51 protein-coding genes, 5 pseudogenes and 1 CRISPR repeat array (1 of these 57 only partly in view) are annotated in these 57671 nt (G+C 27.0%); of the genes and pseudogenes, 28 read left to right on the forward strand and 28 right to left on the reverse strand.

Annotated features, from left to right (window positions below; genetic code table 11):
* The 9 genes in view from rseP to murJ are tightly spaced (at most 51 nt apart) and all read right to left on the reverse strand, a layout consistent with a single transcriptional unit that may run on beyond the window.
* On the reverse strand, nt 1-948 hold the 5' portion of the coding sequence (gene rseP, locus CAQ16704_RS03305; RefSeq protein ID WP_039666862.1) for an RIP metalloprotease RseP. 162 nt of this gene lie to the left of the window's left edge; 948 of the gene's 1110 nt are visible here — the first part of the coding sequence; the start codon lies at nt 946-948; its stop codon lies beyond the left edge, outside the window.
* A 1-nt stretch (nt 949) separates the two neighbouring features.
* The gene (gene pgsA / locus CAQ16704_RS03310) at nt 950-1480 is read right to left on the reverse strand and encodes a CDP-diacylglycerol--glycerol-3-phosphate 3-phosphatidyltransferase (protein ID WP_039666863.1); all 531 of its coding nucleotides are present in this window, start codon (nt 1478-1480) and stop codon (nt 950-952) included.
* 51 nt (nt 1481-1531) lie between these two features.
* Entirely contained in the window at nt 1532-2311 is a 780-nt protein-coding gene (locus CAQ16704_RS03315) for an enoyl-ACP reductase (protein ID WP_039666864.1), read from the reverse strand.
* Nucleotides 2311-3207, reverse strand: a complete 897-nt coding sequence (dapA, locus tag CAQ16704_RS03320) for a 4-hydroxy-tetrahydrodipicolinate synthase (RefSeq protein ID WP_039666865.1) — start codon at nt 3205-3207, stop codon at nt 2311-2313. Before dapA ends, CAQ16704_RS03315 begins: the two co-directional genes overlap by 1 nt.
* A 2-nt stretch (nt 3208-3209) precedes the next feature.
* A complete protein-coding gene (locus CAQ16704_RS03325) occupies nt 3210-4451 on the reverse strand; it encodes a M16 family metallopeptidase (protein WP_039666866.1) in 1242 nt (413 codons plus the stop codon).
* A complete protein-coding gene (locus tag CAQ16704_RS03330; RefSeq protein WP_039666867.1) occupies nt 4448-5506 on the reverse strand; it encodes a quinone-dependent dihydroorotate dehydrogenase in 1059 nt (352 codons plus the stop codon). The genes CAQ16704_RS03325 and CAQ16704_RS03330 overlap by 4 nt, the downstream gene beginning before the upstream one ends.
* 51 nt (nt 5507-5557) lie before the next feature.
* Nucleotides 5558-7321 (reverse strand): ABC transporter ATP-binding protein, encoded by a 1764-nt coding sequence (locus CAQ16704_RS03335; protein ID WP_039666868.1) that lies wholly within the window; start codon nt 7319-7321, stop codon nt 5558-5560.
* Nucleotides 7314-8696 carry a cysteine--tRNA ligase gene (gene cysS / locus CAQ16704_RS03340; protein ID WP_039666869.1) on the reverse strand — a complete coding sequence of 461 codons (1383 nt, stop codon included), beginning with the start codon at nt 8694-8696 and terminating at the stop codon, nt 7314-7316. The genes CAQ16704_RS03335 and cysS overlap by 8 nt, the downstream gene beginning before the upstream one ends.
* Nucleotides 8683-10149, reverse strand: coding sequence for a murein biosynthesis integral membrane protein MurJ (gene murJ / locus CAQ16704_RS03345; RefSeq protein ID WP_052244983.1), 1467 nt, complete (start codon nt 10147-10149; stop codon nt 8683-8685). Before murJ ends, cysS begins: the two co-directional genes overlap by 14 nt.
* 123 nt (nt 10150-10272) lie before the next feature.
* Between murJ and CAQ16704_RS03350 the strand changes: the two genes are divergently transcribed.
* The 6 genes from CAQ16704_RS03350 to CAQ16704_RS03375 are packed head-to-tail and all read left to right on the forward strand — an operon-like array spanning nt 10273 to nt 16094.
* The gene (locus CAQ16704_RS03350) at nt 10273-12126 is read left to right on the forward strand and encodes a flagellar assembly protein A (RefSeq protein ID WP_039666870.1); all 1854 of its coding nucleotides are present in this window, start codon (nt 10273-10275) and stop codon (nt 12124-12126) included.
* A 3-nt stretch (nt 12127-12129) separates the two neighbouring features.
* On the forward strand, nt 12130-12681 hold the full coding sequence (gene ruvA, locus CAQ16704_RS03355; RefSeq protein WP_039666871.1) for a Holliday junction branch migration protein RuvA: 552 nt from the start codon (nt 12130-12132) through the stop codon (nt 12679-12681).
* A gap of 15 nt (nt 12682-12696) precedes the next feature.
* On the forward strand, nt 12697-13737 hold the full coding sequence (locus CAQ16704_RS03360; protein WP_039666872.1) for a D-alanine--D-alanine ligase: 1041 nt from the start codon (nt 12697-12699) through the stop codon (nt 13735-13737).
* A 2-nt stretch (nt 13738-13739) separates the two neighbouring features.
* Nucleotides 13740-13955, forward strand: coding sequence for a type II toxin-antitoxin system Phd/YefM family antitoxin (locus tag CAQ16704_RS03365; RefSeq protein WP_039666873.1), 216 nt, complete (start codon nt 13740-13742; stop codon nt 13953-13955).
* A gap of 2 nt (nt 13956-13957) precedes the next feature.
* Nucleotides 13958-14701, forward strand: coding sequence for an alpha/beta fold hydrolase (locus CAQ16704_RS03370; RefSeq protein WP_039666874.1), 744 nt, complete (start codon nt 13958-13960; stop codon nt 14699-14701).
* Entirely contained in the window at nt 14694-16094 is a 1401-nt protein-coding gene (locus CAQ16704_RS03375; RefSeq protein ID WP_039666875.1) for a Mur ligase family protein, read from the forward strand. The genes CAQ16704_RS03370 and CAQ16704_RS03375 overlap by 8 nt, the downstream gene beginning before the upstream one ends.
* An 11-nt stretch (nt 16095-16105) precedes the next feature.
* Here the strand turns inward: CAQ16704_RS03375 and flgH are convergent, their stop codons facing one another.
* On the reverse strand, nt 16106-16807 hold the full coding sequence (flgH, locus tag CAQ16704_RS03380) for a flagellar basal body L-ring protein FlgH (RefSeq protein ID WP_039666876.1): 702 nt from the start codon (nt 16805-16807) through the stop codon (nt 16106-16108).
* 84 nt (nt 16808-16891) lie between these two features.
* Here flgH and pta point away from each other — a divergent pair, with 84 nt between their 5' ends.
* Both pta and CAQ16704_RS03390 read left to right on the forward strand, forming a co-directional pair.
* Nucleotides 16892-18370, forward strand: a complete 1479-nt coding sequence (gene pta, locus CAQ16704_RS03385) for a phosphate acetyltransferase (protein WP_039666877.1) — start codon at nt 16892-16894, stop codon at nt 18368-18370.
* Nucleotides 18370-19554, forward strand: a complete 1185-nt coding sequence (locus CAQ16704_RS03390; protein ID WP_039666878.1) for an acetate kinase — start codon at nt 18370-18372, stop codon at nt 19552-19554. The genes pta and CAQ16704_RS03390 overlap by 1 nt, the downstream gene beginning before the upstream one ends.
* A 28-nt stretch (nt 19555-19582) precedes the next feature.
* Here CAQ16704_RS03390 and CAQ16704_RS03395 read toward each other — a convergent pair whose 3' ends face one another.
* The 9 genes and pseudogenes from CAQ16704_RS03395 to aspS form a co-directional block, all read right to left on the reverse strand.
* Entirely contained in the window at nt 19583-20353 is a 771-nt protein-coding gene (locus tag CAQ16704_RS03395; protein WP_039666879.1) for a MetQ/NlpA family ABC transporter substrate-binding protein, read from the reverse strand.
* A gap of 68 nt (nt 20354-20421) precedes the next feature.
* Nucleotides 20422-21627, reverse strand: a complete 1206-nt coding sequence (locus CAQ16704_RS03400) for a glycosyltransferase (protein ID WP_052244984.1) — start codon at nt 21625-21627, stop codon at nt 20422-20424.
* A gap of 9 nt (nt 21628-21636) precedes the next feature.
* Nucleotides 21637-22272: pseudogene (locus CAQ16704_RS03405) on the reverse strand (methionine ABC transporter permease); the annotation flags it as partial.
* A 23-nt stretch (nt 22273-22295) separates the two neighbouring features.
* Complete coding sequence (locus tag CAQ16704_RS03410; RefSeq protein WP_039666880.1) at nt 22296-23252, reverse strand: methionine ABC transporter ATP-binding protein; 957 nt, start codon at nt 23250-23252, stop codon at nt 22296-22298.
* On the reverse strand, nt 23253-25868 hold the full coding sequence (locus CAQ16704_RS03415) for a valine--tRNA ligase (protein WP_039666881.1): 2616 nt from the start codon (nt 25866-25868) through the stop codon (nt 23253-23255).
* 78 nt (nt 25869-25946) lie between these two features.
* Nucleotides 25947-26933, reverse strand: coding sequence for an OmpA family protein (locus tag CAQ16704_RS07965; RefSeq protein ID WP_052244985.1), 987 nt, complete (start codon nt 26931-26933; stop codon nt 25947-25949).
* 36 nt (nt 26934-26969) lie between these two features.
* Nucleotides 26970-27488, reverse strand: coding sequence for an inorganic diphosphatase (gene ppa / locus CAQ16704_RS03425; RefSeq protein WP_039666882.1), 519 nt, complete (start codon nt 27486-27488; stop codon nt 26970-26972).
* Between the two features lie 11 nt (nt 27489-27499).
* Nucleotides 27500-28072, reverse strand: a complete 573-nt coding sequence (locus CAQ16704_RS03430) for an adenylate kinase (RefSeq protein WP_039666883.1) — start codon at nt 28070-28072, stop codon at nt 27500-27502.
* Nucleotides 28069-29820 carry an aspartate--tRNA ligase gene (gene aspS, locus CAQ16704_RS03435; protein WP_039666884.1) on the reverse strand — a complete coding sequence of 584 codons (1752 nt, stop codon included), beginning with the start codon at nt 29818-29820 and terminating at the stop codon, nt 28069-28071. The genes CAQ16704_RS03430 and aspS overlap by 4 nt, the downstream gene beginning before the upstream one ends.
* Before the next feature lie 85 nt (nt 29821-29905).
* Here aspS and CAQ16704_RS03440 point away from each other — a divergent pair, with 85 nt between their 5' ends.
* The 12 genes from CAQ16704_RS03440 (at nt 29906) to mrdA (ending at nt 40618) form a co-directional block, all read left to right on the forward strand.
* The gene (locus CAQ16704_RS03440; protein ID WP_039666885.1) at nt 29906-30736 is read left to right on the forward strand and encodes an NAD(+)/NADH kinase; all 831 of its coding nucleotides are present in this window, start codon (nt 29906-29908) and stop codon (nt 30734-30736) included.
* Nucleotides 30736-32250 (forward strand): DNA repair protein RecN, encoded by a 1515-nt coding sequence (locus CAQ16704_RS03445; protein ID WP_039666886.1) that lies wholly within the window; start codon nt 30736-30738, stop codon nt 32248-32250. The genes CAQ16704_RS03440 and CAQ16704_RS03445 overlap by 1 nt, the downstream gene beginning before the upstream one ends.
* A 60-nt stretch (nt 32251-32310) precedes the next feature.
* On the forward strand, nt 32311-33555 hold the full coding sequence (gene cbrR, locus CAQ16704_RS03450; RefSeq protein WP_039666887.1) for a bile resistance response regulator CbrR: 1245 nt from the start codon (nt 32311-32313) through the stop codon (nt 33553-33555).
* Entirely contained in the window at nt 33546-34343 is a 798-nt protein-coding gene (locus CAQ16704_RS03455; protein ID WP_039666888.1) for a TatD family hydrolase, read from the forward strand. The genes cbrR and CAQ16704_RS03455 overlap by 10 nt, the downstream gene beginning before the upstream one ends.
* A 2-nt stretch (nt 34344-34345) precedes the next feature.
* Nucleotides 34346-35497 (forward strand): membrane-bound lytic murein transglycosylase D, encoded by a 1152-nt coding sequence (locus CAQ16704_RS03460; RefSeq protein ID WP_039666889.1) that lies wholly within the window; start codon nt 34346-34348, stop codon nt 35495-35497.
* On the forward strand, nt 35433-36272 hold the full coding sequence (locus CAQ16704_RS03465; RefSeq protein ID WP_039666890.1) for a septal ring lytic transglycosylase RlpA family protein: 840 nt from the start codon (nt 35433-35435) through the stop codon (nt 36270-36272). The genes CAQ16704_RS03460 and CAQ16704_RS03465 overlap by 65 nt, the downstream gene beginning before the upstream one ends.
* Nucleotides 36273-36276: 4 nt before the next feature.
* Entirely contained in the window at nt 36277-36765 is a 489-nt protein-coding gene (locus CAQ16704_RS03470; RefSeq protein WP_039666891.1) for a 3-deoxy-D-manno-octulosonate 8-phosphate phosphatase, YrbI family, read from the forward strand.
* A complete protein-coding gene (locus tag CAQ16704_RS03475) occupies nt 36756-37262 on the forward strand; it encodes a hypothetical protein (RefSeq protein WP_039666892.1) in 507 nt (168 codons plus the stop codon). The genes CAQ16704_RS03470 and CAQ16704_RS03475 overlap by 10 nt, the downstream gene beginning before the upstream one ends.
* Nucleotides 37244-37702, forward strand: coding sequence for a lipopolysaccharide transport periplasmic protein LptA (gene lptA, locus CAQ16704_RS03480; protein ID WP_039666893.1), 459 nt, complete (start codon nt 37244-37246; stop codon nt 37700-37702). Before CAQ16704_RS03475 ends, lptA begins: the two co-directional genes overlap by 19 nt.
* Nucleotides 37699-38298, forward strand: a complete 600-nt coding sequence (yihA, locus tag CAQ16704_RS03485; RefSeq protein WP_039666894.1) for a ribosome biogenesis GTP-binding protein YihA/YsxC — start codon at nt 37699-37701, stop codon at nt 38296-38298. Before lptA ends, yihA begins: the two co-directional genes overlap by 4 nt.
* A gap of 124 nt (nt 38299-38422) precedes the next feature.
* Entirely contained in the window at nt 38423-38779 is a 357-nt protein-coding gene (locus CAQ16704_RS03490; protein WP_235361630.1) for a hypothetical protein, read from the forward strand.
* Entirely contained in the window at nt 38780-40618 is a 1839-nt protein-coding gene (gene mrdA / locus CAQ16704_RS03495) for a penicillin-binding protein 2 (RefSeq protein ID WP_039666896.1), read from the forward strand.
* On the opposite strand, the gene queA is transcribed toward mrdA, so the two are convergent.
* The 3 genes and pseudogenes from queA to tatB form a co-directional block, all read right to left on the reverse strand.
* On the reverse strand, nt 40611-41642 hold the full coding sequence (gene queA, locus CAQ16704_RS03500) for a tRNA preQ1(34) S-adenosylmethionine ribosyltransferase-isomerase QueA (RefSeq protein ID WP_148308472.1): 1032 nt from the start codon (nt 41640-41642) through the stop codon (nt 40611-40613). The two genes, mrdA and queA, sit on opposite strands and share 8 nt — an antisense overlap.
* Nucleotides 41629-42369 (reverse strand): twin-arginine translocase subunit TatC, encoded by a 741-nt coding sequence (gene tatC, locus CAQ16704_RS03505; RefSeq protein ID WP_039666897.1) that lies wholly within the window; start codon nt 42367-42369, stop codon nt 41629-41631. Before tatC ends, queA begins: the two co-directional genes overlap by 14 nt.
* A 113-nt stretch (nt 42370-42482) precedes the next feature.
* Nucleotides 42483-42767 (reverse strand): annotated as a pseudogene (gene tatB, locus CAQ16704_RS03510) (Sec-independent protein translocase protein TatB); the annotation flags it as partial.
* A gap of 255 nt (nt 42768-43022) precedes the next feature.
* Here tatB and CAQ16704_RS03515 point away from each other — a divergent pair.
* A complete protein-coding gene (locus CAQ16704_RS03515) occupies nt 43023-43352 on the forward strand; it encodes a permease (RefSeq protein WP_052244986.1) in 330 nt (109 codons plus the stop codon).
* A 517-nt stretch (nt 43353-43869) separates the two neighbouring features.
* Here CAQ16704_RS03515 and CAQ16704_RS03520 read toward each other — a convergent pair.
* The gene (locus CAQ16704_RS03520; protein WP_039666899.1) at nt 43870-45771 is read right to left on the reverse strand and encodes a sensor histidine kinase; all 1902 of its coding nucleotides are present in this window, start codon (nt 45769-45771) and stop codon (nt 43870-43872) included.
* 238 nt (nt 45772-46009) lie between these two features.
* On the opposite strand from CAQ16704_RS03520, the pseudogene CAQ16704_RS08290 reads away from it, so the two are divergent.
* From CAQ16704_RS08290 to CAQ16704_RS08515, 6 genes and pseudogenes are all read left to right on the forward strand, one after another.
* Nucleotides 46010-46546, forward strand: a pseudogene (locus tag CAQ16704_RS08290) (S24 family peptidase); the annotation flags it as partial.
* Nucleotides 46547-46660: 114 nt separating this feature from the next.
* Nucleotides 46661-47101, forward strand: a pseudogene (locus CAQ16704_RS08560) (hypothetical protein); the annotation flags it as partial.
* Nucleotides 47102-47189: 88 nt separating this feature from the next.
* Nucleotides 47190-47462: a hypothetical protein gene (locus tag CAQ16704_RS08445; protein ID WP_052244987.1), complete on the forward strand. Its 273-nt coding sequence runs from the start codon at nt 47190-47192 to the stop codon at nt 47460-47462.
* On the forward strand, nt 47459-47734 hold the full coding sequence (locus CAQ16704_RS03540) for a permease (protein ID WP_052244988.1): 276 nt from the start codon (nt 47459-47461) through the stop codon (nt 47732-47734). Before CAQ16704_RS08445 ends, CAQ16704_RS03540 begins: the two co-directional genes overlap by 4 nt.
* A 9-nt stretch (nt 47735-47743) precedes the next feature.
* Entirely contained in the window at nt 47744-48058 is a 315-nt protein-coding gene (locus tag CAQ16704_RS03545) for an ArsR/SmtB family transcription factor (protein ID WP_039666900.1), read from the forward strand.
* A 349-nt stretch (nt 48059-48407) separates the two neighbouring features.
* Nucleotides 48408-48539, forward strand: coding sequence for a hypothetical protein (locus CAQ16704_RS08515; RefSeq protein WP_256375737.1), 132 nt, complete (start codon nt 48408-48410; stop codon nt 48537-48539).
* 101 nt (nt 48540-48640) lie between these two features.
* Here the strand turns inward: CAQ16704_RS08515 and CAQ16704_RS08565 are convergent.
* The 5 genes and pseudogenes from CAQ16704_RS08565 to cas9 form a co-directional block, all read right to left on the reverse strand.
* A pseudogene (locus CAQ16704_RS08565) lies at nt 48641-49088 on the reverse strand (Fic family protein); the annotation flags it as partial.
* On the reverse strand, nt 49088-49327 hold the full coding sequence (locus tag CAQ16704_RS03555) for a hypothetical protein (RefSeq protein WP_039666901.1): 240 nt from the start codon (nt 49325-49327) through the stop codon (nt 49088-49090). The gene CAQ16704_RS03555 and the pseudogene CAQ16704_RS08565, both read right to left, overlap by 1 nt.
* A 45-nt stretch (nt 49328-49372) precedes the next feature.
* A CRISPR array of direct repeats spans nt 49373-51519; the repeat unit is 36 nt; unit sequence GTTTTAGTCTCTTTTTAAATTTCTTTATGATAAAAT.
* Between the two features lie 147 nt (nt 51520-51666).
* Nucleotides 51667-52092: a CRISPR-associated endonuclease Cas2 gene (gene cas2 / locus CAQ16704_RS03560; RefSeq protein WP_039666902.1), complete on the reverse strand. Its 426-nt coding sequence runs from the start codon at nt 52090-52092 to the stop codon at nt 51667-51669.
* The gene (gene cas1, locus CAQ16704_RS03565) at nt 52079-52978 is read right to left on the reverse strand and encodes a type II CRISPR-associated endonuclease Cas1 (RefSeq protein WP_039666903.1); all 900 of its coding nucleotides are present in this window, start codon (nt 52976-52978) and stop codon (nt 52079-52081) included. Before cas1 ends, cas2 begins: the two co-directional genes overlap by 14 nt.
* Nucleotides 52968-55955, reverse strand: coding sequence for a type II CRISPR RNA-guided endonuclease Cas9 (gene cas9, locus CAQ16704_RS03570; RefSeq protein WP_039666904.1), 2988 nt, complete (start codon nt 55953-55955; stop codon nt 52968-52970). Before cas9 ends, cas1 begins: the two co-directional genes overlap by 11 nt.
* Before the next feature lie 226 nt (nt 55956-56181).
* Here cas9 and CAQ16704_RS08255 point away from each other — a divergent pair, with 226 nt between their 5' ends.
* Nucleotides 56182-56328 carry a hypothetical protein gene (locus CAQ16704_RS08255; protein WP_158336266.1) on the forward strand — a complete coding sequence of 49 codons (147 nt, stop codon included), beginning with the start codon at nt 56182-56184 and terminating at the stop codon, nt 56326-56328.
* Nucleotides 56329-57671: the final 1343 nt, after the last annotated feature.

Genomic DNA, 57671 nt, shown 5'->3' on the forward strand with positions numbered 1-57671 from the left:
TAGCGCTGGAATGGGAAGTAAATTTAATACTCCAAGGTTGATAGAAATTAAAGCGGTGATTAAAAATAAAACTACTATGCTAGTATTTGCTGCTTTGGAAGTTATATCCACCATAGTGATGATTCCACCCATATTCTTAGCGTCTAATTCTCCGCTGATGATTTTAGCAAGACCTTTAAAAATAAGTAAAGAGGCTTCTATGCTTTCTTCATAAGCATATTTTAAACTACTAAATCCTGGATGATAAATAGTAACAAACTCACCCTTAGGTGCTATGCCAATTAGTGGTTTTTGAACTTTTTGATAAAATTCATTATAACCTTGGTCAATTTGCGGGGTTAGGGTGATGTTGATGAGTTTACCATCGCGTTCTATATTAAGTAAGGTTGGTTTTATATGTACAAGTTTGCCGATTTCTTCAAAGCTTTGAATTTTAACTCCATCTATAGCTAGGATTTTATCTCCAATTTGTAAATTTGCTTTTTGCGCAGCTGAGTTTGGTGCTATATTGCCAATAATAGGTGCAAGTTTTTGAACTCCTAAAAAACCTATGGCTATATAAAGTAAAAATGCTAAAAAGAAATTAAAAAATGGTCCCGCAAAAAGTATGTAAATTCTAGCTAGAGGACTTAGAGTGTTATAGCTATTTGGTTCGTAATTTTTTTCGCTAGGATTTAAATCATCTTGTCCTTTGAGTTTAACATAGCCTCCAAAAGGTAGAGCAGATAAGCGGTATTCTGTGTTTTTGTAAGTTTTTTTAAAAACAGCTCTTCCAAAGCCTATACTAAAAATTTCTACATCTACTTTCATATGTTTTGCGGCTAAAAAATGTCCTAACTCGTGAAAAAAAATTAAAAAAGATATAACCAAAAGCGTTATTAAAAAGCTAAAAGAATAAAATTTAAAGCCAATGACTAAGATAATAAATAAAAATAAATATGATTTCAAATTATACCTTTTTTAAATGTTTTGTATAAGCTAGTATGTATTCAAAAGCCGAATAAAGTGTAAGTACTAAGGCAATGAACAACAATGTATTAGCAAAAGGCCATTGCATGATTAAAAATATAATAGCTATCATTTGAAAGGTTGTTTTTATTTTTCCTGCAAAAGAAGCACTTACATCAAATTTTTCACTCATCATAACCACTCTAAAACCGGTTATAAAAAATTCTCTTACTAGAATAATATAAATCATCCAAGGATCGGCTTTTTGGGTGAGCAATAATCCTAAAAAGGCAGCCAAAACAAGCATTTTATCTGCTAGTGGATCTATAATAGCTCCAAGTTTTGTGGTTTGGTTCCAAGTTCTTGCAATATAACCATCAAAAAAATCAGTCAAGGCAGCTATACCAAAAACAACACAAGCAAAATAATTTACCCAACTAGGATGAATATTTTCAAAATCATTAATAAGCAAAAAAAACAAAAGTGGAGCTAATAATATCCTTATAAATGCTAAGATATTGGGTAAATTCATTGTTTATTAATCCTTGTGTTTAAAGAAAATACCCCAAAATGGGGTAATGAATCATTTAAAAGTTGTTCCACCATCTACAATTAGTGTATGACCTGTGATCCAATTTGCTTTATCAGAACATAAAAATAAACATGCTCCTGCTAAATCTTGAGGCTGTCCAATACGGTTTAATGGACTAAGATTAATAGTTGCATTTTTAACTTCTTCATAATTTGTGAATGCTTTAAGCGCGTCAGTGTCAATTGGTCCACCACTTACTACATTTACACGGATGTTTTTAGAACCAAGTTCAGTTGCAGCATATCTTGCCATAGCTTCTACCGCTGCTTTAGCTGTACCGTGTCCTGCATAGTTTTCAATATGTACTAAATTTCCTGTTGAAGAAATAGATAATATACTACCCCCGCCAACTTTTTCCATTCTTTTTGCTGCTTCTTGTGCTCCAACAACAAAAGCATTTACAGTTGCTGTGAAGATATTATTAATACCTTTTGGCTTTAATTTCATAAATTTAGTATATCCACCTACAACAGCACGACCTGAGATGATAGCATTAGAGATGAAAAAATCTATTCTGTCAAAATCTTGATCGATTTTTTCAAATAATTCTTTATAAGTTTCTGGTTCAAGTATGTTAAACTCGTAAGCCTTTGCTTTGATTTTATAGTTATTTTCTAAATCTTTTACAATTTCTTGAGCTAAATCTGCGTTAGAATTATAAGTAAAAGCTACATTGGCTCTTGCTTTTGCAAACTCATATACAATAGCTTTACCAATCCCTCTTGTTCCACCGCTAATTACTAAAGTTTTATTTTGAAAAAAAGTATCCATTAAAATCCTTTGATATTATAGTTTTTCATAATCGCTTCTATTTTTGCTAAATTGCAATCACTAGGTTTACAAAGTGGCAAACGATATTCTAAAGTAGGAGTTAAACCTGCTATATACATTGCTGCTTTAATAGGTATAGGATTGCTTTCGCAAAATAAAATTTTATTGATATTATACAACTCATCATTAATTTTTTTAGCTTCGATGTATTTTTCTTCTAAAGCTAGATGAGTTAATTTTGAAATCATATCAGGAAGTAAATTTGAAGTAACTGAAATCACACCTTTACCGCCATTTGAAAGTATAGGATAATTAATCGCATCTTCTCCACTTAAAAGCATCATTCTAGGCTCATGTGCTAGCAAATCAACGCATTTATCAATGCTCCCGCTAGCTTCTTTTACTCCATAAATATTTTCACAATCTCTAAATAATCTTATAATGGTTTCTGTTTGAAGCTCACAACCTGTTCTTCCTGGCACGTTGTATAAAAGTACAGGTATATCTATGCTTTTTGCTATTTCTTTATAATGTAAATACAAACCTTCTTGTGTGGGTTTATTGTAATATGGAGTAACGCTTAAAATTCCATCGGCTCCATGCTCTTGTGCAAATTTAGCCAAACTTACAGCTTCATGGGTAGCATTGCTTCCTGCTCCTGCTAAAACCTTACAAGAACTTCCCTTGCAAGCATCTAATGCTATTTCTATACAAATTCTATGTTCTTCATGGGTTAAGGTGGCACTTTCTCCGGTTGTTCCAACAGGTACTACTGCATCAATCCCATTTGCTATTTGTCTTTTGATGAGTTTGTGGTAAGTTTGTTCATCTAATTTTCCATTTTTAAATGGAGTTATTAAAGCTGTCATTGCTCCTATGATGATTTTATTGTCCATTTTCACCCCTTTTTTAAGATTATTGTAGTAGATTTGTTTTCATTGAAATATTTTCTAGCACAATGAATTAAGTCATCTTTGCTTAGATCTTCTATATTTTTTTCATAATTAAGTAAAGGTTTTAAATCACCTTTGGCAAGATAAGATCCATAAATATTTGCAACGCTACTTGCATTGCTTAGTGAAAAAATAAAATCACTTTTTACGGTGTTTTTGATTTTTTCCATGATAGTATCATCAAATTTAGCATTTTTTACATCTTCAAGAATTTTTAAAAGCTCTTTTTCAACATCTTCTGCTTTTATACCTTCATTGCAAACACAAATAAATATAAATAAATTCTCATCTATATTTTCACTTGCATAAGCATAAAATTCATTGATAAGTTCTAATTTATCAATTAAAATTTCACTTATTAAAGAACTTTTTCCATTTCCCAAAAGTTCGCTTAATGCACAAAGTTTTGGCATATCTTCATGATTAAATGCAGGAATTTTATACGCAAGTGCTAGTAATTGTGTATCGCTTTCTTTATGCAAGATCACACGTTTAGCACCATCTTGCTCAGGTTCTTTTTCATGAACTATAGGGATTTCTTTGGTATTTTTTATATCTTGAAAATGCTTTTTAGCTAAAGTAAATACTTCATCTTCATTAATATCACCACTTACAAGCAAAATAGCATTTTTAGGTTGATAAAAAGTTTGATGAAAATCTTGTATATCTTCTATTTTCCAATTTTGTATATCTTTAAAAAAGCCTATCGGGGTCCAGTGATATGGATGGTGTAAAAAGGCATGATTGTATAATCTAAAATACAAATATCCTAAAGGATTATTATCAGTCCTCCAACGCCTTTCTTCTAAAACTACATTTCTTTCAGGCTGAAACTCATCATCTTTTAAATTTAAATTACGCATTAATTCAGCAAAAAGCCATAAAGACTTATCTAAATTTTCGCTAGAGCATTTTATAAAATAATGCGTATAGTCAAATCCCGTGCTTGCATTATCTACTCCGCCAAAACCCTTGACTATCTCATCAAATTCACCTGCTTTTAAATTTTTTGTACTTTTAAAATTTAAATGTTCAAGCATATGGGCTATGCCGCTTTTTCCCATTTTTTCATTTCTTGAGCCAACTTTATAAAAAATATCTACACTTATAACTCCGCTTTTTTTATTTACAGGTAAAGTATAGACTTCAAGTTTATTTTTAAGGGTGATTTTTTTATAATTAATCATTTAAAATTAACTCCTATAGCTTGACTAATATGATTAAAACCATCTTGTTTTAAAAGTTCAATTAAACCTTGATTGATATTTTTGACTATACTTGGTCCTTTAAAAATCATAGCTGTATAAATTTGAACCAAACTAGCCCCGTTTTTAATGCGTTCATAAGCAAGTTCGGCACTATCTATGCCTCCACTTGCTATTAAAATAGTATCTTGATAAATTTCTTTAGCTACTTCTTTAAAAAATGTCGCACTTTTTTGGGTGATTAATTTACCGCTAATTCCGCCAAAAGTTCTTGTATTATCAATCAAAGAATAATCTATACTAGTATTTGCCATGATAATACCATCAGCTTTTGCACTAATAGCACTTTTGCAAAGTGAAATTGCACCATCTATACTCATATCTGGAGCGATTTTTAAAATCACAGGTTTATCTGTAATTTCTTTTGCTTGAGTAAATAAGGTACTTACAAATTCTTCGCTTTGTAAATCTCTTAAATTTTTGGTATTTGGTGAAGAAATGTTAATCACAAATAAATCACACAAATCTTTAAATTCTTTTAATAAAATAATATAATCATTAATAGCTTCTTCGTTGGGGGTAATTTTATTTTTACCAATATTTGCTACTAAAGGTATGCTAAAAGGATAGACTTTTTTTACTTCTTTCGCAATAGCATCTTTGCCTTTATTATTAAACCCCATAGCATTTTGAATACTTTCTTGTTCAACAAGTCTAAAAAGTCTAGGTTTTTCATTGCCGCTTTGTGGTTTTGGAGTGAAAGTTCCATATTCTAAAAAACCAAAACCTAAAGCACTTAGCGGTCGTATCATAGTTGCGTTTTTATCAAATCCACCTGCTAAACCAATGGGATTATAAAAATTTAGATTAAAAATTTCTTGATTTAAAATTTCATCATTTACCACACAATCTTTTGCGAAAAAACTAAATCCTCCAGGAAATATGCAATCTAGCGTTCGCATACCAAATTCAACTAAAGCATGAGCATTTTCTGGATCAAATTTATAAATTAAAGGTTTTAAACTTTCATAAGTCATTTTTTTCCTTTTTTGCAAAATTAAGATATTTTACTAAAAAAATAATAATTTTTAGTTTTCATTTTCTTTGACTTTATCAGTTTTTTGTACTTTTTGTTTTAATCTTTGATAAATTTCACAATAATGCATCAAATAAGCATCATTTCCTATAGATGCAATTTTACCTTTATCAAGCACTGCAATCTTATCAGCATTTTCTATAGTGCTAAGTCTATGAGCAATAATAAGAATCAAGCGATCTTTTTTTAGACTTTCTATAGTTTTTACTATAGCTTTTTCGCTTTCATTATCAAGTGCTGAAGTGGCTTCATCAAAAATTAAAATTTGAGGATTTTTGTATAAAGCTCTTGCTATAGCAATGCGTTGTTTTTGCCCACCTGAAAGATTTTTTCCATGCTCTTTTAATTCAGTGTGTATGCCACCAAGTTCTTGTACAAAACCATAAGCATTAGCTTGTTTTAAAACTTCTATTACGCGTGTTTCATCGTATTCTTTAGCATAAGCAATATTTTGAGCTATGGTATCATTAAATATATAAATATTTTGAGTTACTAAAGAGATATTTTCTCTTAAACTAATAATATCAAAAGAACTAATATCTTTTTGATTAATTAAAATTTCTCCGCTATCTTTTTCAAAAAAATACATTAAAAGATTAATAATAGAAGATTTTCCTCCACCACTTGAGCCAACTAGAGCTAGAATTTCTCCTTTATTAAAAGAAAAATTTATATCTTTTAATACCATTTTATCTTTTTGATAGCTTAAAGATACATTTTTAAAATGAATATTTTGAATACTTTCTGTAAGTTTTTCATTGCCACCTTTAATTTGCGGTTTTAAATCAGTTAGGTAAAAAGTTCTCTCGCTTGCTGCTACTGCATTTTGCAATCTTGTATAAAGTGATGAAAGCCTTTTAATAGGGGTATAAGCCATAAATAAAGCTGTAGTAAAGCTAAAAAAAGAACCTATGCTTAAACTTCCTTCTATAACTTCTTTCCCTCCTATTATAATTACTATTGCAAATCCAATTGAACCCATAGATTCCATTAAAGGACTGCTTAAAGCTTCGATTCTAATGCCTTTTAAAGAAAGTCTGCAAACTTCACTATTGGTTTGGCTAAATTTTTGCATTTCGTTTTTGTTGGCATTTGAGGCTTTGATGAGTTCTATATTAGAAAATATTTCACTCAATCTTGAAGTAAGATCAGAATTTTTTTCTTGAGTATTGCGTCCTATTTTTTTAATTTTTTTAGCAAAAATAGCAAGAGGATAGATTGCCAAAGGTAAAATCACTAAAGCAAAAAAAGCAAGTTTTGGGCTTTGATAAATTACCACGCTTAAAAGTCCAATTGCAGTTAAACTTTCTCTTAAAATTTCAGGTATAATGGTAGAAACAATATTTTGCAAAGCTCCAATATCAGAAGTACATCTGCTAATTAGTTCTCCACTTCTATATTTTTGAAAAAAACTCATATCCAAACGCAAAAGATTACCAAGAACTAATTCTCTTAATCTTCTTAAAATATCTGTTCCAACATACGATATATAATAAACTTGCATATAAGCACCAAGATTTTTTAAAGCATAAATTAAAACAACAAGAAAAGGCATATAATAAAGTAATTCAACATTTTTTTCTATAAAAATTTTATTTAAAATAGGTTCTATGATATAAGCACTAGCTGCTGTTCCACCACTAGTTAAAAGCATACCTATAATAGCTAAAATAAAATAAAACCAATACTCTTTATAATAAGGCTTAAAGCGGATAAAAACTTCTTTAAGCTTCATTTCTTTGTAATTTTTATCCATTTTTCTCCCATACAACACCATTTGGTGTATCCATTAAAAGAATATTCTCTTTAGCCAAATCATCACGAATTTGATCTGCTAAGGCGTAGTTTTTTTCTTGTTTTGCCTTGTTGCGTAGAGTGATTTTTTCTTCTATTTCTTGACATTGTCCTTTACTAATGCCAAATTGAAAATATTTTATAGTATCTATAAAACCTATACCAAAAATGAATGCAAGTTCTTTTAAAGTTTTTTCTAGTTTAGTTTTATAAACTTTATCTTTTGGATTTTGATCTAAATAAATATTGCTTTCATTGATAAACTCATCAAGTAAAGCTAAAGCTTTAGAGGCATTTAAATCATCATTTAAAACTTCTAAAATATTTTTAGTAATTTCGCTTTCTATGATGGTTTTTTCATCTATAAAAGCATTTAAATTTAAGCGTTTTTTTAGGCGGTAAAATTTATCAAGCCTTTTTTTAGCAGCTTGTAAATCTTCTAAAGCATAGTTAAAATGTGCTCTATAATGCACGCTTAAAAGATAAAATCTCAAAACCTCACCATTAAAAAGCTTCAAAGAATCTTTTAGGAAAAAGCTATTCCCTAAACTTTTACTCATTTTTTCGCCATTAATTTGTACAAAGCCATTATGCAACCAAAAATTAGCTAGCTCGTGATTGTTTTTGCAACGACACTGACAAGCTTCATTTTCATGATGAGGAAAAAGTAAATCTATGCCCCCTGCATGAATGTCAAGTTTATCTTTAAAAATACTTTCTATCATCACAACGCATTCTGTGTGCCAACCTGGTCTTCCTTTGCCAAAATTTGCAGGATAAAATTTTTCATCAAATTTCCATAAAACAAAATCACTATCATTTTTTTTAGTTACACTTTCTTCTAAGCGTGTTTGATTATCTTCTAAATTTCTTTTAGAGATATAAAAGTATTTATCATCTTTGCTAGTGTCAAAATAAATTCCATCTGCTAGTTTATAAGCTAGGCTTAATTCTAAAAGTTTTTCTATATAAGTAATCATTTGCCCAATATAAGCTGTGGCCTTTGGTTTAAAATCAGGTTCTAAGATATTAAGTGCTTGCATATTTTCTTCATATCTTTTAATATAAAAATTTGTAATTTTTTCTAAGCTTTGATTATTTTCTTGCATTTTTTTTAAGATTTTATCATCAATATCAGTGTAATTTCTAGCAAAAACCACTTCATAATCACTTGCTAATAAAACTCTTCTTAAAAAATCAAAACATACGCTACTTCTTGCATGTCCTAAATGTGCATCATCATATACAGTAGGTCCACATAGATAAATATTTACTTTTTTTTCCTCATGTGGTGTAAATTTACATTTTTTCTTCAAAACACTATCAAAAAAAACCATTAAAATAAACCTTTAAAAAATGATAAATTTCAATTAAAAATTGTATTAAAATATCTTTAATTTCAAATAAGCCTAAAGCAAATAAACTTAAAAACACTATGCTAATAAGCCAAAATTTAACTCTAAAAATACCCCAAAGATTTTTAAGTCCAAATTCTTTTATATTAGCATATAATAAATAAAAAGCACTAATAGATGAAGCAAGTGCAATACCTAAGCTCTTATAAGCTTCTTCTTTGATAAGTAAAATAATCACTATGCTAAAAAATGCTGATATAAAAAGTGTTTTAAAGGCTATTATAGCAGCTATTTTTTGTTTAAATTTAGCATAAAGCCATAAAGAAAAAAGCTTTTGTAAGCCAAAGGGTAAAAGTCCTAAAAGATAAGCTTGTAATAAAAATGCAGTGATTTTTGTATCTTCTTGATTAAAATTTCCTCTTTGAAATAAAAACTCCACAATTTCTTTAGCTAAGATAATCCCTACTATACTAGCTAAAATTAAAAGCATGCTTAAATACTCAAAAGCTTTTTGCATAAAAGCTAAGGCTTTTTGCTCTTCATTTGCTTTTAAATGTCTTAATATTTTTGGAAAACTTACCTGACTTAGGGCGATTGCAAAAAGTGCTAAGGGAAGTTGAAAAACTCTGTTAGAATAATATAAATATGAAATACTTCCAGCCATTAAAAAACTAGCTATAGTGGTATCTAATAAAGAACTAATTTGATTAGCAGAAGAGCCTAAAAGTCCATGGGTAAAAGTAGAGTGGAATTTACCTAAGTTAGCTTTTGTTTTTTTAAATTTTATGCTTAAATACATACTTTTTAAAATTCTAGTATTTTTTAAAGCAAAAATATGCCATATAAGTTGAGCTAGACCACTTAAAACAGTTGCATACGAAAAATAATATAAGGCCTCTAAAGACTTATCTTGGCTAACAAAAAATCCTGCAATAACTACAAAAAGATTAAAAAATGAAGCAGAAAAAGAAGTGATGAAGAAATTTTGCTTATAGTTTAACAAGGAGCCTAAGAAAGTTACTAAAAAAATAAAAAACAAATACCAAAAATTGATAGAAACTAAAGGTGCTGCTAAGATAATAGTTTCTTTATTGAAACCAAAAGCAAAAATTTTTGTAAAAAATTCAGCAAAAAAGCCTACTAAAACACAAGTTAAAAAAACAATGATACTAAATTGCAATAAGACATTCAAACAAAAAGCACCTTTTTTACTAGCCTTTAAAAAACTTGGTAAAAAAGCTTGTCCAAAAGCTCCTTCTGCAAAAATTCTTCTAAAAAAGGCAGGCATTTTTAAAGCAACAAAGAAAATATCACTATAAATTCCAGCTCCTAAATACAAAGCTAAAACAATATCTCTTAAAACACCCATAATTCTAGAAAATAAAATTCCTAAAGCATTGATGATAAAATTTTTAAAAATGATATTTTTTTTCATTAATTTTTATTCTTTAAATATTAGTTTGAATATTATAAAATTTTTGCAATAGTATTTTAACTAAATTTTGATTTTATTTTTGCTAAAATCAAAATTCTAACATATATGTAAGGAAATTTGGTTATGAAAGAAAGTAAAATTTTATATACTAAAGACCCGTATAAAGAACTTTTGGCATTTGCTTCTGAGAGTAAAAGTGAAATTGAGAACCTTGATTTTAAACTATTAAGTTTTAGTACTTCTTATACTTATGATAATCAAGAATGGATAAAAGTAAATGAAAAAGAATTAAAAATTTTTGAAGAAGATGAAAAATTTTTAACGCGTGAATTAAATATAGAACAAGAGTATAAAATAGAAATTTATTTTAAAAAGTTGGCTGATAGACAAAAATTTGAAATAAATTTACAAGCAAATGAAATTTGTACTATATTAAAAGCTAATGTAAAACCTAGTGAAATAATTTTTTATTATGATAAATTGGCGTTAGATCTTTTAGAGTCTATTTATAAAACAATGATAAAAGAAAAGTATTTGCTTGGTTTTAGAAGTTTTGATTTAAAAAAGAAAATAATTGATCTTAATACTAAGATTAAAGAAAAACAAAAATTTGATTTTGAAGTTGAATTTGAAGTTAGTAGAGGAATTGAACCGCAAAATCCTACAGATGAAAAGATAAAATATCATTATCTAGAAAACTTAAAAAAATATAACGATGTAATGAATAGAAATTATGTAGCTCCTATAGGAAAAGATGAAATAGCTATTGAAAGAATTAAGCCAAAAGAAGGTAGAGATGGTAAGGATTTAAGATTTAAAATTTTAAAAGCTCTTCCGCCAAAGACTAACAAAGAAAAAATTATTTGTTCTGATGAATTTGAAATTAAAGAAGATGATGAAAGTGTAAAGTATATTGCCAAAAAAGATGGTTTCATTATACAAAGAAAATCTATTTATGAAATAGAGAATTATTTGGAATTTAGCAAAGTTGATTTTAAAAGCACAGGATCAATTTGGGCTGGTTTTGATAAACAAGTTACTATTGTAATAAGAAATACAAATTCTTTAGATGATGCTGTAGGACCTAGAATTACTGTAGAAGCACAAGAATTGGAGGTTACAGGTGATATAGCACAAGATGCCGTTTTAAGAGGTAAGAAAGTAATTCTTAAAGGTAGCATGCATCATAGAAGTACCATTGTGGGAGAAAAAGTTGAAGTAAGTGTTTTAAGAGGATATTGTGAGGCAGAAGAATTAAGTGCTGAAACTTTGGAAAATGGTGTAGTTAAAGCTAAGAAAGTTGTTTTAAAGAAAGCTACGGGTGGAGAGATTATTGCAGATGAAATTTATATACAAGAACTTGGTGGAAATTGTGTTTGTAATGCTAAAAGTTTAATTCATATTGACAAAATTCAAGGAAGTGGTAATAAACTTGTTATACAAGATTTAAAAGCTTTTGGAAATGACAAAAGTGGAGAAGAAATTTTGTCATATATTGATGCTTTAAAGAGAGAACGAGATGATTTAATTAAAGAAATTGAAGAAACAAAACATACTATTCATGTAAGTAAAGATTCTGTGCGAATTTTGCAACAAAAAGTAAAGGAATTAATGAATGCAAAAAGTTCTATACCGCAGGCTTATAAAATAACCATAAAAGATTTTAATCAAAAAATAGAAAATTTAAGTGTCTTAAATAATAAAATAGAAAACCTAAGTGAAGAAGAAAAAATAAGTATAGAAAAACTCAAAAAAATACAAGATAATTTATTGAAATCAAAAATTATCAACCAAAGTGGGAAATGGACAGATTTAAATGAAGTGAAATTTAGTTTATTGTATCCTAGGAAAGAGTTAATTTATCATCCGCATAGTGAAGAAAAAATTCAATGTTTTGAACTTGAAAAAATTGATGCTGAGGATGGAACAAATATCTATGAGATTCGAATTATAAACAATTATAAGGACAAGGAATGATAGATGATAGTAACTATTGAAGGAATTGTAATTAAGAAAGAGCCTACTTTTGTAGTTATAAAAACTTCTAGTGGAATAGGTTATGGCGTCTTTGTATCGTTATTTTGTTCTAGTAGTTTTGAAATAAATCAAAAAATAGAGTTTTTAATTACACAAATTATAAAAGAAGATTCGCATAAATTATATGGATTTTTGGACGTTAATGAGCAAAAAATGTTTGAAATGTTGATTAAAATTAGTGGTATAGGAGCAACTACAGCTATGGCTCTTTGCTCAAGTTTAGATACAAATACCTTTTATACAGCTTTGCAAAGTGGCAATGAAAGTGTATTTAAAAAAGTTCCTGGTATTGGTCCAAAAAGTGCAAAAAGAATTATTGCTGAATTAAGTGATGTAAAAATTAATATAGAAAATTCTAATCAAGTTCATACGCAAGCTTTAGCAGCCTTACTTTCACTTGGTTTTAAACAAGATAATATTTTAAAGATTTTAAGGACTTGTGAAAGTAAAAATACCAATGAGCTCATTAAAGAAGCTTTAAAAAAATTAGCATAGTAAAAGGAAAATGTAATGATATATGGTGTAATTTTTGGTGCAAATTCTTATGAACATGAAATTAGTATAGTAAGTGCAGTGGTGTTAAAAAAAGTTCTTAAAGCACAAAAAAAGTTTATATTTTGTGATAAAAATAAGGAATTTTTTCTCATAAATGAAGAAAAAATGAATGCAAAATTTTTTAGCAGCGGTGCTTATAAAAAAGAAAAAGTTTTAGTATTAAAGCAGGGTGGATTTTTTTATAAAACCGTACTAGGTGAAAAAAAGCTTAAAATAGATGTGGCAATAAATATAGTACATGGAAAAGATGGAGAAGATGGAAAAATAGCAGCATTGCTTGATTTTTATGGTGTAAAATATATAGGACCGCGTTTGGAAGCTAGTGTTTTATCTTTTAATAAAATTTTAACAAAACTTTTTGCACAAAGCGTTGGGGTGAAAGTATTTGACTATAAAACATTAAATTTGTATAAAAAACAAACAAAATCTCTGAAATTTCCTTGTATTTTGAAACCTGCAAGACTTGGAAGTAGTATAGGTATAAGCATAGCAAAAGATGAAAATGAACTTAAATATGCTAAAGATGTAGCTTTTGAATTTGATGAGGATATAATTGTAGAGGAATTTATAAGTAATATTAAAGAGTATAATTTAGCTGGTTGTATGATAGATGAAAAAATTGAATTTTCTATCATTGAAGAACCTAAAAAAAATCAAATTTTAGATTTTGAACAAAAATACTTAGGTTTTTCGGAAAGCTCTAAAGTGAAAGAAGCAGATATCGGTGAGAGTTTAAAACAAAAACTTAGAGAGAATTTTACTAAGATCTATGATCCTTTATTTAAAGGGTCGTTGATACGCTGTGATTTTTTTGTAGTAGATAATGAGGTTTATTTAAACGAAATTAATCCAAATCCGGGTTCTTTAGCAAATTATTTATTTGATGATTTTACACAAGTAATAAACCAATTAGCTAAAAATGTGGAGCTTGAAAAGCAAATTAAGATTAACTATGCTTTTATTCATAATATCAATGGGCAAAAAGGTAAATTATAACCATGGCAACTTTTAGCAAAGACGAAATTTATACCGCTACAGAGGTAGTAAGAAATTTCAGCACTATGCTTGAAAAAACAAAAAAAAATGAAAATGGTAGAGTAGTAATTGTTAAAAATAATAAATTTGAAGCCGTGCTTTTGAGTTTTGAAGAATATGAACGTCTAAATGAAGCAGTGATACTTTTAGAAAAAATTTATAAAGATAAAAAAGGCTAAAAATGGCAAAAACTAGAGTATATTCAAATGGATATTTTTACGACTTAAGTTATGAACTTGTAAATCCAAAATGTGAAAAATCTATACTTATTTTGCATGGCTGGGGAGCTAATAAAGAGCTTATGAAGCAAGCTTTTGAAAAATTTTTAAGTGATTTTAAACAAATTTATTTAGATTTACCTGGTTTTGGAAATTCAAGTATAAATATACCTATAGATTCTTATGGCTATGCTAAAGTTGTAGAAAATTTTTTAACAACAATTGAGCAAGATATTGATTATATAATGGGACACTCTTTTGGCGGTAAGATTGCGACTATTATGTGTCAAAATTCTATTTTTAGAGGTTTAATTTTACTTTCAAGTGCAGGTATTGTTTTGCCAAAAAGCTTTAAAATAAGATTTAAAATAGCCTTATTTAAAATTTTAAAAAATCTTCCTTATGGGGATTTTTGGAGGCAGTTTTTTATAAGTAAAGACGTTCAAGGTATGAATGAAGTAATGTATGAAACTTTTAAAAAAGTTGTAAATGAGAATTTTGAAAATGAATTTCAAAAAATTAAAAGTCCTATTTTGATTTTTTGGGGTAATGAAGACAAAGCTACACCTTTAAAAAGTGGTGCAGTCATTCATTCTTTAGCACAAAAAGGAAAATTTTTTGCATTAGATGGAGATCATTTTTTTTTCTTAAAACATGCTGATTTTATATGTGAAAAAATACATGAGGATTTTTTAAAAAATGATTGAAATGTTAGCTTTTCTAAGTTTAAATTTTTTACTTGGTTTTTATTTAATTTTAACTTTACAATGGTACTCTTACAAATTCTCACGTATTTTTTTACATTTCGCAAAACCTTTGTGGCATTTGTATTTTTTATTTATTCCTTATTTTGCTTTTATTTTTGCACTTTGTGATGGAAATTTTTATTTTTATTTTGTAATTTTTATTTTGTCCTTACTATATGGTGGATATTTATATAAAAATTTAGATAAAAAATTAGTTTTTACAGCAAGAATTAAGCGTTATTTTTTATTTTTATTATTTTTTACTTTAATATTTATGTCATTTTTTTGGACGGGTTTAGAAGCTTTAATAGTAACTTTTTTATTTAGTTTTTTTGTAGAAAAAATTAACCAAAAATATTTTATAAAAAAGGCAGGTGAAAAAATTAATAATAATTATCATTTGAAAATAATTTTAATTACTGCAAGCTTTGGGAAAACTAGTATTAAAAATTTTTTATATGAGCTTTTGAAAGATGAATTCAAATGTTATAAAACTCCAAGAAGTATTAATACTTTTATGGGCATCGTAAAAGATATTAATGAAAATCTGCAAGATGATACTCAAATTTATATTGTAGAAGCTGGTGCAAGAGAACAAAATGATATTTTAGAAATTACAGAGTTTCTAAATCCTCAAATTTGTATAGTAGGTGAAATTGGTTTAGCACATTTAGAGTATTTTAAAACTCAAGATAATATCCGCAATGCTAAGTTGCAGGCATTAAAATCTAAGCGTTTGGAAAAATACTTTTTACATTCAAGCACCTTATATGAAAATGAATTTTATGATGAGTATTTAAGTGATGTTAGAGCAAGTCTAGAAGGTCTAGATTTTAAAGTAAGATTAGATGATAATATTTATGATTTTCATGCGAATTTATTAGGTGCTTTTAATGCTTATAATATTAGTGTGTGTATTTTACTTGCCCATTATTTAGGAATAAAAATAGAAAATATTACAAAATGTGTATCGAATTTAAAAGCAGTTGAACATCGTTTGCAAATAATTTCTAAAGAGCCTAAATTTATTATAGATGATGGCTTTAATGGAAATTTTAATGGTATGAGTCAAAGTTATGAGCTCTGTAAAAGTTATCAAGGAAGAAAAGTTTTGGTAACTCCTGGTATAGTCGAAGTAAATGAAGAAGAGAATATAAAATTATGTAAAATTATTAACGAGTGTTTTAATTTTGTGATTATTACTTCAGAAACCAATAGTGCAATTTTGCAAAAATACATTACTTTAGATTTTTTTGTATTAAAGGAAAAATCTCAATTAGTGCAAACTTTGGCAAAATTAACCAAAAATGGAGATTTGATTTTATTTTCTAATGATGCACCAAGTTTTATATAAAACCATTTAGCTTAAAAAGGCCAAATGGTTTCCATAAATTTTGTTCCCCAAGGTTTGCGGGTTGATTTGTCTATATCGCCTTCTGTTTTATAGAGAATTTTTGCATCAGCTATATATTTGCTATCTATCATATTATCTTGAGAAATATCATAAGGTCTTATAACTCCGCTTAGTTGAATAATTTGCTTTTCACCATTGATTAAAAGTTCGCGACTTCCTTCTATGAAATAATTCCCATTTGACAAAACTTTAATTACTCTAGCAGAAATTGTAGTTTGAAAATTTTCACTTCTAGTTTGAGAACCTGTACCTTGATATTGCGAAGTGCTTGTTGTTGTATAACCTACGTTAGTATAATCATTTAAAAAATCCCTGACTTTACTAAGCCCTGCACCAGTAGTTATTTGGCCTCCACCTAAATTGGCATTATTATTTTTACTTGTGGCTTTAGAGCCTTGCGAGTTTTGTGTAGCATTTTCTCTAATAACTACTGTTACTAAATCATTAACATTCATAGCTTTTTTATCGGAAAATAAAGGATTATCCCCTTTGCCAAATAAAGATCCAGGGTTACTTTGAGTGTTATTGTTTTGCTTTGGTGCTAATTCTTCTACATATACTGGCGGTTTCATATTAATATGCGGATCAACAGTTGCACTACAACCAAACATTACAAAAGGTAACAAGTAAAAATTAACATTTTTAAATTTCATGGCTTTATAACCTTATATTATTGTGATGAATTTTAAAATTATTATATTACAAAAAAATAATTATTTTGTTAAAAAGAGAAAAAAATGAAGTCTATGTTTTTATTAAACTGTATTGATGAGAATTTTTTGCAGCAGTGTTTGAAAAAAATACAGAAAGAAGTGGTTTTTTATTTTCCTGTTTTTTGTGAAAAAACCCAAGAAAAAATAATTTCCATTTGTACGCAAAAAAAAATAAATATAGCTTTTTTTAGCAGTTTTGAAAAAAATAATTATCAGACTAAATTTACCCAAAATTCAAATAACTTTTTTAAAAAAATAATTCAAGATTATGAAAAAATAAAAAAAGAAAATGATTTTGTTATAGTGGTTGGGGTGGATGATTTTGGTTTAATGGGGGATTTGAGTTTAAATATAGCTTTGGCTAAAGAGCTAAATGCTCCATTATACACAAAAAGTCAAGATGAAAACCATGCTATGCTAAATTTCTTACTAAGTCAAAAGCTTAGTGAATTTGTTTTATTAAAAGAAAATGAAGATTTTACTCAAGATTTGTTGCAAGAATATGCTTATAAAACTCAAGCAAGATTTTCTTATGAGCTTTTTGAAAAAGCAAAAGCAGATAAAAAAATAGTAGTTTTACCTGAAAGTTTTGATGAAAGAGTGTTAAAAGCTAGCGAATTTTTAATGCAAAATGAGATTGTTGATTTGATTTTACTAGGTGATAGTAATGAAATTTGTGCTAAAGCTAATAGTTTAAATATCAATATTGATGGTGTGCGTATTATAAATCCTAAAAATTCTCAATATAACGAAGAATTTGAAGAACTTTTATATGAAACTAGAAAAAGTAAAGGCATGAGTAAAGAAGAAGCTAAAAAATTTGTACAAGATAAAACATATTTTGCAACTTTGCTAGTTCATACTCAAAAAGCTCACGCTATGATAAGTGGTGCAAGTACAACTACTGCCGAAACTATTCGTCCTGCATTACAAATTATAAAAACAAAACCTGATGTGAGTTTGGTTTCTGGTATGTTTTTTATGTCTTTAGAAGATAGGGTTTTGGTTTTTGCTGATTGTGCTGTTATGCCAAATCCAACCCCAGCACAAATTGCTGAAATTGCTTATGTGAGTGCAAATAGTGCTAAAGCATTTGGACTTGATCCAAAAATAGCTTTACTCTCATATTCTAGCGGAGATAGCGGGAGTGGAGCTAGTGTAGAAGCAATTAAAGAAGCTACTAAAATAGCTAAAGAAAAATATCCTCACCTTGAAATAGAAGGTCCTATACAATTTGATGCAGCATATGATATGCTAACAGCAAAGAGTAAAATGCCAAATTCTAAAGTAGCAGGAAGAGCAAATGTATATGTGTTTCCTGATTTAAATGCGGCAAATATTTGTTATAAAGCAGTGCAAAGGACAGCAAATTCTTTAGCTATTGGCCCGATTTTACAAGGTCTTAAAAAGCCAATTAACGATTTAAGTAGAGGTTGTTTAGTAGAAGATATTATTAATACTGTGATTTTAAGTGCTATTCAAGCACAAGAACAAGGAGAATAATGAAAATATTGGTTTTAAATTCAGGATCATCTTCGATTAAATTCAAGTTTTTTGAAAAAAATGAAGCTTTAGCATCTGGTTTGGTGGAAAAAATAGGCGAGCAAAGCTCTAAAATAGAACTAAAAGATTTAAAAAGCGGTCAAAAATATCAAAAAGAATTAACAATTAAAAATCATGAACAAGGTATAGAGCTGGTTAATGAACTATTTGCTCAAAGTGGAATTTTACATGATTTAAATGAGCTTGATGGATGTGGTCATAGAATAGTTCATGGAGGTCCAAATTTAACTAAACATTGTTTAGTGGACGATGAAGTTTTAAAAGAAATTGATAGAGTATCTCATATAGCACCTTTACATAATCCTGCACATTTAATTGGTATAAAAACTATGTTAAAAACCGCTCCTAATGTTCCTAATGTAACTGTTTTTGACACAGCTTTTCATCAAAGTATGCCTGATTATGCTTATATGTATGCTTTGCCTTATGAGTTTTATGAAAAACACCAAGTAAGAAAATACGGCTTTCACGGTACATCACATTCTTATGTAAGCAAGCAAGCTGCGCGTATACTTGGTAAAGATATTAATGAATTTAATGCAATTAGTGCTCATCTTGGAAATGGTGCGAGTGTTTGTGCTATAGAAAATGGAAAATGCGTAGATACTTCTATGGGCTTTACTCCGCTAGAAGGTTTGATCATGGGAACTAGATGTGGAGATATCGATCCTGCCGTATTGCCATTTTTAGCAAAAGAATTAAATTTAAATCCGTCTGATTTAGATACTATAATGAATAAAAAAAGTGGTGTTTATGGAATTTGTGGGTTTAATGACTTTAGAGATATTGAAGCTCAAATTGAAAAAAATAATGAAAAAGCAAGACTTGCTCTTGATATGTTTTGTTATCGTTTGAGTAAATATATTGGCTCGTATTTTGCAATTTTACCTAGGGTTGATGTATTGATTTTTACAGCTGGCATAGGCGAAAATGATGATATTGTTAGAGCAAAAGTTTGTCAAAGACTAGCACATTTGGGATTTGATATAGATTTAGATAAAAATGCACAACTTAGAAATGGTGAGATTAGTAAAAAAGACTCTAAAATTAAAATTTTAATTGTTCCAACAGAAGAAGAATTAGAAATAGCTAAAATTACTACAGAACTTATTAAAAATAAATAAACCTTGAGTTTTAAACTCAAGGTTTATTTTAAAATGCAGGAACTACTGCACCTTGGTATTTTTCATTGATAAAATCTTTTACTTTTTGACTTTGTAAAGCCTTTATTAAAGCTTTGATTTTAGGATTGTCTTTATTATCTTGAGTGGTTACTAAGATATTTGCATAAGGGCTTTCTTTGCTTTCTATTAAAATAGAATCTTTTACAGGATTTAAATTTGCTGATAAGGCATAGTTTGAATTAATCACTGCAAAATCAACATCATCTAAAGCTCTTGGAAGTTGCGCTGCTTTTAACTCTTTAAATTTGATATTTTTTGGATTATCTTTAATATCAAGTGGAGTTTTTAATGCAGTATTTTCAAAACTAACTAGTTTAGTACTAGCGATAATATCCAAAGCTCTACTTTCATTTGTTGGATCATTTGGTACAGCTATGGTAGCATTTTGTGGAAGATCTTGGATGTTTTTATATTTTTTAGAATAAACTGCCATTGGTTCGATGTGAATTTTTGCAACGCTAATTAATTTTGTGCCTTTATTAGCATTAAACTCATCTAAATAAGGCTGATGTTGGAAAAAATTTGCATCAAGTTCTTTACTATCTGTACTAAGATTTGGCAAAACATAGTCATTAAATTCCTTAATTTCTAGCGTATAGCCCTCTTTCTTCAATAAATCTTTTGTTTGCTCTAAAATTTCAGCATGGGGAACTGGCGTGGCACCTACAGTGATAACTTCATTAGCAAATAAACTTGCACCTAAAATTGTGCTTACAGCGAGCAATTTTAACAATTTCATTTTAACTCCTTTTTATAGTTTAAAATGTTTGATTATATTATAAAAATATTAATAAGATAAGAAAAGTTTTATTTTTGTTTGTTTTTGTATTCTTTGGCAAAATTTATAAGCTGTGTTGTAAATTTTATATACCCCCCCCCATACCAATTTTTTTGAGCTTGAATAAGAGCTTGTCCTATTTTATAAGAATAGGTATTTTGATTTTTTATACCTTCACTTTTATAATCATCATAGCTTGATAAAGGTGGAAGTTTGAGATAGGGTTTTGTTTTTAAATCTTTTTGATATTGCTTAGCAAGTTTTGTGTGTCTATAATAAATCTTTAATAAAGTAAAAGGTAATAAAGGAATTTTTTTCTTATTTTTAGTACATTCTATAAAAGCATAGCCTAGTTTGTATGATAAATGATATCTTACTCTTGCTTTTGCTTGGGTATTGATAGCTTTTATTCCATCTAAATATTTACTTCCACCTAGTTTTAACCATTTTTCATAGTATTCTTGCCATTTAGGCCATGTTTGATTGCATAAAGCATTATTCCAAAAACGATTATTACTACCTTCTGCATGTGTTATGGAAGCATTTTGTGATATATTAGTTCGATAATCAATGTTCCCATTATATGTATCTTTTAAATCTTTTATTTTAAACTTATTTTCTAAAATTAGTAAAGTAAACAATCCTTGATCGTTTAAATTTTGAATATTATCGTTTAAATGTTCATAAATAAATTGATGACATCGTAAAGGATTTGGAATAAAATCGGTAAAGACTAAAATTCCAGTTAAATATGTGCGTTTTTTATGGAATTTGTTTTTTGCAGGTAAGCTTTCAAGAAGTAAAGTCCTACCTAATCTTGCACCAAAATGATATTTTCTAGCTCTTAATTTACTAAGTTCATCTATACTTTTTAAAAGTAAAACATCAAAATCAAGATAAATAATACTCTCACATTCATGCAAAAACTTAAAAGCTTCAAATCTTGCAAAAGCCATATGTGTCCATCTTTTTAAAAAAAATAAATTATTAATATCGCTTTGATTTTTACCGAGAGTAGCTAAAAAATCTTCTTGAGTAAATGAAATAAATTTAATTGCTTTATTTTTAACAATTTTTTGCATGATATTTTGATCATTTAAGCTAAAGCCATCGTGTAAAATATAAAATACATCTACTTTTTCACTCATAACATCCATGATATTAATGAGTAAGGTTCCTATGGTAAAGCTTGAATTTTTAGTTGCTGCTAGTAAAATACCAAGTTTATATTTCATTGTTTATCTTTTGGTAATTTTGTAAAGTATATTTCCTATAAATTGTATGATTTGCACTAGCATAATCAAAATAACAACAGTTTGGATCATAATATCAGTTCTAAAACGCTCATAACCATAGCGAATAGCCACATCGCCTAAACCTCCACCTCCAACAGTTCCGGCCATAGCAGAAAAACCAATGACAATGATTAAAATTAAGGTAACACCATTGATAATGCTTGGCAAAGCTTCACTAAACATAACCTTAAAAATGATTTGTGTTTTACTAGCCCCATAAGATCTTGCTGCTTCTATAATACCAGCATCAATTTCCTTAAAAGCACTTTCAATCATTTTAGCTAAATAAGGTGCAATTCCTATGGTAAGTGGCACTATGGTAGCGGTTGTACCTATACTAATACCAATGAGGTATTTTGTAAAAGGACTTAAAACTACAATAAGTACTAAAAAAGGAAAAGATCTTAAAATATTTATAATAAAGTCAAGTATACTATAAATACTTTTATTTTCACACAATCCGCCTTTATCGGTAATAGTAAGTACGATTGCAGGGATAAGCGCAATTAAAAAAGCTAAAAAAGTAGCTGTAAAACTCATATAAAGAGTTTCTAATAAAGCTGGATAAAGTATATTTTCAAAATTTCTTAAAATTGCTTCTAAATTCATTATACAAGCTCCCAAATAACACCATTTTCTTGTAGATAATTTAAAACTTTTTCTTGATCTTTAGCTTCTATATTGATTACTAAATTTCCCAAAGCATTATTGTTTAATTTTTCTATCTTGCCCCAAACTATGTTAAAATCAATATTTAAACTTCTAGCCATATGAGTAATAATGCTTTGATTTGCTTTTTCTTTGCAAAAGTACAAACGAACATTAATTCCATTTTGTGGCAAAAATTCACTTTCGCCTAAAAATTCACGCATTTTTTCACTTGGTTTTAAAAATAATTCTTCAATTTTTCCTTGACCTATGATTTGTCCATGTTCTAACAATACCGCCTTTTGTGCTATTTGTTTTACTGCTTCCATTTCATGAGTTACTAGTACTACGCTAATATTAAATTCTTGATTGATTTTAGCAATAAGTTCTAAAATATTATTTGTAGTATTTGGATCAAGTGCAGAAGTAGCCTCATCACTAAGTAGAATTTTAGGATTTAAAGCAAGAGCTCTAGCTATAGCTACTCTTTGCTTTTGTCCTCCACTTAGCTCATTTGGGTAAGCCTTGCTTTTAGCTAAAAGTCCCACAAGATCTAAAAGCTCATTAACTCTTTTTTGGATTTTACTTTTATCAAAATTATGAATTTCTAAAGGCATAGCTACGTTTTCAAATATATTTTTTCTACTCATAAGTGCAAAATGTTGAAAAATCATTCCTATATCTTTTCTAAAAGTTCTTAGTTCTTTTTCTTTTAAAGTAGCTATTTCTTTGCCAAAAACTTGCACACTACCACTTTGATAATTTTCCAAACCATTAATACATCTTAACAAGGTAGATTTTCCTGCTCCACTATGTCCAACAAGGGCATAAATTTCACCTTCTTTAACTTCTAGTGATACATTATTAATTACAAGCTCTTTACCATAATATTTTTTGAGATTTTGTATTTTTATCACTTATTTGCCTTCTAAATTAGAAATTTCATCATTGATTTTTTCAAGCTGAGTTTTAATGCCTTCAAGTTGAGTTTTATTTTGTTCAACGACTGCAACAGGTGCATTAGAGATAAATTTTTCATTTTTCATCATAGCATCTAGCTTGCTAAATTCTTTTTCAAGTTTTATTTTTTGATTATTAAGTCTATTTAAAACACCACTTAAATCAAGATCTTGAGTTGGTATAAATACTTCTAAATTTTCACTTACATCTCTAATAGATTTTTCTAAATTTGTGTTAATAAACTCGATGTTTTCGCATTTTGCAAGTGTTGAGATGAAATTAGTGTAATTTTTTAACTCAGCCGTTAAACTCTCATCGTTTAATTTTATACAAGCTTTTTGAATTTTTGTATTTGCAAGTTCTACTAAGGTTTTTGCACGGCGTAAACTTACTATACTTTCTATAACGATATTAAATAATTTTTCTATTTTTTCATCTCTAGAATTAAATTTAGGATATTTTGAAATCATTATAGATTCATGAGTTTGAATAGAAGTTTTACTTAACTCATGGTATAAGTATTCACTAATAAATGGCATGAAAGGATTTAAAAGTTTTAATGCTTCTTTAAAAATACTTCCAAGTTCTTTTATACTTGATTTTTCAGCCTTACTAAGCTCGATCCCCCAATCACAAAATTCATCCCAAAAAAATCTATACAAAGTATTTGCTGCATCATTAAAGCGGTAATTGTCTAAATTTTCTCTTGTTTCTTTTACGCATACTTCAAAACGAGATAGCATGTATTTTGCTAAATTAGTTTGAATTTTATTTTTATCTAAATCTTCAAATTTTTCTTCATTTAAAAGTAAAAATTTGCTTGCATTGTAAAGTTTGTTGGTAAAATTTCTAACTTGTATGAGTTTATCATTGCTTAATTTTATATCTCTACCTTGGATAGCTAAAAGAGCAAGAGTAAAACGCAAGATATCAGCACTGTATTCATCCACGCTTTGCACAGGATCAATTACATTACCTAAAGATTTACTCATTTTTCTACCTTGCTCATCTTTAATTAAAGCATGTAAATATATATCTTTAAAAGGAAGCTCACCTAAGACATTAGTGCTTTGAAACATCATTCTAGCAACCCAGAAAAATAAGATATCAAATCCAGTGATTAATAAAGAATTTGGATAAAAATCTTTTAAATCATCTTCATACCAAAGTGTGTTTTTGCCCCAGTCTTTATTACCCCAACCTAAAGTACTCATAGCCCAAAGACCCGAAGAAAACCAAGTATCTAAAACATCAGGATCTTGTTTGAAATTAGTGCTTTGACATTTTGGACACTGACTTGGAGTTTCTTTGCTTGCCCATTCATGAGAGCATTCACAATAATATACAGGAATTTGATGACCCCACCAAAGTTGTCTTGAAATACACCAATCTTTTAAATCTCTCATCCAAGCATTAAAGCTATTGATCCAATGTGTAGGATAAAACTTACTATAGCCAAGATTTACTTTTTCTATGCTTTCTTTAGCAATTTCATTTTTCACAAACCATTGTTTAGAAATATATGGTTCAACCACATTTTTACAACGATAGCAATATCCTACTTGATTAGTATAATCTTCTATCTTTTCAACAAAACCTTTTTCTTGCAATTCTTTAATAATAATATCTCTTGCTTTTAGTCTTTCTAAGCCCTTAAAATGCAAACAATGTTCATTTAAAATACCTTTTTCATTAAAGATGGTAATAAATTCAAGTTTATGTCTTAAGCCTACTTCATAGTCGTTATGATCGTGTGCAGGGGTTACTTTTACAAATCCAGTTCCAAATTCCATATCCACATGCTCATCTGCAATAATAGGAATTTTTCTATCTATTAAAGGCAAAATTACATTTTTGCCTATTAAGTGTTTAAATCTTTCATCGTTTGGATTAACCATCACAGCACTATCGCCAAAATAAGTTTCTGGTCTTGTAGTGGCTACTACGATGTATTCTTGAGAATTTTCTAAGAAATATTTTAAATAATATAATTTTCCTTTATTTTCTTTATGTTCTACTTCTATATCGCTTAATGCTCCATCATGAGTGCACCAATTTACCATGTAATTTCCACGCACAATAAGCTTTTTATCATAAAGATCTACAAAGGCTTTTTTTACTGCATTTACTAGACCTTCATCCATAGTAAAGCGTAAACGACTCCAAGCAGGAGTGATACCTAAAATTCGCATTTGCTTAACTATAGTGTCACCACTTTGCTCTTTCCATTCCCATACTTTTTTTATAAATTCTTCTCTACCAAGTTCTTCTTTTTTAATGCCTTGAGCTAAAAGTTGTTTTTCTACAACATTTTGTGTTGCAATGCCTGCATGATCAAGCCCTGGTTGATAAAGAGTCTTATAACCATCCATTCTTTTATAACGCGTTGTAATATCTTGTAAAGTACAAGTTAGAGCATGACCTATGTGTAAAACGCCTGTTACATTAGGTGGTGGCATCATAATACAAAAGTTTTTACCTTTTTCTTGAATTTTTTCATTACCATTGATTTCAAAATATCCGCGTTCTTCACAAATTTTATAATATTCTTTTTCTAATGATTTATCATACATAATTGCTACCTTGAGAATGAAAATAAATTGTTATGTTAGCTTAAAATTGTTAAAGAAGTTTTGAAATTTAGAAATTAGTTATAAAAAACTAATTTCTACTTTACGATTATTTTGTCTTTGAGAATCAGATTTATCTTTAGTAGGGTAGGTGTCTTTTCCTAAAGATTCTATTTCTATAACCTCAGTAAAGCTAAAGAAATGTTTAGCTACATTCATTGCTCTATTTAATCCTATCATGTAGTTTGCAAAAGTGCTACCTCTATCGTCTGCATAACCTTGAATTTTAACTCTTTTGAGTATATCTTCTCTTGCTAGATTTTGATTGATTTTTTCAAGTAGATTTTCATTGCTGTATTCGCTATATCCATTTCTTTCAAATAAAAATTTCAAATCAGAAATTTTCACATCTACATAATTATATTTTTTCTTATTTTTAGCAAAAACAATATCTTTATTATATATACTTAATTTCATATTGTCATTTGAAAGCATATTAATAAAAATAGTTAAATTATAATCTTGAGAATTCACTTTAATAGGATTAATCATTTCTTTTAATATGGTAATTCTGTAATCACTTAAACTTTTACCATTTAAAACATAAACTTTAATAAAATCATTACTTAATCTTGGTTCATACCTGCTAGTTTTACCTTTTGCAGTATATTCTTGCATAGTGTTTTTATATTTTTTTTCTTGTTTTTTATTTATATGTTTGGCCTGATCTAATGATACAGTTTCTTTTTCTAAACTGCTAAAAGCATTTGTTTGAGTTGTTGAAATAGATTCTTGAGTATCTATAGTTGAAGTGTTATTATCTAAAATAGAGTTGTTTTCTACTAATCTTTCTTGCTCTATTTTATTCGCCTCATAAGTATTATTACTTACACTGTTGTTTTCTTGACTATATTGATTGCTTGATGAAGTGTAATTATTATAAGAATTATTTTTTTTGTAATCATATACATAAGTATTTGAATTATCATCAAAATACCACATATAAAAACCAATGCTAACACCTATTAATACTACAAGAGCAATACTAAAAGCAACAATACTTTTCATTATTTTTCCTTTATAAAGTTCTTTTTAGAGCTTTGATTATTTATAATTTTTGATAGAATTTTCTAAAATTTCACTCGCTTTTTCAATTCCTGCAAATTCTTTTACTTTTACCCATTTATTAGGTTCAAGTATTTTATAAGTCTCAAAGAAATTTTTGATTTTATCTAAACTTGCTTTTGGTAAATCATTTAAAGTTTTAATATCATCATATCTTGGATCAATTTTACTTACAGGCACGGCAAGTAGTTTTTCATCCATACCACTTTCATCCTCCATTAACAATACACCTATTAAACGACAAGGAATTACAGCTCCTGCTTGAATAGGATATTCATTTAATACTAAAATATCAATCGGATCTCCATCATCTGCTAGAGTTTTTGGTATAAAACCATAATTTGCCGGATAAAACATAGCTGAATACATCACACGATCAACCATAATGGCTCCGCTTTCCTTATCAAGTTCATATTTAATATTTGAACCATAAGGAATTTCAATTACTGCATTAAGTTTATTTGGAACTTCTCCAACTTTGATTTTACTAATATCCATTTTTGCATCCTTTATTTTAATAAATCATTGATTAAATTTTTCATATCAGCTACGATAGCTTCAATACTTCTTTCACCATTTATAATATAGTGAATATTTTCTTTGGTATAAAAATTTGTTATTTCTTCTAAAGGTTCTAAATAAACTTTCATTCTATTATTAAAAACTTCTTCATTATCATCAGCACCTCTAGCACGTCCTAAAACTCTTTCTCTAGCAACTTCTTTGCTAACTTTAACCTCTATAACACCTTTTAATTTTACTTCGCTTTGATTTTTTAGTACCTTATTAAATTCAAGCATTTGTTCTACACTTCTTGGATAACCATCAATTAATATAGTATTAGTTGGTGCATTTTTTAAAGCAGTGATGATAGTATTAACTACCACTTCCAAAGGAACCAAATTTCCTTTAGAAATAAAACTATCAATAGTCTTTCCAAGTTCGCTTCCACTAGCTACTTCTGCTCTTAGTAAATCACCTGTAGAATAATGAGTAATATTTGCATCATCTGTAGCTATAATGCTTGCATCAGTTGTTTTGCCACTACCTGGTGCGCCTATGATTAAAAATAATTGTTTCATTTAGTATTCTCCCTTAATCTTATACCTAATTCTCTCATTTGTTCATTGCTTACTTCGCTTGGAGCTTGAGTCATAAGACATTGCGCTCTTTGTGTTTTAGGAAATGCTATAACTTCTCTAATACTTGAAGATTTTGTTAAAAGCATGATAAGCCTATCAAGGCCTATTGCTATACCACCATGTGGTGGTGCTCCAAAGCTTAGTGCATCAAGCAAGAAGCCAAATTTCTTTCTTTGCTCTTCTTCATCAATATTTAAAAGTTTAAATACTTTTTGCTGAATAGGTCTTTTGTGAATTCTTATACTACCACCACCCAATTCTACACCATTTAGCACTACATCGTGTGCAATAGAATTAATTTCTTCTAAATCTTGCTCATCAATATTTTTTGGCATGGTAAATGGATGGTGCATTGCAGAATAACTTCCATCATCATTTTGTTCAAACATAGGAAAATCAATAACCCATAAAAATTCCAATTTATCTTCATCAATAATTTTCATTTCATCAGCTAAGAATAATCTAAATCTACCCATATAATCAAGCACAGTTTTCTTAGCTCCAGCTCCAAAAAACACAACATCACCAACTTCTAATTCACATCTTTGGATTAAAGCATTTAAGTCTTCTTCGCTAAAGAATTTACATAGTGGACCTTTAGGACCATCTTCTTTCATTTGTATAAATGCAAGTCCCGCTGCCCCAAATTTACGCACAAATTCTTCAAATCTTTGCATTTGGCGTTTAGAAAAAATCGTATCACCTTTTGGAACTCTTAAGGCTTTAATACGATTTTTCTTCGTATCTTTTGCGATATTTGCAAAAATTTCATTATTTGATTTTGCAAAAATATCAATCACATCGATAAATTTCATATTAAATCTTAAGTCAGGCTTATCAGAACCGTAGTTTTCCATAGCTTCTTTATAGCTCATTTGCCTAAAAGGTATGTTAATTTCTTTTCCGCAAGCTTTGAAAATATCTTTGAGCAAATTTTCTGCCATAGCTATGATATCTTTTTGCTCACAAAAACTCATTTCTATGTCTATTTGAGTAAATTCTGGTTGGCGATCTGCTCTTAAATCCTCATCTCTAAAACATTTAGCAATTTGAAAATATTTATCAAACCCTGAACACATTAAAAGTTGTTTGAAAAGTTGAGGGCTTTGAGGTAGGGCATAAAATTCACCTTGATGAACACGCGATGGAACCAAATAATCTCTAGCACCTTCTGGAGTAGCTTTAGTTAAAATAGGAGTTTCAACTTCTAAAAATCCCATTTTTGCTAAAGAATTTCTTGTTGCTATACAAGCAGTTGATCTTAATGCAAAATTATCATAAAGTTTTTTATTTCTTAGATCTAAAAATCTATATTTTAATCTTAATTCTTCATTAACGCTTTCATCTCCTATTGCAAAAGGTATTACCGCACTTTCATTTTCAATAGTAAGTTTACTTATAACAACTTCTATTTCGCCTGTTTTTAATTTTGGATTCACAAGTCCTTCGCCACGTGGACGAATTTTGCCTTGTGCTATTAAAACATATTCGTTTCTTACTGATGAAGCTATATTGTGTGATTCTTGATTATCTGCAGGATCACATACTAGCTGTATAAGCCCACTACGATCTCTAAGATCAATAAAAATTACACCTCCGTGATCACGGTAAGAATTTACCCAACCACATAATGTTACTTCCTCGCCAACATTTTGTATGTTTAGCTCTGTATTATAATGCGTTCTCAAAATTTTTCCTTAGCTTAATTTTGTTTAATTTCATTATTATAGTATTTTATTCTTTTGCTTAGCTAAGTTTTGTTATAATTTTTTTATGAAAAAATGTATAAATATAGAAAAAATTCAAAAAATTGGTTTGTTTTGTAGATTAAATACAAATTTAAGTGAGCAAATTACTTTCTTAAAAACATTTTTTTTGCAAAAAAATATAGAGCTTATATTATTAGAGCAGGAAAAAATTAATCTTAAAGATTTGCAAAAATTAGATTTTTTGATTTCTCTTGGTGGAGATGGGACACTTTTGTCTTTATGTAGACAAGCTTATCAAGCTAAAAAGCCTATTTTAGGTATAAATGCAGGAAATTTAGGTTTTTTGACTGCCTTTTCTTTTAGTGAGGTGGAAAGTTTTTTTAAAGATTTTTTTAAAGATGATTTTAAAATAGAAAAAGCCAAAATGCTTCAAATTACCTTGTATAAAAAAAATAAAATCATTAAAAAATTTGCTTTTAATGACGCGGTTTTTTCTCGCGATAATGCTTTAATGGCAAATGTGGAAGTTTTTTTTGAAAATAAACTTTTTAATGCTTATTATGGAGATGGTTTAATCATAGCTAGTTCAAGTGGTTCAACTGCTTATAATATTAGTGCAGGTGGACCTATAGTGCATCCTTGGAGTGAAATTTTTGTTTTAACTCCTGTTTGTTCACATTCTTTAACTCAAAGACCTATAGTTTTGCCATATGGCTTTGAACTAGAATTAAAAGTTGAACATTGTTTGTTATATTTAGATGGGCAAGAAGTGATTGATCCTAAAGAATATGATAAAATTCTTATAGGACTTAGTAAAAAAGAACTTAGTTTTATACATAAAAAAGATAGAGATTATTTCCAAGTTTTAAAAGAAAAGTTAAATTGGGGTAAGTGATGATAGAAAGTATTTTGATTAAAGAAAATTTAGGTTTTAAACAAGCAAAATTAGAATTAGAAGCGGGACTTACTGTCTTTACTGGCTTAAGTGGTGCTGGAAAATCGGTGCTTTTTAAGGCCATTTTGGCAGCATTTGCTCTAAGTGAGAGTGAAGCTAAAATGGTGGAAATTTTATTAAATGATGAGCTTGAATTAGATGAGTTTGGTATTCAAAATGAAGAATTAAATGTATTTAAACTTTTAAAAGATAAAAGCTCGCGTTATTTTATCAATAATCAACTTATTTCAAAAAAGAATTTAGTCTTGCTTTCTAAGAAATTTGTAAAATATCTTTCAGCTAAAGAAAATAATGAGTTTTCAAATGAAAGATTTTTAAACTTACTTGATTTTATGCAATCAAAAGAGGATAAGAAATTTCAAGATTTTTTAAATGAATATAAAAATATTTATAAAGAATATATAGAAAATAAAACTAAATTAGAAAAAATTCAAGAAGAAGAAAAAAAAGTAGAAGAATTAAAAGAATTTACGAGCTTTGAAATACAAAAAATTCAAAGTATTAACCCAAAAATCGGCGAATTTGATGAATTAATGAGTTTTAAAAAAAGACTTTCTAAAAAAGACAAAATTGACGCTGCTTGGAATAGGGCAAGTAGAATTTTTGAGTTAGAATCAGCAGTGATTGAAGCTTTGCAAATTAGTGATGTTGATAGTTCATTTTTTTCAGAGTGTTTAAATGAATTAAGGGCTGTGTGGGAAAATCAAAGCTTCGATGATTTTGATTTTGATATAGAAGAAGTGCTTGATAGGATAGAAAAACTTTCTTCTTTGATTTCAAAATATGGAAGCATAGAAGAAGCCTTAGAAGCTTTAGAAAAGAAAAAAGCAGAATTAGCTCATTATGAAAATTTAAGTTTTGAAAAAAAGGAGTTAGAAGAAAAAGTTCAAAGTGCTAAAATACTTTTAGATGAGAAAAGTCAAAGATTAAGCACTTTGCGTAAAAAAAGATTAAAAGAGCTTGAAAAATTACTGAATTTTTATCTTGAAAAACTTTATATGAAAGAAGTTAAATTAGAACTTAAAGATTATGCTTTGAGCATTTTAGGTAAAGATGAGGTTGGTTTAAACATTAACGAAACGAGTTTGAGAGATTTAAGCTCAGGAGAAATAAATCGTTTAAGACTTTCTTTTATAGCAACTGAATGTAATGTAACTAATAAAGCTAAAGGAATTATATTTTTAGATGAAATTGATGCAAATTTAAGTGGAAAAGAGGCCATGAGTATAGCTGAAGTTTTAAAAGAGCTTGCTAAATTTTATCAAATTTTTGCAATCTCACATTTACCGCAACTTTCATCACGAGCAAATAACCATTTTTTGGTAGAAAAAATAGGAAATGAAAGCAGGGTAAGAAAGATAGAAAGAGAAGAAAGAGTAAGAGAGTTAGCAAGAATGGTGAGTGGAGAAAATATCACTCAAGAAGCATTAGAATTTACTAGAACTTTGCTTTAGAAATAAAAAGTAAATTTGTATATGTTATAATAAAAATTCAAATTGCAAAGAGAGTTGATTATGGAAGAAAAAATTTTAATTATTGATGATAATAAGATGCTTACAAAACTTTTAGCAAAGAAAGTAGAAAATACATTAGATTTAAAAGTAGATATTGCTTTTGATATGAATAGTGCTAAAGAACTAGTAAAAAATAACTATTTTATGGCTTTTGTGGATATTTGTTTGCCAAATGCTATTAATGGCGAAGTCGTAGATTTGGTTTTAGATAGAAATATCCCAACTATAGTTCTAACTGGAAATCATGATGAACAAATACGTAAAAAATTTATGGAAAAAGATATTATTGGTTATATACAAAAAGATAGTGAAAGCTGTATTGACGAAATGTTAAATTCTGTTAGAATACTTCAAAAAAACAATAAAATTAAAATTATTTTAGCTATTGCAAATGTGACTTTACGTGCAGAAATGAAAAAAAATCTAAACAAACAACTTTTTAATGTTTTAGCTGCTGCACATGGAGAGGAAGCATTAAATTATCTTGGAGATAATCCTGATACAAAATTGGTAATTTGTGATGCAATTATGCCTGTGGTTAATGGAGAAGATTTACTCATAGAAATCCGTAATAAATATTCTAAAATAGAACTTGGCATAATTATGGTTGGTGACAAAGACGATGCATTGGAAGCTAGAGTATTTAGAAAGGGGGTTAATGACTATGTTATTAGACCTTTCCAAAAAGAATCACTAAGTTGTAGAGTAAATAATTGTTTAGATTATATGCAAAAATGTACTTTATTAAACGAATATAGTTTAAACAAAGATTTATTAACAGGACTTGATGATTATTCTACTTTTGAAAAGAAATTCTTAGATTATTTAGATGATATACAAGAAAATGAGGAAATGGCATTGGCCTTGATTGATATAGATAATCTTGCTACAATAAACTATGAGATTAATTATGATTGTGGTAATGGTGTAATCAAACATACAGCTAAAAAAATCAAAGAACAAATTCGAGGTATGGATTTATCAACTAAAATCGAAAACGGAAAATTTTATGTAGTTTTAAAAAACACCAATAATAAAGAAGCTTTAAAAGTTTTTTCAAATATTAGAGTAAATATAGCTAAAGAGAATGTTTTAATAGCTTTAGATGAAGTAGATTATAGTGTTTCAATTGGGGTGGCTTTTGGAGAAAAAGGAAGCCAAATTCAAAATTTAATGAATAACGCTCAAAAAGCTTTAGATTTAGCAAAAGCGAATGGTAAAAATAGGGTAGAGGTATGTTTTTAGACTGCAGTTTTATAGAAAAAATTATAGATACTCATTGTCATTTGGATAATCAAGCTTATTTTGGTGTTTTAGATGAAATGTTAAAACATGCTTTTGTTAATGGCGTGGATAAAATTATTATTCCAGGTGCGGATATTAAAGATTTGCCAAGAGCAAGAGAGATTGCACATATATATGAAAATGTGTATTTTGCATGTGGAGTACATCCTTATGATATAGATGACTTTGATTTGGATATTTTAAAAGAATTTATTAATGATAAAAAATGTGTAGCAGTTGGAGAATGTGGACTTGATTATTATCGTTTAAAGAGTGATGATTTGCATATAAAAACTAAGCAAAAAGAAATTTTCATAACACAAATTGAGTTTGCTATAGAATATAAAAAACCCTTGATTATACATGTTCGTGATGCTAATGAAGATAGTTTTAATATTTTAAAAACTTATGCACAAGATTTACGAGGTGGAGTTTTGCATTGTTTTAATGCTAGTGAACTTTTGCTTCAATTAGCAAATAACGGATTTTATTTTGGCATGGGTGGAGTTTTGACTTTTAAAAATGCTAAAAATTTAGTCGAAATTTTACCTAAAATTCCAAAAGATAAACTTGTTTTAGAAACTGATGGACCATATTTATCTCCAGAGCCGTATCGAGGCAAAATAAATGATCCTATTTTAACACATTATGTGGCTGAAAAAATAGCTCAAATATTAAATCTAGATAAATATGAAATAATTAAACTTACCAATAATAATGCAAATAGATTATTTTTTCAAGGTTTATAATTATGAGAAAAAATTTGATTTTTTTTATTTTAATATTATTATGTTTAAATGCAAAAGCATTGCAATTTACTCCAGAGTATTACACACAACAGACACAAATTTTAAGAAATTTAGATATTGAAGCAAACTATTTAAGTGATATAATTTTCTTAGAATTTAAAGAATCATCTATAGATATACACTCTAAAACTTTGGTAAATACTATGAGAGAATTTTATAAAATTACTCCTATTATTCGTAAAATTTTAGAAAAAGAAAATATACCTCAAGAATTTTTATATCTAGCAATTGTAGAATCAGGTTTAAAGACTCATAGTATATCAAAAACCAAGGCAGTAGGCATTTGGCAATTTATGAAACCAACAGCACAGACATTAGGATTACGTGTTGATCCTTATGTAGATGAAAGAAAAGATTTAGTTAAGTCAACTTATGCGGCCATTACTTATTTAAAACAATTAAAAAAGCAGTTTGGGAAATGGTATTTGGCAATTTTAGCCTATAATTGTGGTGATGGAAAATTACGACAAGCTATAAAAAAAGCAAAAAGTGATGATTTGAAGATTTTACTTGATCCTGACAAAAAATATCTTCCTTTAGAAACTAGGGCATTTATTAGAAAAATTCTTACTATGGCATTTTTAGCCAACAATAATGATTTTTTAATTTCTCAAGATAGTGCATTATTAAATTATGCTTTGTCGAATGAAGTTAAAAAAATATCTATTCCACCAAGTGTATCTTTAAAAGAAATTGCGAAAATATCTAAAATGTCATATAATGAATTTAAACATTATAATCCGCATTTTAACTATGATTTTACACCCCCTGATAAAAAAGACTATTACATGTATATTCCTTTAAGTAAAAGTATAGAAGTTGAAAAAGCTTTGCAACAATCTACTTTGACTAAAGTTGATACTACTATACCTTATACTAAAATTTATATAGTAAAAGAAGGAGATAGCTTATATACTATTGCAAAAAAGCATAAAATTAGTGTCGAAAGTATTAAAGAATATAATAAAATTAAAGGAAATTTAATTAATATCAATCAAAAGCTTGTGTTAAAAATTAAGGAGAAAAGTGATGAAAAAATTAAAACAACTCAAAAATTACCAAAAAATTCTCACACAAAAGTCGTTAGTCGTTAGTTGTGTTGGAATTTTTTTTAGTGCTTGTAGTATAGTGCCTATTAGTACACCTACTGTGTATTATCCAGAAAGAGATTTTAAAAGTGTTAAACATAATAATACTAATTTAAAAGGAACAATGAAACCTTATACTATTAATGGAAAGACTTATTATCCAACTGTGGTTGAAGTTGGTGAAACTGCAGATGGTATTGCTAGTTGGTATGGCCCTGGCTTTCATGGTAAGAAAACTTCAAATGGTGAAACTTATGATCAACATGCTTATACAGCAGCCCATAAGACTTTACCTATGAATACCATAGTGAAAGTAACTAATTTAAAAAACCATCGTCAAACTACAGTAAGAATTAACGATAGAGGTCCTTTTGTAGCGGGAAGAATAATTGACTTATCTAATATGGCTGCAAGAGATATTGATATGATACATTCTGGGACAGCTCCCGTAAGACTTGAGGTAATAGGTTTTGGTACAAGTGCAAATTCAGGTTCAGTACATACAAATTCTAATTTAGGAAGTAGTGGAGCTATAGTTGATAGTGGGCATATTTTTCAAGGTGGATCTTTTATGGTTCAAATTGGTGCCTTTAGAAATAAAAGCGGAGCAGAGTTAATAGCAAATAGATATAAAAATTATAATTCATATACTTCAACTATACAAACAAGTGCTAAAGATGGTTTGCATAGAGTATTTTTAAAGGGCTTTAGAAGTGAGCAAGAAGCAAGAGACTTTGTTGATAGTGGATCTTTTCCTGGTGCATTTATAGTAAGAGAGTAAAATCATGATAGAGCTTATTTTTTTAGATGTAGATGGTTGTTTAACAGATGGTAAAATCATCTACACTCAAAATTATGGAGAAATCAAAGAATTTAATGTAAAAGATGGTGCTGCTATTGAAGCTTGGCAAAAACTTGGTAAAAAAGTTGCCATTATTACAGGTAGAACAAGTGAGTGTGTATATTTTAGAGCTAGAGATTTAAAAATTGATTTAGTTTATCAAGGAATTAGTGATAAACTTGCTTGTGCTAAAGAGATTATAGATAAATTAAATTTAGATTTTTCTCAATGTGCAGCTATTGGAGATTATTATAATGATATAAAACTGCTTGAAGCAGTTGGTTATAGCTTTAAGCCAAAAGATGCCCATAAGGCTTTAAAAACTGACAAAGTTTTAAATAGAAAGGGTGGTAGTGGAGCAGTTAGTGAAATGATAGAAGTTTTAATAGAATATAACAATATGCAAGCTCAATGGGATAAGCTTTGGCGATAAAAATTTTTACAACAATAATGAGTTTATTTGTTTTTGCTATGGTTATTTTGAGTACTCAAGATCCTTATTTTCTTGCTATAAAGCCACAAAAAATTGATGTAGCTAATATACAAGCATTTGATGTATTTGATTATGAGCTTAATAATACTACTACAAAGGTGAGTTATCAAGCTAGTAGATGGGTAAAATATCAAGATAAAGACATTTTTGATAATTTAAAAATACAAGCAATTGATTATAATTTAAGCTCAAAATTATTAACTAAAAACAAAGAACAATCTATTTTAGAGGGTAATGTTACTTATGTTGATAAAAACCAAACAACTATTTTAACCCAAAAAGCCATTTATGATGAGCAAAAAAAAATTTTATTTTCTAATGATAATTTTAAAGCATATATAGGTTTAAATGAGATTTTTGGAGATAATTTTTTATATGATGTTAATCAGAAAGAATTAAAAATTCAAGGAATAAAGGCATGGTTTTTAGAGCAATAGTTTTTTTATGTTTAATTAATATATTTGCCTTAGGTGTGCAAAAAATAGAAGTCTATGCAAAAGATTTTTATTTAGATGAAAAAAATGAGATGAGTGTTTTAACTGGTGATGTTGAAGTAAAAAAAGGCAAAGATATTTTAAATTCACAAAAATTAATTATTTATATGAAAAATAAGCGACCTATAAAATATATAGCTACAAATAATGCAAAATTTAAAATAACAATGAAAGATAAAATATACTATGGGAGCGGAAACGAATTTGTTTATAATGTAAATAAAGATACCTACGAAATTAATGGTAATGCTAAAATCACAGAAGAACAAACTAATAAAGAATTGTTTGGTGATAAAATTATAATTGATAGAAAAAATATGACATATAGAGTTTTTAGTAAAGATAAAAATCCTGTTAAATTTGTTTTTGAAGTAAAAGAATGATTTTAAATGCTAAATTTTTAACTTCTGCTTCTAAAATAGATGAGGCACCACAGTCTATATATGCAGAAATTGCATTCTTGGGACGTTCTAATGTAGGAAAAAGTTCTTTAATCAATACGCTTTGTAAAAATAAGAATCTAGCAAAAAGTTCTTCTACTCCAGGTAAAACTCAGCTTATTAATTTTTTTGAAGTCGATTGTAAAAAAGATGAGGATAAATTTAAGCTAATGTTTATCGATTTACCTGGTTTTGGTTATGCTAAAGTGAGTAAAAAAACCAAGGCTATTTGGAATAAAAACCTAGATGAATTTTTAAAAGAGCGCAATTCTATTAAACTTTTTATTCATCTAGTGGATTCAAGACATGATAATTTGGATATCGATGCTAATTTGGATCTATATTTAGATTCTTTTATTAGAGGGGATCAAAAAAAAATAACGGTTTTTACAAAAGTAGATAAGCTTAATCAAAGCCAAAAAACAAAAATATTAAATGCAAATAAAAATGCCATCATGGTTTCAAATTTGAAAAAAAGTGGTATTGATAAATTAGAACAAAAAATCATCTTAGAGAGCTTGGGTTTTAATGAGGAGTAGAAATTTAGTAAAAAATAGATTTGACTTGTCTTATTTATTTTTTTATTTATTTTTGATTTTTTATCAAATATTAAGTTCTGTTTATTATTGGTTGCCACCTTTGTTTGGAGTGTTTTTTTGTTATATGATTGTGCTTTTGAAAGAAAAAGAAAGAACTTTAAATAAGCTTGATTTTAGATGGTATTTTTCATTGTTTTACCTTTCCTTTATAGATATAATACATGGATTTTATCTTTTTAGTTCTTGGATAGCGTTTTTTATTTTTTATCGTTTTTTTGTTGATTGGTTTAAAATTAAATTAAAGTTAGGACACTACTTGTTGGTTATTTTCACTTTTTGTGCTTATGTTTTTATTTATTTTTTTGATATTTTTTTGGCATATTTAGATAATAATAGAATTTTAAATTTTGGTATAGAATATTTGTGGTTTTTTATTATTGAGGCTTTAGTGTCTTTTTTGATTTTTAAAGGAAAAATTTAAATGCGTATGCGTTTGGTAATGGGCTTTATAGGTTGTTTTTTTATACTTTTGCTTGCTAGAGTGTATTATATTAGTATAAAATCAAATGCATATTATGATGAAATTGCAAAACAAAACGCTATAAAAACGCAATTTTTAGCACCAATAAGAGGGCAAATTTTAGATATAAAAGGAAGACCTTTAGCTGTAAATAAATTGGGTTTTACTATATCTATAAAACCTTATTTATATATTAAGAAAAATAATAATATTTTTTTAGAACAAGAATTACAAGCTATAGTACAAGCTTTTCCAGATTTAAATATCACTAAATTAAAAAAAACATACATTAAAGGTGATTCTTATTATAACCAAGACTATATAGAAGTGGTACCTTTTATTGAGTATGATATGATGATAAAACATTTTACCAAACTTAATTTACGTGAAAACATGCAAGTGAAATCTACAACTCAAAGATTTTATCCATATAATGATTTAGCTAGTCATGTTATAGGTTATGTTGGAAAAGCAAATTTAAATGATATGAATGAAAATGAAATAGCAAGACTTACTAGTTATGTAGGACGTAGTGGTATTGAGCGATCATATAATGATATTTTGCAAGGTCAAAAAGGTGAAAAAATTAGTAAAGTCGATGCCTTAAATAAAGAAATCGAAGAACTTTCGTATAAAAGACCTATTTCTAGTAATATAACATTGAATATTGATCTTGATTTGCAAGAATATCTAGCTGCTCTTTTTGAAAATTTAGCAGGTGCTGCTATTATTATGGATGTAAATAGTGGTGCTATTTTAGCTGCTGGAAGTTTTCCTGAATATAACCTTAATCCTTTTGTTACTGGTATTACTCAAGAAGAATGGAATAGACTTTCTAATGATTTAAATCATCCTTTTACTAATAAACTTATTAATGGGCTTTATCCCCCAGGCTCTGTTGTTAAAATGGGAACAGCATTAGCCTTTTTAAATAGCGGAAAATTCAATGAAAATCAAAAATTTTTATGTGATTCAAATTTTGAACTAGGTGGTAGAAAATTTAGATGTTGGAAAACAATAGGACATGGTTTTATGGATATGAATGATGCTATTAGAGAAAGTTGTGATGTGTATTTTTACAAAGGTGCTTTAGAAGTTGGAATTGATATCATTAGTTCTGTTTTTGAAAGAATTGGTTTTGGAGAAAAAACAGGAGTAGATTTGCCTAATGAATTTATCGGAACTGTTCCTAGCAAAATGTGGAAAAAAGAAAAATACAACCAACCTTGGTATCAAGGAGAAACTTTAAATACTAGCATAGGACAGGGTGATTTTTTAGCTACTCCTATGCAAGTAGCTAAATTTACAGCTATGATAGCAACATCAAAAAATGTTACTCCACATTTTTTGTATAACATAGATGATAATATCACAAAATTAAATTTTGATAATAATAATAATAATAATAAAGGTGTTTTTACTACCTTTGAACTTTCAAAATTACCACTTTTGAGGCGTGCAATGTATGAAGTGGCTAATGAACAAGGCGGTACAACTGCAAGATATTTGAAAAATTTACCTATAACCATAGCAGCAAAAACAGGAACTGCTCAAGTAGTAGGGATTTCGCAAAGCGAGAAAAAACGTATTAAAGAAGAAGATTTAGAGTATTTTTTAAGATCACATGCTTGGATCACTTCTTATGCTCCTTATGAAAAGCCTCAATATGTTGTTGTGCTTTTAATAGAACATGGAAAAAGCGGTAGTAGTACAGGTGGTCCTATGCTTGCTAAAATTTATCAAAAACTTATAGATTTAGGATATATAGATAAAAAATATATCAAGAAAAAAGTTAAATAAACAACATTCCATCGCCATATGAATAAAATTGGTATTTATTCAAAATGGCTTCATTATAAATTTCTAAAGTTTTTTCTCTACCGATGAAAGAAGCTACAAGCATAATAAGTGTTGATTTTGGTAAGTGAAAATTAGTAAGTAAATAATCAAGTCTTTGAGGTTTATTTTGTGGATGTAAAAATAAATCACAAAAACCTTCTTTTGTTTTTTTTCTATGATAATACTCTATACACCTAGTAACGGTTGTACCAACACCCAGTATTTTTTTAGAAGAATCAATCAAAGCACAAGTTTCATCATTGATATAAAAAAATTCTGAATGCATTTTATGATCTTTGATATTTTCACATTCTACACCTTTAAAAGTTCCAGCTCCAACATGTAGCGTGATAGTGTAGATATTGTGATGATTATTTTTAAGTTCACTTATCATTGTTTTGTTAAAATGTAAACTAGCAGTAGGTGCAGCAACTGCCCCTTGATTTTTTGCAAAAATACTTTGATAATTTATACTATCATCAGTCTCATCAGCTCTTTTGATATATGGAGGTAAAGGTATGTGTCCGATTTCTTCTAAAATTTCGAAAACTTCATGATGGTTAAAGATTTTTTCATCATTAAAAAATTCTACAACCCTAGTGCCATCTGTATTGATTTTTTTGATTTTAGCTTTTAAAGAATTTTCAAAATATAAAATTTGCTCATCTTTAACTTTACCGCGAATTTGAACTAAAAAATCATTATGTTGTAATGGATTGTTTATAAAAAGCTCTATTTTGCTTCCATTTTCTTTAACTCCATAAATTCTTGCTTTAATTACTTTTGTATCATTAAAAACAATGTCACAAGGTGGTAAAATTTTAGCTAAGTCCTTAAAATGTAAATGTGAAATTTGATCTTTGCTTCTTTCATATACTAAAAGTTTTGCATTTTCTTTAGGTAAAATAGGATAATTTGCTATAAGTTCAGCTGGTAGGTTATAATCATAATTAGAAAGCAAAAGATCTTTTTCATTCATTTTCATTATCTTCTTTTTTGCTAGAATTAACCTTTTTAGCTATATAAATTGAAATTCCATAAAGTCCACATAAAGGCACTGCCATTAAAAATTGTGATACAACATCAGGTGGTGTCATCATAGCTGAAAAAACAAAAATTACCAATACTGAAACTCTAAAATGTTTTTTCAAAAAAGCATCATCAATAAGTCCAAGTTTAGCAAAGAAAAAAGTTATTACAGGCATTTCAAATGCTAATCCAAAAGCAATCACCAGTTTAGTAAAAAATCCTACATACAAACCTATACTAATTAAAGGTTTAAAATCTTGAGTTTGTACCCCAAAGTCAATTAAAAATTTAAAAGCTAAAGGTATAACTATGTAGTAGCAAAACAAGGCTCCAAGAGCAAACATAATACTAGCAAAGCTTACAAAAGGAACCACTAGTTTTTTTTCATTATCATAAAGACCAGGTGCAACAAATTTCCAAAATTGCCAAAAAATTATCGGCAAAGAAATTAAAAAAGCTGTAAAAAATGAGACTTTCATAGCTGTAAATAAAGGCTCTTGCAATTCAACGAAAGTCATTTGTTTTGAAATTTCAGGCAAAACAGCTTCAACTGGAGCTTTAAGTATATTTATAATATAACTGTTAAAACTAAAGCATACAAAAAACATTACAACAACACAAGTTACGCTTATAAATAATCTTTTCCTAAGTTCTACTAAATGCGGTTTTAATTCTTCAAACATTCTTAATTTTCCATTTTTTGAGTATTTTTATCATCATCTTTTTGAGCTTTTTCTTCTATATGCGAAAGCTCTTGTATATCTTTTTCTAAATCATTAATTTCTGCTTTTAATTCTTTGGTATTATTCAAAATATCTTCTTTGAGTTGATCAAATTCTTCAAAGCTTAATTTTTTTCTAATATTTTCATTAGTTTGTGAAAATTCATTTTTGTATTTTTGTGCTTCATCTTTTAGTTCTGCTATTTTTAGTTCTTTATTAATGCTTGCTTTTGCATCATCTATATTGTTTTTAATAGCTTTTAAAATTTTTGCAATTTCTACTATAGTTGAAGGTAATTTTTCAGGTCCAAGAACTAGAATGGCTATAACTAAAATAACTAAAATCTCACCAAAACTCATTGTTTTATCTTCTTTCAAGTAAATATGATATGCATTTTACATAAAATTACTTAAAATTTTTATTACTTAAATATTATATCAATATATAAATATATATTGATATAATTATATATTTTTACTATACTTTGTAAAAAAGTAAAGGTAATATTATAGATACAATTTTTATGATTATAAAAGATTTTATTATTTTATTTGCTGAAATATCTGTTTTGTTTATTTTAGTGAATTCTTTGGTAGCTTTTATCAACGAACGTTATGCTAATTTTTTTTAAAGAACATTTAAAAAAAGAATCTTTTATAACTTATATTAAAGCAATTATTTTAGGTAGTTTAACTCCTTTTTGTTCATGTTCTAGTATTCCGCTTTTAAATGCTTTTTTAAAAGCTAAAGTACCTCTTGGAGTTTGCATAGCTTATCTTATCACTTCACCTTTGATTAATCCTGTTATAGTTGTTATGTTTATAGCAAGTTTTGGGTTTAAATTTTCATTATTTTATATAGGCTTTTTGTTTTTTGTAATTATATTAATTGCGTTTTTTGTTTCTAAAATAAATACTCAAATTTTTTTAACAAAGATTTTGTAAGGGGTATTTTAAAAAGAATATGTAACTATCTCTAAATAATTTTAGCAAAAATGCTAAATAATAGGCTTTTAAAGCTTATAGAAATACATTTTTATCTTTCTCAATTCAAAGCATAAAATATCCCAAATATCCCAAAATATCCGTTTTATCCCAAGAAAGTGATTAAATACTGTTTAAAAGGCATGTAAAGGCGAAGTTTAGTTTTAAATTTTAAATCCTAAAAAATGTTTTACTCTCCAAAGATAGTTACATTTTTACTTAAAATAAACTTATGTTTTGTTTTTAATGTAACTATCTTTATAAAACACTATATAATCATAGTTTAACCACTTTTTATACAAAAATAATATGTAACTATCTATATAGCTTTAAGGTTTGGAGGATAGTTACGTACAAAGCTTAACATTACTAGATAATTTAAAAAATAAATAATAGACAGGTAGTTATAAATAAAATATAGTTTTGCTTAGATAATTATCATATTGGAAATTTTTTGCTATATAAAATATTCAAATTTTTATATTTTTTTTAAATTGTCAACCCTTTCCCTTTTTATTTCTTTTTCTTTAAAATTGTGAATATCTTTATATTTTGATAAAGATAAATTACTTTTAACATCTTTTATGTGGTTTTCCAAGTCTTTTTTTCTTACACTAATTATTTCTTTCCAAGTCATTGGATTTATGCTATATTTATCTCCAGTTAAGCTTCCTGTAAATTCTTGCTTTTTTGATGAAATGCATATAGCCTTCACATAATCAATATTACTTCCTTGCTTTGATAATGATTTAAGAATTTTAGTGATATATTTATTAAACACATCAGTAAGTATTGATGAATTTATTTCTACTTTTGGTGATTTTAACTCGATAAGTATTAATTCATTATCCTTAGTACGAGGTATAAAAATATCTGGAATTGTATTTAATTGATTTTCACTATCTATATTTATTGGTAATTTTATTTCATTAAAAATTCCTTTTAATGATTGATCGCTAAAAAAATCAAGATTTAGATATTCTTCATCAAACAACCATAAATTATTTTCTACAATTTTATGTAGCTCCTTTCTTTCCTTTGTTTCTGCCTTCCCTTCGTTTAATACCAAATTTTCAAAATGCTGTAAAAAATCAAGTCTTGATATATAATTATAATATTTTTTTATTAGATTCAGAATATTAACATTCTCTCTTACATAATTAAAAACTTCATGATCTTCTTTTTCTAAATTAAAAACAAGTTCCAAATTCTCAAGTGTATTATAAGAATTATCTGAAATTAATCCTATTAGCGAGTTGCTAAAATATGATGCGTTGCTGCGATTAATATTATGTTGTTTTATAAGCAACGGCAAAGATAAAACCATATACGCTTCTTTAATTTTTTCTTGTATCATTTTATCGGTTTCATCTTTGAAAAATTCACTCTCTTCTGCTAATTTATTAGCCATCAAATCTGCATTTTTAAGCCAAACTTTATATAATAATTTATCTAAGTCAGGTTTATATAAATTCTTGGCTTCCTCTATAATTTTTTTATAGTTAGGATTAATATCGATAAATTCACAATCCTCTTCAAAACAGCTACTCGTTAAAAATACAGTATGACAGTTAAATATTGATTTTTGACAACCAGATGGTATTTTTCCAAGAGGAATGTTATCAATATTAAATAAAAAAACATGCTTTTTATCGATTGCCAAATCAATCTCATTTTTCCAAACAACCATATATGCACTAATTTTTTGTCCATTTTTTAATTCATACTCTTTTTCCAGTTGTTCTTCTATATATTCTTCAACATTAATTTTTATATTGTTAATAGATAAAGTTATACCCTTTAGAAGTTTATCTGAAAATTCAACTATAATTTCTTTTTTTGCTTTTTCAATCATCTGTTCTATTGTATTGCCATTAATAAATTTATTTCCTAGTCTTTTGATATATAATTTCGTTGTAAAATTTTCTGTGTGATTTGCAACTTCTTCTTTGACGCTAAATCCTATATTCTGATTTTCACCTTGAAAGATAACGCTATAACTTTTATTGTTATATTTTGTATATATTTTAATATCACTCAAACATTCATTTTCAAAATCAACAAACTTAAGATAAGAATATCGGCCTCTGCTTCTTCCTCCTAAAGTATTTTTAATATAATCTCCACCTTTATAATGCGTCCATCTATTTTGCATATATTGATCATCGAAACAATTAAAGCCGGCCCCATTGTCTTTAATGGTGATAGAAATACTATTATCAAACAAACCATCGCTTTCGCACTCTTCAAAACAAATATCAATATGAGTTGCTTTTGCATCAATAGCATTCTTGATTGCTTCGCTAATTGGATTTAATCTCATAATACTAGAATCACTTTTGATTGTTCTGGTTGTTACTATGGTATTAAAGCTTTTCATTAATATAAGTCCTTTTGATGGCTTTGATTCTTTAATTGGCAAGGATTATATAATTTATATATTAAAAAATCAATTTAAGATTATAAATTATTATTTATTTAATGAAAAATTTGTTTTTTTAAAATCAATTAATAGTGTAAAAATTATACTTATAATTAAACCTTTCAAAATAAAATCTTTTCATTGCTTTTTGTAATTTTTTGTTAAATTCTTTTAAATTAAAATAAAAGGATTTAACATGCAAATGCAAGAAGTAATTGAGAAGTTAAAAGACATACTTGCAAGTGAAGGCAAAAATAATTTAAAAACAAAAGATATAGCTAAAGAATTAGGTATCCACCCAGACACATTTAACTCAATGAAGTTTAGAAACTCCATTCCTTATGCACATATTTTAAATTTCTTAGAAAAAAGAAATATTAGTATTAATTACTTCTTTTATGGAAGCTCTCCAAAAGATCAATTAGAATGTGAATACAAATATAAAATTTTAAAACTATATAAAACCAATGCTAGCTTAGGTGGAGGTGGTATTAATGATATTTTAGACTTTGAAAACATATTAATAGATCAAAAGATATTAGATTTTTTTAAAACAAAAGATTGTGAGCTTATTACTTGCTATGGTGAAAGCATGGAACCAATTATCAAAGATAGAAGTATTTATGTAGTCAATACTAAAGATGGACTTTTTATCAAACAAGTTTTAAAACAAGATAATGGAGTAATTTTACACTCTTTAAACCCTTTATATAAAGACATATCAAATAAGTCGCTAAAAGAAATTTGGAATAAATATAAGCAAAAAATGCAAAAAATAAATGAGAAATTTAAAATAAAAAAAGAACAAAAAGATTTAGAAAAAATAGAAGACTCATATAAAGGAATATATAAAGAATACAAAAGCCTTTCTATAAATGAGCAAGAAAAATTTTTACATAACTTGCTTTTAAATAATAAATGATGAATATGTAGAAGTGTTAAGATTTATTCAAATTGCAGAAGAAAGCGTTGATATAGCTTTAAAATCAAAAAATAAAGATACTGCAGAAGATAGAAAAACTTGCATTAGAAATGAAAGAAAAAATACAAAAAAGACACCCTAAAGCTTATGGTTTAATTGCTGATATCATTCAGTTTTTAAAAGATAATTATGATGTAAGTCTTTTTGAAAATCAATGTGTTAAGTATTATGAAGACGCTAAGAAACTAAAAACCATTAAATCTAGGCAAAAAAGAATTGATTGTATAAATGATTTAATAAAAGAAGCTGAAATAAATCCAAAATTGATAAAAAAATATTGATTTTTGGAAAAATAAAGTAAAATAAATATAATAATTACATTTTAAGTTTAAGCTTTGTGGAAAATTAAAATTACACCAAAAAGTGTATTTTTATTTTTCCACCGACAGATTTTTTGCAAAATGATTTAAAGGAAACTTTCCAAACTTGTTGTTCTAAAAATACTAATTATCAAAACAATAAAACTAATTTAATTTTTATAAAAAATCCTAAAAACACTATTAAAGCTTTTAATTTTAAAACTCAAGCTAAGAAAAACAAAATCAAAGAAATATTTTTTCAAAGTTTTAAAGAATATAAAAAAATTTTACCTTATATAATTATAGGTATGGGTATTGGTGCATTTATACATGGTCTTTTTCCTCAAATTTTTTTGAAACTTATATGAAAGATTATGGAATTTATGGTGTGTTTATAGCTGCTTTTATAGGGGTTTTACTTTATATGAATTGTACTGCTATGATACCTATTGCTCTAGCTTTAACAACTAGTGGCATTCCACTTAGTGTAATGATGAGTTTTTTGATAGCTGGAGCAGGGTGTTCTTTACCAGAACTTGTATTGTTAAAAAGATTTTTTAAAACAAGTTTTTTAGTATTATTTGCTAGTGCAATTGTTTTTATAGCAATTTGTTTTGGACTTTTAATGTTTTATATATAAGGGTTAATTATGAATGGTTTTTTAAAAATTACAGGTGCGATTAATGATGAAAGCAGGGTTATGATTTTAGCATTTTTGCAAAAATACGGAAAACTTTGTGTTTGTGATTTGCAAAGTTCTTTAAATATGAGCCAGTCAAGACTTTCAAGGCATTTAAAGATTTTAAAAGATGCAGGAATGTTAGATGTGGATAGACAAGGTGTTTGGGCTTATTATGGTATAAAGGAAAATATCAATGATTTTTGCAAAGATATATTAAAAAATATAAACAAACTCTCATTAGAAATTCCAAAATTACAAAGATTTTCTTGTGAATGTTTTTAAAGGGATTGATTTTAAAGCTATAATGATTTAAAATATTAGCATTGGTTGGATAAATACAATTTTTTCAAATTTTATTTTTTGTTTTTATAGTATTTATTCTTTGGAATTAGAAGAATTAAGCCCACTTCCTAGGCCAATGTACATCCTAAAGAAAATATGGCAGAAGTGGAAAATATAAACTCGTAAGGTGGCAAAGATATGCGAAATACCACGAGTTTATTTTTAAGAAATTCTACCCAAAATAAGGCCTAAAGAAAACTTAATTTAAAAGCTAAAAGATAATATCAAAGCTAAAGAAAGCAAAAAGAGTATAAAAGAAAAACTTGATGAAAAAATCAAAAACCAAAAAATGAATGATGATGATAAATGGAAAAGATTTGATGATTTTTTAAAAGAGAATAAAGACTATAATCTTGATGTTATAGGTAATTTAGGTGCTGTCTTTAGAGAATTTATACTCAATGCTAAAAAAAGACATTAAGGGTAAAAAAGCTGATATGTCTGATTTATGCGTTCTAAAATAGAAAATGAATTAAAATCAAATTTTGTTTTAGTCTCTTTTTAAATTTCTTTATGATAAAATCCTTCTCTAAAAGGGTGTAAAGCATTTAGATCTGACATAAAATTTGCTAAATCTTTTGCAAAATGATTTAGATCTTTGGAGTTTTTAGATAATTATTTTTTGTAAGTTCATCAAAAATTATTTTAGAGTATTTATCTAACTCTTTTCTAGGAACAAAATTAATAATTGCTCCATTGGGCACATATTTTGCAAATTTTTCTTTTAGTCCCATTTGCATTCTATCTTGTCCTGCTCAAGTATAAACATCTTTAAAAAGTGCTTTATGTATATCTTTAAATGCTGATAATCAAAATTGCATTTAATGGGATTTTTGCTTAATTCCAAGGCTTTTGCACTGGTTATATCTCTTTCTTTGTGAAATAACTCATCTAATGATTTTGCACCTATTTTATTAGTTTTGATTAAAAATTTATCAAACTCTGATAAATTTCCTTGAGAATCCCACATTAAGATATTTTCCATTCTTTTTTATATTCAGTGATGATTTCATTAGCTGTCGCTTCACCTTTTAAAATTTTGATATTATCAATAATGTTTCTTTCATTCAAAAACATATCTTCTATTGCAAAATTACCTATATTTGATCTTATAGCTTCATATTGCTCTTTAGTCAAATCATCTTTATATTTTTTAAGTATCGCAAGACTTTCTTCTAAGCTATGCACTTCGGGGTATTGTTTTTGCATTTTCACTCCTTTATAATTATAAGTATAATTATATCATAACAATATGTTTTAGTCTCTTTTTAAATTTCTTTATGATAAATTTTACTACTTCTCGTCCTTGGGCTCAGAAGTTTTAGTCTCTTTTTAAATTTCTTTATGATAAAATTCAACAGGAATGGTTATATTTGACCCTTTCTGTTTTAGTCTCTTTTTAAATTTCTTTATGATAAAATTTGACACATTTGATAAGCACTTCTAATTACGTTTTAGTCTCTTTTTAAATTTCTTTATGATAAAATAGAGCTAATGTATGATAAAGAGCATCCTAGGTTTTAGTCTCTTTTTAAATTTCTTTATGATAAAATAGATGTTGTGATTGAGGTAGAGGGAGAAAGGTTTTAGTCTCTTTTTAAATTTCTTTATGATAAAATTACAAAAGATGAAGCATATAAAAAAGTTATGTTTTAGTCTCTTTTTAAATTTCTTTATGATAAAATCTAGAGTTACCATAAAGTCGAAACCTTCTGGTTTTAGTCTCTTTTTAAATTTCTTTATGATAAAATAGAATATCAACAACATTAATGGGGATAAGTGTTTTAGTCTCTTTTTAAATTTCTTTATGATAAAATTAGATCATCTACAAGAGATAAAACTACTCTGTTTTAGTCTCTTTTTAAATTTCTTTATGATAAAATTACTTGTTTAGAATAATCAATATTCAAACAGTTTTAGTCTCTTTTTAAATTTCTTTATGATAAAATAGACATTGACCACAAGGCACCAAAATGTCAGTTTTAGTCTCTTTTTAAATTTCTTTATGATAAAATCAACAGGAATTGTAACTTGAGGACCTTTTTGTTTTAGTCTCTTTTTAAATTTCTTTATGATAAAATAAATAGACAATACAAAAAAGATATTTTTGGGTTTTAGTCTCTTTTTAAATTTCTTTATGATAAAATGTACCGCGACCAGTAATGAATTCTTCAAAAGTTTTAGTCTCTTTTTAAATTTCTTTATGATAAAATTTCTAAGTATTTATTATTTACGCTTCCCAAGTTTTAGTCTCTTTTTAAATTTCTTTATGATAAAATTTCTATGACATAGGGTATAAGTTTGTTTTGGTTTTAGTCTCTTTTTAAATTTCTTTATGATAAAATGGGAAGAGCGGTATTAATACCACGCGGAAGGTTTTAGTCTCTTTTTAAATTTCTTTATGATAAAATAAATAACAAAGTATCATTAATAGACTTTAAGTTTTAGTCTCTTTTTAAATTTCTTTATGATAAAATACTATCAACCAAAGACTTTTCCATAGCTTGGTTTTAGTCTCTTTTTAAATTTCTTTATGATAAAATCTAGTTTGTAATATAATTAGTGCATATTATGGTTTTAGTCTCTTTTTAAATTTCTTTATGATAAAATAGAGCTAATATATGATAAAGAGCATCCTCGGTTTTAGTCTCTTTTTAAATTTCTTTATGATAAAATTAATAAATTTAAGGTTTATGGTATTTTAAAGTTTTAGTCTCTTTTTAAATTTCTTTATGATAAAATAAATGATAGTGATAATATAGTCAAAGTATAGTTTTAGTCTCTTTTTAAATTTCTTTATGATAAAATTTCGTCGTAAATTTAGACGACGGGCTTTGTGTTTTAGTCTCTTTTTAAATTTCTTTATGATAAAATTACACCTGTTGAAGTTCCTTTTGATTGTAGGTTTTAGTCTCTTTTTAAATTTCTTTATGATAAAATATAATTTTTGGAATGAGCGAGCTTTTGAGCGTTTTAGTCTCTTTTTAAATTTCTTTATGATAAAATAATTTCATCTACAAGAGATGAAACTATTTTGTTTTAGTCTCTTTTTAAATTTCTTTATGATAAAATTCACCAACGTGAGTTGTGGTGTCTAAACCAGTTTTAGTCTCTTTTTAAATTTCTTTATGATAAAATTAAAACTCTTTTATTAATTAATCCATTAAGTTTTAGTCTCTTTTTAAATTTCTTTATGATAAAATAAGACTTTCAAGCTTTGTTAGTATTATTAGGTTTTAGTCTCTTTTTAAATTTCTTTATGATAAAATATCTTGATTAGATTTTATTAGTATTATTTTGTTTTAGTCTCTTTTTAAATTTCTTTATGATAAAATACCACTAGTTTTAATATATCCGAATTCATCGTTTTAGTCTCTTTTTAAATTTCTTTATGATAAAATCCACTTTTATCAAACAAAGAAAAATAGATACTTTTTATGAAAAAAATATCTAAAATTATGATATAATTTTTACTAAAGAAATTTAAAAAGAGACTAAAATAAGTGGTTTTTGGTCATCCACGCAGGGTTGCAATCCCTTTAAAACCATTAAAATTCAAACAAACTAGGTTGTATAAACTTAGTTTTTTTCTTTTCTTTGCTTATTTTTTCATTGCCATACTTAAATTCTTTACTTTTTTCATCATATTCAAATAAAACTAGATTTTTATCATCATTCATTTTTTCATTAAAAGAAACCCCACCTAAAAGAATTTGCATATTATCAAACTGTTTTTCTGTTATGGTCAAAACTCTTATATTTCCATAAGGTGGTAAAATTTTTTCTATAGATTTTATCGTTGTTTTTGCCGAAGTTAATCCTTTGCAAATTTTTACATATACACTAAATTGCATCATAAAAAATCCAAGTTTTATTAATGAAGTTCTAAATTTACTCGCATTTTTTTGTTCCTTTTTGCTTTTAGTAGGAACATCAAACATCAATAAAACTCTCATAAATTTATCTTCTATCATAAAATACCATCATAAGTTCATCATTTTCTAATAAAGCATTTTTAAAATTTTGCACATAAAAATTTATAGCTCTATTTAAAGGAAAAATTTTATTTGCAAGAATAACTTCTTCTTGCAAAATACCAATTAACTTTTGTTTTGTTTCTTTATCTAAAAATTCACTATCTTTTATATCTTTTAGTTTAAATACACTCAAATCAATTAATGGTCTAAAAACTTCTATCAAATCATCACAAAGATTAAAATCATTGTAAATATTATCATGCTTTATTCCTTGCCATGGTAAAAGCCCACTTATACAAACAGCCCTAACTATAAGCGACCTTATAATAGCATAACCATAATTTAATCCTGAATTTATAAAACATATATCATTTCTTGCAAAATCTTTACCAAATAAAGTTTTAAAATATAAAGCAGCTGCAGTTGATTCTAAGTTTTTAGAGTCATTTAAATTTACATTTTTAGCCATATTTAAAAGTTCTTTAGCTTCTTTGGGATGATTTGTAATTTTTAAAACATAAGCTTGATTTAAAATTTTGTTTTTAATAATTTTTTGCCATAAAATTGCTTTTCTTTGCAAACTTACTTTAATTTGTCTTTTAGCCACTTTTGCACTTATAAAATGTCCTAAAAATGGAGAAAAAATTCCATTTATATTGTGATATTCATCACAAGTTAAAAGTATAATTTTATATTTAGCTAAAGCACTAAGTAAGCTAGAAGTAATACTTACTTGTAAAGACTCTAATATAATAAAATTAATATCTTTTAGAAAAATTCTAACCTCTTTATCATCTTGTTTTATTACAAGATGATTTAATTCAAAGCTTAGTTTTGCTTGATTTGCAATCAATACACTTTTAAAAGCTTCATCATAAGCCATTTTTTTTACTTGATTTTAAAGAAATATTTTGTCTTGGTTGAAAATCTGCTTTTATTTTGTTTCCAAGTGGAGTTACAATATATTTTTCAAATATTTTTAAATTTTGAATTCCTGTTCTGTTTTTTTCTTTATTTGTAAATAATAATTTTTGATTAGATGTTAAATTTTCAAATTTATTATCGTGTTTTTTAATATTTATACGAGAACTATCTATATCAAAACCATTATAGTAAGCAAATTCAGCTTCTTGCATATCTTTTTTTTGCAACAAAATCAAATCATTTTTATATAATGAAAAACAAAATTCATAACTTTCATCTATTTCTTGCCATTGTTTTGGATTGTTATTTTTATCTTTGCCAATAACTACTATTTTATTTGGTAAAATTCCTAAAGCAAAATCCATAGTATAAATAGGTATGGCATAAAATTTGTTTTGCTTTTTAAAGATATCAACCCTTACCATAGTATCATTTTCAACATATTTTGTGCCTATTTTCCTTATTTTTCCACAATCTAATGCTATATTTAAACCTTCTTTAGAATTATATTTTTTAATCATTTTTTTTTCAGAATAAAAAGTTTCTTTATGTAAAGCACCTCTTGCTCTTTTTCTAGGTGGTTTTGAAACAAATATTTCATCAATTTTATTTAAAATTTTTTCTCTAAATCCTTCAAAAGGTTCAAAAAATTTAGCTTGATGTATATAATTATCATTTGTAAGTTCTTTAGCATAAAGCTTTGCTTTTAAAAGTTCTTGATTTTTTTTAAAATCCGAAAAAGCTTTTATAAGTGAATTTGTGCTATAAGCAACTATAATAGCATCAAGTGCATGGTGAAGATGATTATTTCTATCTTTTTTATCAAAACCCCAAGTGTGTCTTAAAACTGAAGTAAGCATACCATTGACAGTTTGAATGTGGATTTTACTTCCTTTTTCTCCACTTTTTAAATTTATATTTTCATTTTCATTTAAAGGTAAAAAATTTAAATATTCTTTTGTGTATTTAGCTATTAAAGTTGCAATATATCTTGTATCATTTAAATTTCTACTAATAAAATCTTGTTGTTGATTATCTTTAAAATTTTCATCTAAAATTTTATTCTTCTTTTTATAAGGAAGAATTTGTGCTAATGTTTGAATTTTATTCCATTTTTCAATATTTTTTCCAAAAGCTTCAAAAGGTGTTTTATTGAGTTTTTCTTGATTTTCTTTAGTAAAAACTAAAACCTTATTCATATATGAATCATCAAAACTTCTTGAGTAAGGATATATATGATCAACTTCTAAAGCTTTTTCATCTTTTAAATGTTCTATGGATATTTTCTTGCCACTATAAATACAAATTTCTTTTTGTTCCTTCCATAGTTTTAATTTTAAAATATTTTTGGCATTTGCTTTAATCCCCATATTCTCACATTCGTTTAAAGCCCATGTATTGATTGCTTGATTTTCTTTTTGTTCTTTTTCTATTTTTTCTCTTGCTTTCTTACTAAGTCCTATATCTCTTGCTAATTCTAAATGAATTTTGTGTACTTTGCCATATTTTTTAAGCAAGGCATTTAAAACTTTTCTATACTCACTTATAGCTCTATTAACAATAGGATTGCTAAGCTCATGCACGAATATACTATTGCAAAAAGCTGGAAGGAAATCTTGCTTTTGATTAGTTGTTTTTGGTTTTAAATTTGCAATTTCACACGCTTCATCATATTTTTTTCCTTCTTTCATTAAAGGAAGTATCATGCTAAGTGCTTTAAAACTAAGATTAATATGATCGTTAAATTCAATTTCTAGTAAATTATTGATTTGTTCATTGCTTAAATTATATTTTTCTAAAGCAGTTTTTAGCTTGACATTATCTTTTATTAAAGTAATATATGTAGATATTTGATCTAGTTCTTGCCTGTTAAAATAGTGTTCCCCTAAAGCTTTTTTAAATTCTACTAACTTTCTAAAGTCAATTAATTTTGCACTTTCTGCATTATCTTTATCATATTTAAGACTTTTAAATTTAATGCTTTCATATAGATTGATATAAGATCTAAATTTTTTATAAGTAATACTTCCTTTGTCTAAAATATAATTTAAAATTTCATTTATTGTTTGTGTTGATATAAGCTCTCCACTTATTTTTTCTAAGCTTTTTAATTCATTGACAATCTTAGTTAAAGCTACAAATTCCCAAGCACTATATGAATTTTTACAAGCTCGCTTTTCTTCCTCAAAAAAAGTACAAGTTCCTACCAAGTGTGAAAAATCTTTTAATGGTCTTTGAAAAAATGCAACTTGTATAACTTCTTCGATAAAGTCATTACTATAACTATAACCAAATTCTTTTTGTTTTTCTAAGATTAACTTTAATTCTTTTTCCAAATCACTTGCTAAAACACAATTATTATAATTATCTTTGATATTACGAATTTTAATGAAATCTTTAGTATTTTCTTTATATTTTTGGAAAAATTCTTTATAAAAATATTCTCCAACGCTTTGATATTTTTCTAATTTTAAAGCATTATTTTTTAAAGCACTTAAAATTTTTCCTTTTTCGGCGTCGTTTGATTTTTTGTCGTTTTTGTTCATGTAACCACGATGTTTTGCTATATGCAAAATCACTCTTACTAAATCTTTAGCTTCTAATTTTTGATTTAAAGCTTTATATCTTAATTCATAAGGACTTATTAATTTTCCTTCATAAGCTTTAGGTAATTCTCCATCGTTTGCTATATAATCTTTATAATTTAAATTTAATTCTTTAGCAAGAATATGTTTCATAGCGATTAATCTTAATTTTCTTCTTTTAAGGCGTTTTCTAGAACTTCTTGCATTGCGTCTAGGCAAGGCTAAAGATTCCTTGTTTTTCGGATTTTCAGCTTTTGTAAATATCCTAACCCCACAATCTTTTAACTCATCGTTTTCTACAAAAGCCCAACCTATGGAATTAATTCCTATATCAAAGCCTATAACTTTCATCTTTTGATCCTAAATAAGCATTTATGTTTTATTATAAATTTACAAAAATTAATGTAAAAAAATACTAAAAACAAAATGAAATCATTCTTATTTTTGTGAGAAGACATTTCAATAAAAGATAAACAATAAATTTGCAATGAAGTAAATTTGAAAGAAAATAGAAGTTTAAAAGAAAGATTTCTAATTATTATAAAGATTTATTTTTTTACAGATCTTAAAGAATTTAATGCAAGAAATGGCTAAGTGGTTAGTAGCTTATAATACTATCTTACTACATTTAGCTTTAAATTATAAAACTCTATTACAATATGCTTTAAAAAAGATAGTAAAAAGTACTAAATGCTATGGATGGATATGCTATGTAGATTTTTAAAATAAATTCGCTATAATGTACTATCATCACGGCAAGTAAGATCCGTTTGATCTTGCCAAAATTACACAAATAATAACTAAAACACCACTTCCTTAACATAATCTAACAAAACAAGCTCATAAATAGATTTTAATTATTTAATGCTATATTGATATTACTTTATAGTAGATTTTTGATTTTAGGCTTGTTTTTGTTTATATTTGGCGGTATTTAATTGTAATAAAATCTTTATAATATTTTCAAAATCTTCAATATCTTCATTTAATAAAGCACATTTATTGCTTAATATGGCGTATTTGTAAGCATTGATAATATCTAAATCAGGATATTTTTCTTGTAAGCTTTTTATTTTGCTTGAGTGTTTTACTCTAGCAAGTTTTGATTTATAGATATTTTTATATTTATCGTAAAGTGAAGAGCTAATGCCAATTAAAGCATTTTTGTTTTTAGTTTTCTCAAAGACACTTAAGACAAATTTGATACAGCCATTTTTTCTGTTAATGCGTCTTGTATCATAAGGATTTTTTAAAGAATATTTAGTGCAATTTACTACCCAAGTGTGAATTATTTTTTCTAATCTATCACTTTTGTTTTGCGTAGGAGTTTCATCTAGTTTTATCTCATTTTTAGGATTATCAGCAGATATAGTTTTTTAGAAAAAATGTTTTTTATCATGGGTGTTTTTACCTTTTTTAACAACAATTTTCGATATTTTATCATACAAAAATCACAAAAAATTTACCAAAATATACGAAATATATACTTTTTTGCATTAAAGGTAACGAAAATGGCATATCTACTTAGCATGGAGTAATGATTATTTTAAAAAATGGGCTATTTTTGATGAATTTTAACCTCTAAAACCCAAAAAACAAAGCTTTAAAATACGGCTTAAAATTTCCATTTTTTACTAGATTTTTTATCAAAATAAAGGGTGTGATTTTTATTTTTTTAAGAAAAAAATTAACTTTGATTTTTTGGATATTTTTTCATAACTTTAAAAAAATGAAGATATATTTTAAGAAAAAATGAGAGTATTTTTAAGCTAGTGATCCAACTAAAATAAATTTTTAGTTTTTTTATAAAATAAGAATAATAGTGTTAAATTAATTTTAATTATAACATCAAGATTAATCATAATTATTTCTTTGAAATTTAACAATAAAAAAGATCATAGCTTTGGCTAATCACTAGTTAAAAATACTAAGTAAAATAATTTTATAATAATTTTAAATTAAAATAATTTTTTTTATATTTTCGATAAAAAGATTAAGATATATGTAAAATAATATTTTCTTAACCCTAAAAGCAAAAAACCGAAAAAGTTTAGAAACCATTATTTT

It is taken from the genome of Campylobacter sp. RM16704, from assembly GCF_000816245.1.
Lineage (GTDB): Bacteria > Campylobacterota > Campylobacteria > Campylobacterales > Campylobacteraceae > Campylobacter_D.

What these genes read in the sequence shown, in the direction of transcription:
- yihA (WP_039666894.1), top strand. Translation starts at nt 37,699, where the DNA reads ATGATTTTAAATGCTAAATTTTTAACTTCTGCTTCTAAAATAGATGAG.
- CAQ16704_RS03460 (WP_039666889.1), top strand. Translation starts at nt 34,346, where the DNA reads ATGAGAAAAAATTTGATTTTTTTTATTTTAATATTATTATGTTTAAAT.
- ruvA (WP_039666871.1), top strand. Translation starts at nt 12,130, where the DNA reads ATGATAGTAACTATTGAAGGAATTGTAATTAAGAAAGAGCCTACTTTT.
- CAQ16704_RS03370 (WP_039666874.1), top strand. Translation starts at nt 13,958, where the DNA reads ATGGCAAAAACTAGAGTATATTCAAATGGATATTTTTACGACTTAAGT.
- CAQ16704_RS03555 (WP_039666901.1), bottom strand. Translation starts at nt 49,327, where the DNA reads ATGCAAAAACAATACCCCGAAGTGCATAGCTTAGAAGAAAGTCTTGCG.
- CAQ16704_RS08255 (WP_158336266.1), top strand. Translation starts at nt 56,182, where the DNA reads ATGCAAGAAATGGCTAAGTGGTTAGTAGCTTATAATACTATCTTACTA.
- CAQ16704_RS03465 (WP_039666890.1), top strand. Translation starts at nt 35,433, where the DNA reads ATGAAAAAATTAAAACAACTCAAAAATTACCAAAAAATTCTCACACAA.
- CAQ16704_RS03360 (WP_039666872.1), top strand. Translation starts at nt 12,697, where the DNA reads ATGATATATGGTGTAATTTTTGGTGCAAATTCTTATGAACATGAAATT.
- CAQ16704_RS03350 (WP_039666870.1), top strand. Translation starts at nt 10,273, where the DNA reads ATGAAAGAAAGTAAAATTTTATATACTAAAGACCCGTATAAAGAACTT.
- CAQ16704_RS03365 (WP_039666873.1), top strand. Translation starts at nt 13,740, where the DNA reads ATGGCAACTTTTAGCAAAGACGAAATTTATACCGCTACAGAGGTAGTA.
- CAQ16704_RS03335 (WP_039666868.1), bottom strand. Translation starts at nt 7,321, where the DNA reads ATGGATAAAAATTACAAAGAAATGAAGCTTAAAGAAGTTTTTATCCGC.
- CAQ16704_RS03415 (WP_039666881.1), bottom strand. Translation starts at nt 25,868, where the DNA reads ATGTATGATAAATCATTAGAAAAAGAATATTATAAAATTTGTGAAGAA.
- murJ (WP_052244983.1), bottom strand. Translation starts at nt 10,149, where the DNA reads ATGAAAAAAAATATCATTTTTAAAAATTTTATCATCAATGCTTTAGGA.
- CAQ16704_RS03520 (WP_039666899.1), bottom strand. Translation starts at nt 45,771, where the DNA reads ATGAAAAGCTTTAATACCATAGTAACAACCAGAACAATCAAAAGTGAT.
- CAQ16704_RS03400 (WP_052244984.1), bottom strand. Translation starts at nt 21,627, where the DNA reads ATGAAATATAAACTTGGTATTTTACTAGCAGCAACTAAAAATTCAAGC.
- CAQ16704_RS03430 (WP_039666883.1), bottom strand. Translation starts at nt 28,072, where the DNA reads ATGAAACAATTATTTTTAATCATAGGCGCACCAGGTAGTGGCAAAACA.
- CAQ16704_RS03395 (WP_039666879.1), bottom strand. Translation starts at nt 20,353, where the DNA reads ATGAAATTGTTAAAATTGCTCGCTGTAAGCACAATTTTAGGTGCAAGT.
- queA (WP_148308472.1), bottom strand. Translation starts at nt 41,642, where the DNA reads ATGAAAATGAATGAAAAAGATCTTTTGCTTTCTAATTATGATTATAAC.
- dapA (WP_039666865.1), bottom strand. Translation starts at nt 3,207, where the DNA reads ATGGACAATAAAATCATCATAGGAGCAATGACAGCTTTAATAACTCCA.
- cbrR (WP_039666887.1), top strand. Translation starts at nt 32,311, where the DNA reads ATGGAAGAAAAAATTTTAATTATTGATGATAATAAGATGCTTACAAAA.
- cas2 (WP_039666902.1), bottom strand. Translation starts at nt 52,092, where the DNA reads ATGATAGAAGATAAATTTATGAGAGTTTTATTGATGTTTGATGTTCCT.
- CAQ16704_RS03440 (WP_039666885.1), top strand. Translation starts at nt 29,906, where the DNA reads ATGAAAAAATGTATAAATATAGAAAAAATTCAAAAAATTGGTTTGTTT.
- cysS (WP_039666869.1), bottom strand. Translation starts at nt 8,696, where the DNA reads ATGGTTTTTTTTGATAGTGTTTTGAAGAAAAAATGTAAATTTACACCA.
- pta (WP_039666877.1), top strand. Translation starts at nt 16,892, where the DNA reads ATGAAGTCTATGTTTTTATTAAACTGTATTGATGAGAATTTTTTGCAG.
- CAQ16704_RS03470 (WP_039666891.1), top strand. Translation starts at nt 36,277, where the DNA reads ATGATAGAGCTTATTTTTTTAGATGTAGATGGTTGTTTAACAGATGGT.
- CAQ16704_RS03325 (WP_039666866.1), bottom strand. Translation starts at nt 4,451, where the DNA reads ATGATTAATTATAAAAAAATCACCCTTAAAAATAAACTTGAAGTCTAT.
- cas9 (WP_039666904.1), bottom strand. Translation starts at nt 55,955, where the DNA reads ATGAAAGTTATAGGCTTTGATATAGGAATTAATTCCATAGGTTGGGCT.
- mrdA (WP_039666896.1), top strand. Translation starts at nt 38,780, where the DNA reads ATGCGTATGCGTTTGGTAATGGGCTTTATAGGTTGTTTTTTTATACTT.
- CAQ16704_RS03515 (WP_052244986.1), top strand. Translation starts at nt 43,023, where the DNA reads ATGCTAATTTTTTTTAAAGAACATTTAAAAAAAGAATCTTTTATAACT.
- CAQ16704_RS03315 (WP_039666864.1), bottom strand. Translation starts at nt 2,311, where the DNA reads ATGGATACTTTTTTTCAAAATAAAACTTTAGTAATTAGCGGTGGAACA.
- ppa (WP_039666882.1), bottom strand. Translation starts at nt 27,488, where the DNA reads ATGGATATTAGTAAAATCAAAGTTGGAGAAGTTCCAAATAAACTTAAT.
- CAQ16704_RS03330 (WP_039666867.1), bottom strand. Translation starts at nt 5,506, where the DNA reads ATGACTTATGAAAGTTTAAAACCTTTAATTTATAAATTTGATCCAGAA.
- CAQ16704_RS07965 (WP_052244985.1), bottom strand. Translation starts at nt 26,933, where the DNA reads ATGAAAAGTATTGTTGCTTTTAGTATTGCTCTTGTAGTATTAATAGGT.
- lptA (WP_039666893.1), top strand. Translation starts at nt 37,244, where the DNA reads ATGGTTTTTAGAGCAATAGTTTTTTTATGTTTAATTAATATATTTGCC.
- CAQ16704_RS03545 (WP_039666900.1), top strand. Translation starts at nt 47,744, where the DNA reads ATGAATGGTTTTTTAAAAATTACAGGTGCGATTAATGATGAAAGCAGG.
- CAQ16704_RS03375 (WP_039666875.1), top strand. Translation starts at nt 14,694, where the DNA reads ATGATTGAAATGTTAGCTTTTCTAAGTTTAAATTTTTTACTTGGTTTT.
- tatC (WP_039666897.1), bottom strand. Translation starts at nt 42,369, where the DNA reads ATGTTTGAAGAATTAAAACCGCATTTAGTAGAACTTAGGAAAAGATTA.
- cas1 (WP_039666903.1), bottom strand. Translation starts at nt 52,978, where the DNA reads ATGGCTTATGATGAAGCTTTTAAAAGTGTATTGATTGCAAATCAAGCA.
- CAQ16704_RS03445 (WP_039666886.1), top strand. Translation starts at nt 30,736, where the DNA reads ATGATAGAAAGTATTTTGATTAAAGAAAATTTAGGTTTTAAACAAGCA.
- CAQ16704_RS03490 (WP_235361630.1), top strand. Translation starts at nt 38,423, where the DNA reads ATGATTGTGCTTTTGAAAGAAAAAGAAAGAACTTTAAATAAGCTTGAT.
- pgsA (WP_039666863.1), bottom strand. Translation starts at nt 1,480, where the DNA reads ATGAATTTACCCAATATCTTAGCATTTATAAGGATATTATTAGCTCCA.
- CAQ16704_RS08515 (WP_256375737.1), top strand. Translation starts at nt 48,408, where the DNA reads ATGAATGATGATGATAAATGGAAAAGATTTGATGATTTTTTAAAAGAG.
- CAQ16704_RS03455 (WP_039666888.1), top strand. Translation starts at nt 33,546, where the DNA reads ATGTTTTTAGACTGCAGTTTTATAGAAAAAATTATAGATACTCATTGT.
- CAQ16704_RS03390 (WP_039666878.1), top strand. Translation starts at nt 18,370, where the DNA reads ATGAAAATATTGGTTTTAAATTCAGGATCATCTTCGATTAAATTCAAG.
- flgH (WP_039666876.1), bottom strand. Translation starts at nt 16,807, where the DNA reads ATGAAATTTAAAAATGTTAATTTTTACTTGTTACCTTTTGTAATGTTT.
- CAQ16704_RS03540 (WP_052244988.1), top strand. Translation starts at nt 47,459, where the DNA reads ATGAAAGATTATGGAATTTATGGTGTGTTTATAGCTGCTTTTATAGGG.